Raw genomic sequence first — 57,671 nt, 5'->3', positions numbered from 1 at the left:
CGGCTATGGGGCCGGAATCCGGGAAGTAAACCGCGAACAAGGCTGAATTACTGGCTTTTATCATACACAATGAATTCTCGCGAGCAAACAAAAACCTGCAAGCGCGGCGCACCGGGGAAGTCCGGGGAGGCCGTACGGGCCGCTGTAAAGCGAGCCGGATGCGATGCGTCGAGCTTATCGATAAGGCATCGGCCGACTCAGGCTTTAAATCGGCCGCCTCCATGAGGCCGGGTCATTTTTTTACCGGCAGCGTTTCCCAACCGCCGCCCAGGGCCTTATAAATCGCGACCAGGGCGGTTGCCACGGCGGTTTCGCTTTGGGCCAGCTGGCTTTGGTCCTGCAGTAGCCGCGACTCGCTGTCCAGCACGGTCAGAAAATCGGCGATGCCTTCTTCGAAGCGCAAGTGGGCCAGTTGGTGCGCTTTTTCGCTGGCTTCCGCCGCCGCCAGCAGGTGTGTTCGCCGGCTGCGCTCCCGGTCATAGGTGACCAGCGTGTTTTCGGTTTCCTCCAGCGCATTCAGCACGGTTTGCCGGTATTGGGCCAGATTGGCGTCGGCGTTCGCATCGGCAGCCTTGATCCGGGCATAGACGCGGCCCAGGTCCAGCGCGGGCCAACTGATGCGCGGCCCCGCGGAGTAAGTTTCGGAGCCGACCGCGCCCAGCCCCGACAAGGTGCTCGCTTCCAGCGACAGGGTGCCGACGAAAGTCACGCGCGGAAACAGGTCGGCGGTCGCGACGCCGATTCGGGCGGTCGATGCCGCCAGCGTCCGTTCCGCGATCCGGATGTCGGGCCGGCGGCGCAGCAGATCGGACGGGCTGCCGATCGCGATGTTCCCGGGCAGTTTCGGGATCGGCGCAGGCGGCGCCAGTTTCGCGTCGAGTGCGCCGGGCGCCTGGCCGGTCAGCACGCCGAGCCGATGGATGGCCTGTTTGACCGCGGCTTCCAGCGGCGGAACGGTGGCGAGGGTCGAATCGAGCTGGGCCGAGGCGCGGGAGGTATCTAGCTCGGTGCCGCGGCCGATTTCGAGGCGGGCTTGGGTGATCTCCAGCGTCTCGGCCTGGTTCGCGGCGTTTTTTCGGGCGACGGCGAGCTGATTCTGCAGCCCGCGCAATTCGGAATAGTTCCGGGCGACTTCGGCGATCACGCTGACTTGCAGATCACGCAGACTGGCTTCCTGCGCCTCGACCTCGCCGCGGCTGGCTTCGATGTCGCGGCGCACGCGGCCGAAGAAATCGACCTCCCAGAACGCGTCGAAGCCGGCGCTGTAGAGCTTCAGGCCGCGCGGAACGAAATTCCGGTTGTTCAACGAGCCGACGCTGCGCTTCTGGTCGGTGTAGTTCGCATGCGAAGTGACGATCGGCGCCAGATTCAGTCCGGACTCCAGGTACAGCGCCCGGGCTTCCCGAAGATTGGCGAGCGCGCCTTGCAGATCGTAATTATGCTGCAGGGCCCGGTCGACCAGGGCGTTCAGTTCGGCGTCCCCGAACAGTTTCCACCAATCTTTTTGCGTTTCTTGATCCGAATAACTCTCAAGCTCGGCATTCGAAAAAGCGGCCGGCGCCGGTGCGGCCGGTGTTTCGTAGTCGGGTCCGACGGCGCAGCCGGCCAGTAAGGCGGCGCCCGATAACGCGAACGGGAAAAATCTTCTCCCGAAAAACACTCTCATGTACGGGGTAACGGTCGACGCACTCATGATTTCGATCCGGAGGAAAGTTGATCGGCCGCCTGGCCGGTTTTAGATTTTGACGCGGCCATACGTTGCGCCAGGCCCTGCGCCGTGACATAAAAGACCGGCGTCAGCAGCAGGCCGAACAAGGTGACGCCGGTCATCCCGCTGAACACCGCCGTGCCCAGCAGCCGGCGCGATTCGGCCCCGGCGCCTTCGGCGACCACCAGCGGAAATACGCCCATGATGAACGCGAACGAAGTCATCAGGATCGGACGCAGCCGGATTCGGGAGGCTTCGACGGCGGCTGTGAAGTGATCGAGGCCCTCTTCGTGCCGGCGCTTGGCGAACTCGACGATCAGGATCGCGTTTTTGCTGGCCAGGCCGACCAGTACGATGAAGCCGACCTGGGTGAAGATGTTGTTGTCCATCCCGCTCATCCAGACGCCCGCCATCGAGGACAGGATGCACATCGGCACGATCAGGATCACCGCGAACGGCAGCGACCAGCTTTCGTACTGGGCGGCGAGCGCCAGGAACACGAAGACCACGCTGAGCGGAAACACCAGCAGCGCGACGTTGCCGGCCAGTATCTGCTGCAGGCTGAGCTCGGTCCATTCGTAGCCGAATCCCCGCGGCAGTTCCGCGTTCAGAACCTTGTCCATCAGCTCGATCGCCTGGCCCGAGCTGACGCCGGGCAGGGTGCTGCCGTTGATCTCGGCGGCGGGATACATGTTGTAGCGGGTGATCTTGTCCGGCCCTTTGATGTCCTCGACCTCGACCAGAGAGCGCAGCGGCACCATGCCGCCTTTCACGTTCCGGGTCTTCAGTTCGGCGATATCCTCGGGGCGCAGGCGAAATTCGGAATCGGCCTGGGCGATTACCTGATAGGTCCGTCCGAAGGCGTTGAAATCGTTCACGTACGCAGAGCCCAGATAAATCTGCAAGGTATCGAAGACCTCCTGCAGCGGCACGTTCATCGCCTTGACGCGGGTACGGTCCACATCCACGAACAACTGCGGCACGTCGGCGCGAAAGGTCGTGAACAGACCGGTCAAGCCGGGCTGCCGGTTACCTTGGGCGATCATTTCCGCATTCACCCGCTGCAGTTCGGCGATTCCCGCATTGGTGCGGTCCTGGATTTGCAGCTTGAAGCCGCCGATCGTACTGATGCCGCGGACCGGGGGCGGCGGAAACACCGCAATATGCGCATCCTGCACGGCCGCAAGGCTTTGGTTGAGTTTTTTGATCACCGAGTCGGCGTACAGATCGGGCCGTCCGGCGCGTTCTTCGAAAGGCTTCAGGCGCGCGAACAGGGTGGCGACGTTGGACTGGTTGGCGCCCGAGATCACCGACCAGCCCGCGTAAGCGATCACATGGTTCACGCCCGGCGTATCCAGTACGATTTTCGTCGTCTGCTGTACCACGGCCTGCGTACGGCTCAGCGAAGCCGCATCAGGCAACTGCGCATACAGTATCAGATAGCCCTGGTCCTGTTGCGGGATGAAGCTGGTCGGTACTTTTTCGAACGCCAGGATGTTCAGGCCGTTGAGTCCGACGTAAAGGACCAGCACGACCGCGGTCATCCGGATCAGCCGGCCGACCAGGCGCGAGTAGCCTTCGCTGAAGCGGTCGAAAAACCGGTTGAAAACATGGAAGAAACGGCCGAATAGGCGGTCGAACAGGCGCGTAAACCAGTCCTTGTCGCCGTGCGCGCGGTCCAGCAATAGCGCGCAGAGCGCCGGGCTCAGGGTCAGCGAGTTGAACGCGGAGATCAGGGTCGACACCGCGATGGTCAACGCGAACTGTTTGTAGAATGCACCCGACACGCCGGTGATGAACGCGGTCGGCACGAACACCGCGACCAGCACCAGCGCGGTCGCGATGATCGGGCCGACGACTTCGGACATCGCCTTGCGCGCCGCTTCCCGGGCTCTCAGACCCAGCGCGATGTGGCGCTCGACGTTTTCGACCACGACGATCGCGTCATCGACGACGATCCCGATCGCGAGCACCAGCCCGAACAGCGACAGCGTATTCAGCGACAGGCCGAGGGCGGCCATCACCGCGAACGTGCCGATCAGCGACACCGGCACCGCGAGCAGCGGAATGACGGTCGCGCGCCAGTTCTGCAAAAAGATCACGACCACCAGCACGACCAGCAGGATGGCTTCGAACAAGGTCTTCACCACCGCTTCGATCGACTTCTGGACGAACACGACCGTATCGTAGACCAGCACGTAGTCCATGCCTTTGGGGAAGTTTTTCTTCAACTTGGCCATCGCATCCATGACCGCTTCCTTGGTTTCGAGCGCGTTGGAGCCGGGCAGTTGGAAAATTGCGAGGCCGACCGAAGGTTCGCCGTCCAGGAACAGGCCGGAATTGTAGTCCTTCGCGCCCAACTCGATGCGGGCGACGTCTTTCAGCCGCGTGATTTGGCCTTCGGGACCCTGCTTGATCACGATGTCGGCGAATTGCTCGGGCTCGCTCAGCCGGCCGAGCGTGCTGATCGTATACTGGAAGTCGGTTTTTTCGGTGGCAGGCGGCTGGCCGACCACGCCGGCCGCCACCTGGATGTTCTGTTCGCGGATCGCGTTCACCACGTCGCTCGCGGTCAGATCGCGCGCGGCGATCTTTTCCGGATTCAGCCACAGGCGCATGCTGTAGTCGCGCGCGCCGAAGATCGCGAGATCGCCGACGCCCGGCAGCCGCGCCAGCGTGTCTTTCAACTGCAGCAGTGCGTAATTGCTCAGATAAACGCTGTCGTAGCGCTTGTCCGGCGAAATCAGATTGACCACCAGGCTCAGGTCCGGACTGCGTTTTTTCACGCTGATGCCCTGACGGCGCACTTCTTCGGGCAGCTTCGGCTCGGCCAGTGCGACCCGGTTCTGTACCAGCACCTGCGCCTTGTCCATATTGGTGCCCGGCTTGAAGGTGACCGTCAGCGCCATGTTGCCGCTGTTGGTCGATTGCGAGGACAAGTACAGCATATCCTCGACCCCGTTGACTTCCTGTTCGAGCGGGGTGGCGACCGTTTCGGCGACGACCTGCGCGTTCGCGCCGGGATAGACCGTGCTGATCTGGATGGTGGGAGGCGCGATTTCGGGATATTGCGCGATCGGCAGCTGGATCAGGGAGATGCCGCCGACCAGCACGATCAGAATTGATAAAACCGAGGCGAAGATCGGCCGGCCAATGAAAAAATCGGTGAATCGGCCCATGGTCTATTGTCCGGGTTGGGTTTCGGCGAGGTTAATGCGTTCGGGGTTGACCGTGATGCCGGGGCGGATTTTTTGCAATCCTTCGATCACGATCCACTCGTCCGGTTTCAGTCCTTTCCGGATCACATACGACTGCCCGATATGCGCGCCCAGCTCGACCGTGCGGTATTCCACCTCGTTATTGGGCTTGACGGCCCAGACGAAACGGTTGGCCTGGTCGGTACCGATCGCCTGATCCGGAATCAGCAGGGCGGGATAGGGTTCGCCGAGGCGCACCCGCAACCTTGCGAAAAAGCCGGGTCTCAGAAAGTCGTCATCGTTGGGAAAGACGCCGCGCAGCGTAATCGTGCCGGTGGCCGTATCTTCGCGGGGCGCGATGTAATCGAGCACGCCCCGGTGCGGAAAGTCGTTTTCATCGGCCAGCGCCAATTCCACCGGGGTGCCGTCGATGGCGGCCGCCGTACCTCCGTTTTTTTGCCGGCGGTATTTCAGTACCGCGCGTTCGTCCGCATCGACATAGACATAGACCGGGTTGGTCGATACGATCGTGGTCAGCAGCGTGTCATCCGTCTTGACCAGGTTGCCGACCGTGATCAGTTCTCTGCTGATGCGGCCGTCGATCGGTGCGCGGATCTGGGTGTATTCGAGATTCAGGCGCGCGGTTTCGACATTGGCGGCGGCGGAGGCGACCACTGCCGATGCCTCGCGCAAGCCTTTCTGGCGGGCGTCGTATTCTTCCTTGGAGATCGCCTTGACCTTGAACAGCCGTTCGGCCCGGTCCAGATCGTTTTGCGCCAGCTCCTTCCGGGACTTGACCCGCTCCAGTTCCGCTTTCGCATAGTCGAGCTGGGCCTTGAAGGGACGGGGATCGATCACGAACAGCAGGTCGCCTTTCCGGACTTTCTCGCCGTCCTTGAAGTTGACCTTGTCCAGATAGCCGCTGACCCGGGCGCGTACTTCGACCGCTTCCACCGCTTCGAGCCGGCCGGTGTATTCGTCCCATTCGGTCACGGCGCGGCTCACGGGTTGGGCGATTTTTACGTTGGGCGGAGGGCCTTGGGGCGGCTGGGCGCCGGGCGCCTCGGCATCTTTGCAGCCGCCGGCCGCAACGAGGGCGGCCATTGCGGCCAATCCGGCCAGATGCCCCAGACGGATGCGAAAGCGGTCCAAGAAAAGAGTGCCTTCGGGTAGGACAGTGGACAATTCCCAGGAAAGGCTGTTGCGCTGGATAACGATTGGCCTGCGAGTATTCTTTATCATCCTTTTTTGCCCGTGATGAAATGGATTTAAAAACGGTAATATATATTACCATTTATTTCGAATTACGATTATTTCTTTATAATCTCTCGTCAAAGATGATTTTATGGGCGACACTTCATGATCAAATGCGGACGTCCTGCCAAAGGCAGCGAACTTTTAAGCCGCGACCGGGTGCTGGATACGGCGTTGACGCTATTTCTGGAACACGGCTACGGAAATCTCAGCATGGAAGCGATCGCCAAAGACGCGCGGGTGTCTTTGCGGACGATCTACAGCCAGTTCGGCAGCAAAGCCGGCCTGTTCGGCGCGCTGATCAGGCGTTGCAGCGACCAGTTCGTCGGCACGCTGTCCCTGCAGGGACAGCCGGAAATCGCGCTTGCCGCTTTTGCCAAAGAATTTCTGTTCCGTATCACCCGGCCCGATGTCGTGCGCATGCGCTCGATCCTGATCGGCGAATCGCCGCGTTTTCCGGATCTTGCCACGCAGTTTTACGAGCAGGGGCCAAAGCGCACGCTCGAACATTTGGCGCAATATTTTGCCCGGCAGCGGGCCGCGGGACGGATTATTCCCGTCGATCCCCATGTTTTGGCGGACCAATTCCTGAGTTGCCTGCGTAGCGAACGTTTCCAGAAACTGCAGCTTGGACTGGAAAACACGCCGACGGAAGCGGAAATCGAAGCCTGGGCGCAACAGGCCGTCCGCTTATTTCTTTACGGCTGCGCGGCGGAGAAAAAATGAGAAGCAAGGCGGCCCAGGCCCTAGATAGTGTCGTCACAAGATAAGTCTTTGTCAGGTATAATACGGAGATTGTCGTTGCTGATGAGATTAAAGAGCCATGTCCCAACCTGCCCACCGCCGCCATGACATTTCCGATACGGTTTGGAGCTTACTGGAACCCCATCTGCCCGGCCGTGCCGGGGCCTGGGGCGGAAAAGCGCGAGACAACCGCTTGTTTATCAATGCGGTCTTCTGGATTTTGCGTACCGGTGCGCCATGGCGCGACCTGCCACCTGACTATGGCGATTGGAAGAACACCCATCGCCGGTTTTGCCGTTGGCGAGATCACGGCGTCTGGGAAGCCCTGTTGGAACAGTTGGTCACCGAACCCGACTATGAATGGTTGATGATTGATGCCAGCCACATCAAAGTCCATCCGCATGCGACCGGCGCGCAAGGCGGCAATCAGGGCATGGCGGTCACAAAAGGGGGCTCAACAGTAAGATACATCTGGCCGTGGATGCGCATGGTATGCCGGTCAGAATCCTTATTACAGCAGGTACCACAGCAGATTGTTCGCAGGCTTCAGCCTTGATCGAAGGCGTGGATGCTCAGTACTTATTGGCGGACAAAGGCTACGATAGCGATGCTATCGTAGCCCAAGCCGAAGCAAATCAGATGACGGTGGTCATTCCGCCACGCCGCAATCGAAAACAACCCCGCGACTACGATCGCGACCTGTACAAACTGCGGCATTTAGTAGAAAACGCGTTCTTGCACCTCAAGCGCTGGCGAGGTATTGCCACACGCTATGCCAAGAACACCGCATCGTTCCTGGCCGCTGTGCAGATCCGGTGCATCGCCCTGTGGACAGCTATCTTATGACGACACTATCTAGGCATCAAACCAAGGCAATCGCGCTATCGTTTGAAGGCCTGAAGCCTACAGCTATCTTTATCTCTTACTTTATCTCTTAAACTTAGGATTTGGTTCCAAATAACTTCCTGGTCCAAGACCCCATGCCGTTAAGTTAAGCCGTCATCTCGGCAGGGATTGCCGAGATCCAGAATATAGGGATGTATTTTAGAGCTGCCATCCTTGGCTTCTGGATTCGGCAACTGCTCCCTGCGTTGCCCTCGATCGCGTGTTCCTGACGCGATCTACCTCGCCCTTCCTTGGGCTCGTGCCTCCTGCATCCCTGCAGTCGTCCGGCAATCACTGCCGGAATGACGTTGTGGCCTTAACTTAACGGTATTGGTCCAAGACCTGCCAGGTTTTTAAAACCTGGCAGGTCTACCACCCATACCAGCAAGTTAATATCGACCCAATCCTTTACGGCATTGCCCAACCTCCGGAATCCCTGAACTACTTGTTTGCGCTCTAGCTTGTTTCATCTTCCGCAGTTAATATACGCAGAGGACCGATTCTAGTAAACTGTCTTTGCTTCAAAGTCTCAAGCTGCCGCGGCGCACGATGCCGTTGCGGGTTTTCTTACTTTCGCCATGAAGAACGCGCCATGACCATCGAGTTCAAAGGGTAAAAATATGGATCGCTTCGACCGGATCTTCAAATTGCACAATCTTTTCGCGAGCCGCCGCACGCCGATTTCGATGAAAGCGTTGAAGCAGGAACTGCAATGCTCCCGCGCCACGGTGGCAAGGGCGCTGGAAGAAATGGAAGACTATCTCGGCGCGCCGGTCGAATACGACAAAAAACGCAACGGTTATTTTTATAACCGCCGCGACGGCGAGCATCCCTACGAACTGCCCGGACTGTGGTTCAGCGCCGACGAACTGCACGGCCTGTTGATCTGCCAGCATCTTTTGACCCGGAAATATGGGGCGGATGTGGAGGTGAAGGAACCGGATTTTCTGGTTGAAGCGGTGATGAGACAGGTGGAGAAGATGCGGGAAATATATCCGAGAACTTAAAACTTTATTGGTATAATAGTTTTAAAATAAAATTGCACGATAGCCGTATAGCCGTATAGCCGTATAGCCGTATAGCCGTATAGCCGTATAGCCGTATAGCCGTATAGCCGTATAGCCGTATAGCCGTATAGCCGTATAGCCGTATAGCCGTATAGACTTATCTCGGCTTATGCAAATGAGACAAGCAAGTGATAAACAATCTAAGTGACATTTTTCGTGAGTTTCGTTTAGTTTCTGGCTGTTTGACGCTATGGAGGCAAATAATAGGAGGATACAACGCCTTGGAAACAGCTAAAAAAGCCCAAGAAGTGGGTTATCCCCTTTGCCTCTGCACGTATCCGCCAAAAATCATGTTACAAGGCAAAAATGAATCAGAGTTTCATTGTCCCCATTGTGCACGGATAAAAATCTGTAAATAGACACTTTTTATATGATTGGCAAAATTCCAATGGTTATTAAGCCCTATGCCCGTTGGCCTCATTGAAGAATTGGCATAATAGTTTTTATTACAATGCCTTAATGCAAATTTCCGTGGCATTTACCAATGCCACGGCCTCTTCATCAAATTTTTTGTTTAGATACAGCCAAACGCTCATGGATTGAGACACTAGGTGTGATAAAAAATAAAACCCATAGTTAGGACGGTATGCGTAGGGTGGATAAGCGCAGCGCATCCACCATTTGAGGCATCCGATGGTGGATGCGCTACGCTTATCCACCCTACAAGAAAGCTACAAGAAAGCGGCAAAATTGACGAAAGACAAAGAGACTTTGGGCAATAATGATGGACTATAGTGATTTTTTCAAAAAAGCGACAGAACTCGAAGCAGCGTATCCTTACCAGCGACGCTTGGCAAGCCAGACTTGGCCGGAATTTCTCGAAATTCCGACCGGCCTGGGCAAAACGGCGGCAGTCGTGCTCGCCTGGCTTTATAAACGAATCATAACGCATGACCCGGAAACGCCCCGGCGTTTGGTTTATTGTTTACCGATGCGGGTTTTGGCGGAACAAACCGAAGCCAACATTCATCATTGGCTGCATAGACTGGGCGGAGAAGCCGCGGAAATCCCGGTTCATCTGTTGATGGGAGGCGAGGAGGACTTGCAATCCTGGACCTTGCAACCCGACCGGAACGCCGTTTTGATCGGCACCCAGGACATGCTGTTATCTCGCGCATTGATGCGTGGCTATGGCATGAGCCGATACCAATGGCCGGTGCATTTTGCGCTGTTGCATAACGATGCGCTATGGGTTTTCGACGAAGTGCAATTGATGGGTGCCGGCCTTCGCACCTCCGCGCAATTGGAAGCGTTCCGCCGCGAATTCAACGTCCACGGCGGTGCCCGCAGTCTGTGGTTGTCCGCCACGTTGAACACCGACTGGTTCAAAACCGTCGATTTTGCGCCGCATCTCGAAAACGCCACCGCGCTTCGGCTTGACGAAGACGATCTGCGTTTGGCCGGAAGACGCCTTTCGGCTTCAAAAACGCTGCAAGCCGGAAATGCCCTGCTGAATGCGGAAAGTAAAAAAGGCAATGGTGAAAAATACCTGTCTGATTTGGCGGCGCAAATCTTGTCCGTGCATGAGCCGGGTACCAACACGCTGGTGATTCTCAACCGCGTCGAACGTACGCAGGAGTTATTAAGGCTGCTGAAAAAACGCAAACCGGATGCGGAGTTGTTACTGGTGCATGCCCGCTTTCGTGCCAATGAACGCAAAGCGCTGAATCAGGCGATCCAGCATACGCCTCCGCCGTTTGGCCGCATTATCGTGGCGACCCAGGCGATTGAAGCGGGCGTCGACATTTCCGCAAAAAACCTGTTTACCGAATTGGCGTCATGGTCTTCTCTGGTACAGCGGTTCGGGCGTTGCAACCGCTACGGCGAATATGCTGAAGCGAATATCTACTGGCTGAATATCGACGACGAAGCATCCGCTCCGCCTTACGACTATCCAGACATGAAGGCGGCGCGCGGAACGCTGCAAAATCTGACCAATGCTCGATTGGAGGCATTGCCGAAAACGACCGGAAAGCAGCCGGCAACGGATGTCTTGCGGCGCAAGGACTTTCTCGACCTGTTCAATACCGATGCCGACTTGACCGGTTTTGATACCGACATTTCCGGCTATATCCGCGATAGCGGCACGCCGCCGCTGTTTGTCTATTGGCGGGATTTCGACGGCATGCGCCCCGAACAGTCGCAGCCGGACCGCGCCGAGCTTTGTCCGGTATCGATCAGCCAAATCAAAAGCCATCTAAAAAACAAAGACATCGCCGCGTTCGCTTGGGATACGGTGGAAGGATCGTGGAAACGCGTCGGCCCGAACAATGTCTTTCCTGGGCAAACCCTACTGTTGCGCGCGCAGGACGGTGGCTACGACAATGAACTCGGTTTCGTCGCCGCTCATAAACCGGTAGTAGAAGTACTGCCGCATCGGGAAGCCAGCAATCAGGTCTATCAAAAAGATCCGGACAGCATCAAAACGATTCCTATTTTATTGGAAGATCATCTTTGTCATGTCGCGGCGGCCGTCAAACAGTTGTTTGCGGTGCTGCAATTGCCGCAGGACAAGGCCGAAGCGATCGTGACCGCCGCGTTTTGGCACGACGCTGGCAAGGCGCATCCCATTTTTCAGGAAACGCTGAAAAGCATTTGGAATGAAGACGATCCGCAACAACTGCGGCTTTGGGCCAAATCGGCTGCGACTGCTCGGCACAAGCGCCGCTATTTTCGCCACGAACTGGCTTCCATGTTGGCTTGGATGGTTCACGGCGAAAAATCGCCCATGCATAACCTGATCGCCTATTTGATCGCCGCTCATCACGGCAAGGTGCGCATGAGCCTGCGCGCCATGCCGGACGAGCCGGAAGCGCCGAGCGGCAAACGCTATGCGCGCGGTATTTACGAAGGCGACGTTTTACCGCCGGTGCGCATTGGCGGCAAGATGCTGCCTCAAACGGCGCTGAGGCTTGACGTGATGGAATTGGGCATCGGCGAGATGGGGCCGTCCTGGACGCACCGCACGCAAAAGTTGTTGCAGGAGCACGGACCGTTTTTATTGGCTTGGTACGAAACGCTTGTGCGCATCGCCGACTGGCACGCTTCGGAGCAAGAACAAAATGGGGGGAACGAGCACAATGGCCAATGAGATTTATTTGAACGGCTGCACGCCGGTCCCGCTGGCGCATTATCTGAAAGCGCTGGGCGTTCTGCGTCTGGTTTCGGAGCAAAAAGACCCGGATGCAGCGGGCTATTGGCACAACGAGTGTTTTGTGTTGAGAACCAAGCTAAACAAGGACGAGTTGCTCGGGTTTTTTCTTGAAGAATATCGGCCGACGCCAATCGTTGCGCCTTGGAACGGCGGCAGCGGTTTTTTCTATCAGGAAGGCAAAACCAAAGAAAAAGACCCGGCAACCGGTAAAAAATTAAAAACAGGCGTTCGCAATCAGCCAACCGAAGCGACTCGTACGATCGATGCGATGCTGAACGGTAAAGCGCAACGTTTCTCGGTTCACCGCCAAATGATAAAGCTGTGCAGGCAGGCGCTGGAATACTGCGAATTTCAGGAAGCGCCAAAAAACGAGGATAAAAATCGCTTGCTGCAAATCATTCGAAACGCGTTTCCGGATGACTTTCTCACCTGGATGGATGCGGCGTTATTAATCGGTCAGGATAAAACATTTTTTCCGCCGCTGCTGGGAACAGGCGGTAACGACGGCAATCTCGACTTTACCAATAACTTCATGCAGCGCCTTCGGCAATTGTTTGATCTCGAAAGCGGAAAAGCCGACGCAGGTGCTGGACAATGGCTTGACGGAGCGCTGTTTGCGGAAGCAACCGCGTCGTTGACGACAAACGCAGCAATCGGTCAATTCTTTCCGGGCGGTGCTGGTGGACCCAATGGTACGGCAGGTTTCGAATCCGGTTCCTTGTTTAACACCTGGGATTTTATCTTGATGGTGGAAGGCGCATTGCTGTTTGCTGCCACTATAACGCGCAGACTGCAGCAGGATCGGAGCGGCGCCTTGAGCTATCCGTTTACGGTGCACAATACCGGCGGCGGCTCCGGAGCCAGCAGTCAAACCGATGAAGCGAATGCCCGCGCCGAAATCTGGCTTCCGCTCTGGCGCAATGCCGCAACGCTGGCAGAATTGAAAATTTTGTTCCAGGAGGGCCGCGCTACGCTGGGTCGTCGTCCGGCCAGAGACGGCCTGGAGTTTGCCCGTGCAGTCGCCGGTTTGGGCGTCGATCGCGGCATCGGCGAGTTTCAGCGCTACGGCTTTGTAATGCGCTCAGGCAAAGCTTACCTTGCAACGCCGTTCGGTCGCCTCAAAACACAACGCAACCCTGCCGCCGACTTAATTCATGACCTCGATAAAAACCGCTTCCTCGAAAATCTGCGCGCTTTAGCCAGAAAAACCGAAGCGCCCGGACGCCTCGTTTCATTGACGCGGCAATTGGAAAGCGATTTGTTCGAGCTTGTTCAACATAGCGCCCCGAGAGCCGTCCAGGATGTTTTAATCCTGCTGGGGCAACTCCAGCGCGCATTGAGTCTGAGTGCAAAAGGCAGGGAGGCGGTTAAAACACCGCTTTCCGCGCTCAAATCCGATTGGGTGTTGAAAGCCGATGACGGCTCGGCGGAGTTTCGGCTGGCTTGTGCACTCGCGAACATCTACGCGAAAAACCTGCCGATGCGTCTGCACTTCTCGAAGACCGGCATGGAAAAAGGCGGCAAATGGGTTTGGGATACCGAATCTCGGTTAGCCGTGTGGGGAGAAGGCCCTTTCGAACGTAACATGGTGGTTTTGCTACGGTCCCGATTATTGGCGGCGGAACGCATGCAAAGCCAGGACAAACCGTTCGCTTTTCGTTTCGGGGCAGGCAGCGGCGATATTGCCGCGTTTCTTGCGCAAAGCACCGACGATGGACGTATCGGCGATCTGGCGCAAGGCTTGGCTTTGATCAAGGTCGACGACTTTCCTCGTCATTTGGGCGATAGAGCGGGTTATCGGGAACAATCCATACTACCTGCCGCCTATGCGGTTTTAAAACCATTTTTTGTCGAAGACGAAGTGCTGCGCAAACTCGAATTCCTACCGAACGATAAAAATATCAAATTGCCGCAGCCGCCTGAATTGCTTGCTTGGCTTGCCGCCGGACATACCGGACGCGCCGTTGCGTTGGGCTGGAACAAACTGCGGCAATCCGGTATTTCGCTGCCGGGTTTCCCCAATAAACCACCGATGCCGATCGGCATTGACGGCGAACGGCTATTGGCTGCGTTGGCAATGCCTGTCGCTTTCGGCGAACTTGACCACCTGTTTCGAAGCATTGCCAGAAAATAAAGATTTTGTAGGGTGGATAAGCGAAGCGCATCCACCACAACAAGCCATCATGGTGGATGCGCTTCGCTTATCCACCCTACGTTTAAAGACAATTAAATTTATCAACAAGAGGAATGTAAAAAATGAGCATCGATTTTTCCGCCTTACAAACCGCCCCACGTTTACTGATCGAAGCCGATTTACAACCGCTGCAAGGCGCGCGTTTTCAACCGACGGGATTCCCGGATTTGGGCGCGGCCGTTTATGACGGACCCAACGGCAAGCGCTTACTCTTGGTCGAATCCGCGCAAAGCATGGCGAACCGACTCGAAACCGTATGCTGGAATAGCGTTGCGGACGACTGGATCGATCCGTTGAAAAACCTGCCGCTGGTCAAAGTCGTCGATAAGCAGGGCAAGCCGCTGACCAATACCGTCCTGGAAGCGCATCGGCTCAATTCGCCCTACATTCTGGAAGGCAAAGATACTTCGGTATTCGACATGCTGAAAAAAGAGCTGGCCGATATGGACGAAGGTCCGGTTGATATTCGCAAACTCGCGGCGGTCGTGTTGAAGTATGACAGCAATGCCCTGCTGCACGGCATCTTTTTGGCAAAAAGCCAGTTGGCCGGCGGACGATTGCGTTTGCCGCGCGTGTTGTCGGCATTTATCGAAGCCGAAGACGTCAATTTGGCGCAAAGCGGCGGCGTAAAAAACGATCATGTCAATCCATCCGGCGATACCGCCAAAGGATTTGGCAATGTTCCTTATTCCCGCGATGATTATACCGCGCCCAAGATTACCGCTTATTTCAATATCGACTTGGCACAGATTCGCGGTTTTGGATTGGGACAGAGCGTCGAACAACTGCTGACCGGTCTTGCGCTCTACAAAATCCGCCGTTTTCTCGACGAAGGCTTACGGCTCCGGACCGCTTGCGATCTGGAAGTGCGTCAATTGACGCTGACCCGGCCGCAGTCCTGGCGATTCCCCGAGCGTGCGGAATTGGAAACCGTTTTGCCAAGCCTGATAGAAAAAGTCGCGCAAGAGAATCGTTTCGCCGAACCGCGCGTCACTGTGGTGCGCTGGGAGAAGGGCGCCGAGAAAAAGAAAAAAGCCGAAGACAGCGCGGAAGCCGAGGAATAACCCATGCTGACCCTATCGCTATCTTTTCCCGGCGGGCGTTATCATGCTACGCCCTGGGGGCGGCACGTCAACGAAGCCGATGTCGCCTGGCCCCCCGATGGCTGGCGGATTTGCCGGGCGCTGCTCGCGGTCTGGCATCGAAAAATCGATCCGCAACGTTATCCAAAAGAGCTTCTGGAACGACTTCTATCGGCACTTGCCAGCGAAGCGCCGCATTACCGTCTGACCGCAGCGGTCCATGCCCATACCCGGCACTATATGCCGGTCCGGCAAAAAAGCACGTTGATTTTCGATGCTTTCGCAAGAATCGACGCCGATCAGGAAGTGATCGTTCGCTGGCCGAATCTGGAACTGGATGATGAGCAAACCGAATTGCTCGATTCCCTGCTCGAAGCGTTGGGTTATTTGGGGCGAGCGGAATCTTGGGTCGAAGCCAAGCGTCTTGCTGATTGGAACGGAGAGCTGAATTGCCGTCCGGGTGAATCGTCCGTCGATACCGAAACCGGGGAAATTTTGGGCGAGCCGGTATTGCTCTATTGTCCCCTGTCTCAAGACGGCTATGCGGCCTTTCGTGCGCACTTTTTGCAAGGGCTTGCGGCGCGAACCCTCAAAGCCAAGGAGCGCAAGCCGATCGAAAGTACCTTGCCGGAAAATTGGCTGGACGCGTTGGGACTTGATACGGCTGACCTGCAAGCTGCCGGTTGGAGCGCGCCACCCGCCGCGCAAAAATTATTATATCAGCGTCCAATCGAGTCATTACGCCCGAATGCCGCAAGCCGACCGCGTGCGCGTCAGATTTTGTTTGCCGATACGGTGCGCTATGCTGTCTATGGCAAGCCTTTGCCGCGAATCGAAGACGCGGTCCGATTCGGTGAATGGCTGCGCCGTGCGGCAATGGGCCAAGCCAAGCATCTGCTGGGCGAGAATTCGATTCCCGCCTTGTTGTCCGGTCACGGCCTATCGGCGGGCAATTGCCACCAACATGCTTTTTTTATCCCTGATCCGAATCGAGAAGGGCAAATCGCTCACGCTATTGTTCATATTCCCGGTAGTTTTGATGCGGACACTCGCCGTATATTGGAAAATCTGACCAAAATAAAAAACCGCGATGGACAGGAATGGCGGCTGTTGCTGGAGCATATCGGTGAAAGGTCTATCTTCGGCGAACAAGTGCCGTTACTTAAGGACGCTGCCGTTTGGCAATCGGTTACGCCCTATCTGCATCCTTGGCATCGTAAGAAAAGCTTTGGTATCGAAGCACAAATTCGCAGGGAATGCCGGGAAAGGGGATTGCCTGAATTGGATTGGCTGCAATCGATCGATGAGGTCTCTTTGGAAGGCCGCTGCTTGCGCCCGATCGACTTCCATCGTTTTCGACGCAAGCGTGGACTGGTTCAGCCCGATACGCATGGGTCATTATGGCAACTGAGATTCAGCAAACCGGTATCCGGCGTTTTGGCATTGGGATTTGGAAATCATTTTGGTTTGGGTTTGTTTGAGCCATTGGAGTAATTATGTGTGGACAAACCGAGGTTGAACAGCTTGGGTTTCAAGAGGCTGCGCGTCGTGCCGATGAACTCGATCAAGGGGAAACCGTACGCGTACCCGCCGATGAAGTCGATCGGGAAGCCCGGTCCTTGCTGAAGTGAATGACTATTTTCACCCGCAGGCGCGAACCGAACATTTGGAGCATGTGGCGTTTTACGAATCTCGGCAACGCGGTCCGGGCGCGCGTTATCTTGCCACTTTCAGCACGGTAATGGTGCATTTAGGGATTTCATCTGGTTTGGTCCATGCAACGGCGGGGAGTTATTTTGACTTGCCGCATCAATGCCGATAACAAAACCACGGAAATGGCCAGTCTTTACCCTTTCTGGTCGGAGGGCATTCAGCACACGCTGACGTTGAATCATGTCAATGTTTGGGAGAGCGGTGTCGAAGCTCAAATTACGGCAGGCTTGGGAAAAGCGGAAATTACCTTCTTCGATGCGCATTTTCTTACCAATCGGCTGTGGTACCGGCAGGGTGGACATTACGACTTTATTCTGACCGGCTTGGCCTATTCGGCTCGATCCGCGCGATTGATGAAACTGCCTTATTCGCCGAATCCCGACGTTCTCGCTTGGAGCACGCTACTCACCGGCGATCACGACGATGGCGAGCCTGCCGAGCCGCCAACGGTTTTTTGCTTGGAAGACATGGCGTCTTTGCTGCCGATAGCGGATTGGGATAACGATGACTACAGCTTTCGTGGTTTGGTCAAAAGCGTCAAACCGTTTGCGGATTTTTTGGGGCAGGACGGTTGGCTGGTGCGGGTGACCGTATTGCGTTTATCCGATTACGAAACCGAAGACGTTAATCTTGATATCGTCATCACGCGCCGCGCCTGGCAAGGCGATGAGGCGCCGGTAGTGGGCGCCGACATGGAAGGTACGCTTTGGCTGCAGGGCTATTTATGGATGTCTCAAAATAAATGAAGGAAAGAAACCGTGTTTTACTGCTGTGAAACTTGTTATTCTTGGCCCTGGATACGCGCTTCCAGACGGGCATGACGGTTCTGAACAAGTTTGGCAAAGCAAAATATTAATGAGTTTATTATTCCTACGGGAAAAACCTTGGATTCTAAGCTATTCTTTAACTTACAGGTTCATTCGGTAATGTTTTAATCAAATCTCCACGATGCCGGAAAACGACACACCCATCCAGCTTGAACTCCCGATGCCTTTCCCGGAACTCGGCGGCGATATGCCGCTGTTGCCGGCGCGGATGGTGAACGAGTATCAGTATTGTCCGCGGCTGGCGTATCTGGAATGGGTGCAGGGCGAATGGGCGGCGTCGGCGGATACGGTGGAAGGCGATCATACGCACCGGCGCGTGGATAAGCCGACGCGAAATTTCCCCGAAGCGGGCGACATCGAGCCGCATGAGGTGCTGCACGGCCGTTCGATTACCTTATCATCGAACCGGCTGGGGCTGATCGCCAAGCTGGATTTGCTCGAAGCCGAAGACGGCAGGGTCACGCCGGTGGACTACAAGCGCGGCAAGCGCCCGCATATCGCCAAAAACGCTTACGACCCGGAACGCGTGCAGTTGTGCGTGCAGGGGCTGGTGCTGAAGGAGCACGGTTATGTCTGCGAGGAAGGCGAGCTGTATTTTGCCGAAAGCCGCGAACGGGTGCGAGTGGCGTTCGATCAGGATCTGCAGGATTTGACGCTGAACGCGGTCAACGGCCTGCGCCTGATCGCGGCGGGCGGTCATATTCCTCAGCCGCTGGTCGACAGTCCGAAATGCCCGCGCTGTTCGCTGGTCGGCATCTGTCTGCCCGACGAGGTCAACTTTCTGCAGGGCGGCGCCATCGAGCCCCGGCCGTTGGCGGTGATGCGCGACGAGGCGCTACCGGTGTATGTGCAGGCGTACAAAGGCAAGATCGCCAAGAATGCGGAGGCGCTGGAAATCAGCGTCGACGATGCGGTGGTGCAGAGCGCGCGGCTGATCGATGTTTCCCAGGTCGTGGCGATGGGCAACGTCTATATCACCACGCCTTGTTTGCAGGATCTGATGAAGCGCAATATTCCGGTCAGCTGGCATAGCTACGGCGGCTGGTTTATCGGCCATACCGTCGGCACCGGGCACAAGAACGTCGAACTGCGTACCGCGCAATACCGCGCCAGCTTCGAAGAGCATATCTGCCTGACGATTGCGCGCGGGCTGGTGCGCGCGAAGATTCAAAATTGCCGGACGCTGCTCAGGCGCAACTGGCGCGGCGATGACAAGCCCGACGCATTGCTCGACCGGTTGAAGGCGCTGGGCGAAAAATCCTTGCGCGCGACCGATCTGCAGCAATTGCTCGGCATAGAAGGGGCGGCCGCGGCCGAGTATTTCGGCGCTTTCGACAAACTGATCAAAAAATCGGACGATCCCCGGCAGATGAGTTTCGATTTTGCAACCCGCAACCGCAGACCGCCGACCGATCCGGTCAATGCCCTGCTGTCTTTCGCTTATTCGATGCTGGTCAGGACCTGGACGATGAATGCGAGTGCGGTCGGACTGGATGCGTACCGGGGATTCTACCACCAGCCGCGCTATGGCCGTCCGGCCCTGGCGCTCGATTTGATGGAGCCGTTCCGCCCCCTGATCGCCGATTCGACCGTGTTGCAGGTGATCAACAACGGCGAAGTGCGTCCGAGCGATTTTATCAGCGCGGCCGGCAGCGTGGCGTTGAACGAAGCAGGGCGCAAACGCTTCATCGCGGCTTTCGAACGCCGTCTGGCGCAGGAGGTTACGCATCCGTTGTTCGGGTATAAGACCGAATACCGGCGCTTGTTCGAAATTCAGGCGCGGCTGTTCGGCCGCTATCTGCTCGGCGAGCTGGCCGAGTATCCCAACTTTACGACACGCTGATGGCGGCTTACGAATATCTGTATCTGGTCACTTACGATATCAGCGATCCGAAGCGCTGGCGGCGCGTGTTCAAGCTGATGAAAGGCTACGGCGACTGGCTGCAACTGTCGGTTTTTCAATGCCGTCTGAGCCGCAAGCGCCATGCCGAGTTGATCGCTCTGCTGGACGGCATCATTCATCATACCGAGGATCATGTTCTGATTATCAACGTGGGTCCCGCCGAATCGGTCAAGCCGCAAGTGGTCAGTTTGGGCAAAGAATTTGAAGTGCTGGAACGTCAGCCGGTGATTGTGTGACGCTATTTTTTTGCCGCCTCCGGGCGAGCGCTGCAGTGGCGCAAAAGTCAGCGGCAGCGCTCGCGAAGGATTGTTCTTTAAAAATCAGGTTATTACAAATGGGTATGGATTTGGAGTACGGGTTGTGTATAATTGCCGAGGCGCAGGTTAGGCCAGCGCTCGCATTTGACCGCGCCAAGCCTTGGTTTTCAAGGCTTGGCGCGCGGGCTGTGTTTTCCCTGGCCTCGTGCCGGGGCCTCATTGAAGCAAGGATTTCTCAAACATTATCAAAAATAGTCTCGTCGTGTTTTCCCTGGCCTCGTGCCGGGGCCTCATTGAAGCGCCTTCCAGTTCGCGATGATGTCGCCGATCAGCTTGTGTTTTCCCTGGCCTCGTGCCGGGGCCTCATTGAAGCCCGTTATTGCCGGCGCTGTCGGTCGGGACCGTATGCGTGTTTTCCCTGGCCTCGTGCCGGGGCCTCATTGAAGCAATTTCCGCAGGGTTAACGCTCAACAACCCCCGCCGTGTTTTCCCTGGCCTCGTGCCGGGGCCTCATTGAAGCTCATCATGTAAGCATGTTTCATGCGAACCGATTGGGGTTTTCCCTGGCCTCGTGCCGGGGCCTCATTGAAGCATATTCTTTTTTGACAAATGCGTTAAGCGCTTCAATGTGTTTTCCCTGGCCTCGTGCCGGGGCCTCATTGAAGCAGCGTCAGTGTATTCAACGGGCTCAAAATTGAGCCGGTGTGTTTTCCCTGGCCTCGTGCCGGGGCCTCATTGAAGCGTCACAAGCTCCGACTTCTAACAGACGATAAGCCCGTGTTTTCCCTGGCCTCGTGCCGGGGCCTCATTGAAGCAAACTATATTTTAAAGATGGTGTATTAGTTTCAGAGTGTTTTCCCTGGCCTCGTGCCGGGGCCTCATTGAAGCGCATCCTACTAAGCCAGAAATAACGGATGTTTATGGGGTGTTTTCCCTGGCCTCGTGCCGGGGCCTCATTGAAGCAGGTTGGCAGGGTACGAGGCTTATTCGTGCGACATGGGTTTTCCCTGGCCTCGTGCCGGGGCCTCATTGAAGCCAGCCGCCGAAGCGCGTTGCGTTGAACCCTGCGAACGTGTTTTCCCTGGCCTCGTGCCGGGGCCTCATTGAAGCTACAAACATGGCTTAGCCTCCTAATTTTTCCTTGCGTGTTTTCCCTGGCCTCGTGCCGGGGCCTCATTGAAGCGAAAGGTAGATAAGGAAATCTTTCGACTTTCAGCAGAGTGTTTTCCCTGGCCTCGTGCCGGGGCCTCATTGAAGCAATCGTCTGGCCTTTGTAGGTCGCCGTCCAGGTGATGTGTTTTCCCTGGCCTCGTGCCGGGGCCTCATTGAAGCCCGGGCAGTATGGGGAGAGTCTCCTGCTCGGGGGACTGTTTTCCCTGGCCTCGTGCCGGGGCCTCATTGAAGCAGTGTCAGCGGTAACTTCAACATCGAAACCGATAACGTTTTCCCTGGCCTCGTGCCGGGGCCTCATTGAAGCTCGTTTCAGTTGAGTTGCTTCGCTTATAAATCCATACGTGTTTTCCCTGGCCTCGTGCCGGGGCCTCATTGAAGCGAAGGCGGCTGTGGATAGCGGAGACCCGCTTGCCGTAGTGTTTTCCCTGGCCTCGTGCCGGGGCCTCATTGAAGCACGATGCTGTCGAAGGCCGAGCAGCATCGCGAGACCGTGTTTTCCCTGGCCTCGTGCCGGGGCCTCATTGAAGCAATCAACAACCAAGTTTGGCCGCATCGTTCAAAAGCGTTTTCCCTGGCCTCGTGCCGGGGCCTCATTGAAGCAACAGCTCAGTAACGTATCCAACTTCAATGATTGAGGTTTTCCCTGGCCTCGTGCCGGGGCCTCATTGAAGCCATGACGTCGCCAGGTTGTACCACGTGGTAACCTTTGTTTTCCCTGGCCTCGTGCCGGGGCCTCATTGAAGCAACGCTGCGTTCAAGCGCGAGACCTTATCCGCATCGGAGGTTTTCCCTGGCCTCGTGCCGGGGCCTCATTGAAGCTGTATTACCGGCTGTGCTGCCTCAAGGCCGAGTCGCGGTTTTCCCTGGCCTCGTGCCGGGGCCTCATTGAAGCGAATGCAGCCCAATCAGGGTTTGATTTTGATTGTCAAGTTTTCCCTGGCCTCGTGCCGGGGCCTCATTGAAGCAAATTGTTTATCAGCTATAGCGCACCGCGGGCCACAAGTTTTCCCTGGCCTCGTGCCGGGGCCTCATTGAAGCTCTTAGCCGCTTTCTACCCACCGAGACTGACGCATGAGTTTTCCCTGGCCTCGTGCCGGGGCCTCATTGAAGCTAAGCGTCTACGAATCGGTCAAGCATCCTCTTCACGGGGTTTTCCCTGGCCTCGTGCCGGGGCCTCATTGAAGCTCTATGCGGGAACACGTCCCTGTGAGGTCAGCCCTAAGTTTTCCCTGGCCTCGTGCCGGGGCCTCATTGAAGCTTGAGCTGTCGCCGCAACACATCGAAGGTGTAGCCCGCGTTTTCCCTGGCCTCGTGCCGGGGCCTCATTGAAGCAGCTTTTACCCATTCGTTTTGAAAATGTTCTCTGGAGTTTTCCCTGGCCTCGTGCCGGGGCCTCATTGAAGCGCAGCAAATCGGCGCACAACGTCGGGCCGCAGGAAGCGTTTTCCCTGGCCTCGTGCCGGGGCCTCATTGAAGCCCATTGAGCCTGTTGCTGTTTAGCCTGGTTTTCTATGTTTTCCCTGGCCTCGTGCCGGGGCCTCATTGAAGCCGCGCTCTGGTCGGCGGTTTGTCGGCCTTGGCGCTGTGTTTTCCCTGGCCTCGTGCCGGGGCCTCATTGAAGCACCGCTACAAGTGCCTGATGGCCTACCATCAGCGCGAGGTTTTCCCTGGCCTCGTGCCGGGGCCTCATTGAAGCCAGGTTGATGCGGTCCTTAATGGCATTATTATTCAATGTTTTCCCTGGCCTCGTGCCGGGGCCTCATTGAAGCGATCGACAGGATTTCGGCCGGTGTCAGAGATACAACGTTTTCCCTGGCCTCGTGCCGGGGCCTCATTGAAGCATCTGAGTAAGTACAGCATTAATTGGCATGGAAGTAGGTTTTCCCTGGCCTCGTGCCGGGGCCTCATTGAAGCAATGACTAAAGTAGACGCAACGTTGCCCGTATTTTTGTTTTCCCTGGCCTCGTGCCGGGGCCTCATTGAAGCCCGGCCTTTCCGCGGTATCAAAACTCACCGGCGTCAGTTTTCCCTGGCCTCGTGCCGGGGCCTCATTGAAGCCAGAGAGTGAAATCGAAATCCACCTCACTCAATTGAGTTTTCCCTGGCCTCGTGCCGGGGCCTCATTGAAGCCTGCAAACGCAGGGGATCGATAGAGAGTGCTTTATCGGTTTTCCCTGGCCTCGTGCCGGGGCCTCATTGAAGCAGTAATGCCTTATAGAGATTATCAATAAAAGAAACGCGTTTTCCCTGGCCTCGTGCCGGGGCCTCATTGAAGCTCGTTCGCACCATCTACGGTTAGTAGTTCCTTTACATCGTTTTCCCTGGCCTCGTGCCGGGGCCTCATTGAAGCAAACAGCACTTGGACCGGGAGAAGGATCAGGAAGATAGTTTTCCCTGGCCTCGTGCCGGGGCCTCATTGAAGCGATGAACGACGTTGTTTCAGGTTCGACGACGCGCCTTGTTTTCCCTGGCCTCGTGCCGGGGCCTCATTGAAGCACACAAAACAACTCAACGTTAGTCCAGTTTTCAAAGAGTTTTCCCTGGCCTCGTGCCGGGCCTCATTGAAGCAACGATTTCGCGGTCGAAAACGGCAAAATCCTGGAGGTTTTCCCTGGCCTCGTGCCGGGGCCTCATTGAAGCATCGTACCCTTCTACGACCTGGATTTTGCCCAGAGTCGTTTTCCCTGGCCTCGTGCCGGGGCCTCATTGAAGCATAAAGACGGGGATTATACGTTTGGAAAGGGTAATGGGTTTTCCCTGGCCTCGTGCCGGGGCCTCATTGAAGCTTGAGCTTTTCCTCAGTCAATTCCAAGTAATCTTTGGTTTTCCCTGGCCTCGTGCCGGGGCCTCATTGAAGCGAACTTGATTTCACAAAACCAACTAAAATTTGCAAAGTTTTCCCTGGCCTCGTGCCGGGGCCTCATTGAAGCAATGCGTAATGCGCAAGAGCGCCGCTGTAAAGTGGCAGTTTTCCCTGGCCTCGTGCCGGGGCCTCATTGAAGCTTTGCCGCTGCCGCAGCCAGTGGCAATACGGTCCCCGTTTTCCCTGGCCTCGTGCCGGGGCCTCATTGAAGCGAGATACTCTTTGGGAAGCTATTGACAAACTAATGAGTTTTCCCTGGCCTCGTGCCGGGGCCTCATTGAAGCAGGCTGTACCGAATAAAGAATTGACATATCATTAAGGTTTTCCCTGGCCTCGTGCTGGGGCCTCATTGAAGCTATGGCTTTCTCGTTCAGCTCGATGCGGTATTCATCGGTTTTCCCTGGCCTCGTGCCGGGGCCTCATTGAAGCTATGAGTTCTGAATGCTGTAATACCGCAAGTTCGCAGTTTTCCCTGGCCTCGTGCCGGGGCCTCATTGAAGCGTCTAGGGTAATCATACTACCTTTCTTCTATCTTATGTTTTCCCTGGCCTCGTGCCGGGGCCTCATTGAAGCGCAGCTTGTAAATCAAGAAGATAAAGGTTCACTTCCGGTTTTCCCTGGCCTCGTGCCGGGGCCTCATTGAAGCGTTGCGTTCTTCGTAGGTGCCACCTTCAGGTTTTGCGTTTTCCCTGGCCTCGTGCCGGGGCCTCATTGAAGCCGCTTGGACACGCGCATAACCGACCTCGGTCGCGGCGTTTTCCCTGGCCTCGTGCCGGGGCCTCATTGAAGCAATGTTCACGCCAGAGGCGATAAAGGTACAGCTCATGTTTTCCCTGGCCTCGTGCCGGGGCCTCATTGAAGCTGGCGGGAATGGGCAGCTAAATTTTAACTCGTCCGAGTTTTCCCTGGCCTCGTGCCGGGGCCTCATTGAAGCATAGTAACTCCAATAAGGCTGGTTGAAACAATCCATGGTTTTCCCTGGCCTCGTGCCGGGGCCTCATTGAAGCAGTATTGTTGAATATACCGGAGACCGCGTCCCACTACGTTTTCCCTGGCCTCGTGCCGGGGCCTCATTGAAGCAGCATTTTCATTTCCTCTTAAAGTTGGAATTATAGATTGTTTTCCCTGGCCTCGTGCCGGGGCCTCATTGAAGCTATGTGGCAATAATTTTCTTTCTTCGATTGTTATGGTGTTTTCCCTGGCCTCGTGCCGGGGCCTCATTGAAGCTGGCGTTGTCCTGGGCGATTCCAGCGCCTCTATTACCGTTTTCCCTGGCCTCGTGCCGGGGCCTCATTGAAGCTAGTCAAGCGATGAAGACTATGGATAACATCAACTGGTTTTCCCTGGCCTCGTGCCGGGGCCTCATTGAAGCGGTAAGCAAATCGTAAATACCCTGATCAAACGTAAGCGGCCAGCGGAACCACATAGCCAGGACTAAAACGTTATGATTTAATCCGCGAAGCGAAGAGGCAGAAGCTCGTCGATGCGACTGTTGGGCCAAGTTGGGAGCTTTTCCAGGGTTTCTTTTAGCCATACCGCTGGATCGAACCCGTTGAGCTTGGCGGTGCCGAGCAAGGTTTGAATGATGGCGGCACGCTGGCCGGCGCGTTCGGAGCCTACGAACAACCAGTTTTTTTTGCCCAATGCAATCGGACGAATGCTGTTTTCGATCGGGTTATTGTCGATCGGCAGATCACCAGTCTCGGCGTAGCGCGTGAGCGCAGCCCATCGCTTCAAACTGTAGTCGATCGCTTTGGCGGTGGCACTGCCGGGCGCGGTGCGCAAACGGGTTTGCTGAAGCCAGTCGTGGAAGGCTGCCAAGGTCGGCAGCGTTTTTTCGACACGCAGGGCTTGGCGCCCATCGGGCGTTAGGTCACTCCCTTCGGCTTCAATCGCATACAGCACCGCGATGCGGTTCAAGGCTTCGTGCGCGATCGGGCTCTGGCTGGCCTGGAACAAGTCGAAGAATTTCCGCCGTGCATGCGCCCAACAGGCGAGCTCGATGCACGGTTCAAGCAGGCGTTGATCCTCGGGATGCGCGCGGGCGGCCGCAAACAGGGCTTTGTAGCCGGCATAGTCGTCGACGACGAGGTGGCCTTGCCAGTCTTGCAGAAACTGCTGCGCATGCCGGCCGCTGCGGCCGGCTTGATAGTCGAAGACGAGGATCTTCGGTCCCGGCTGCAAGTCGTTGCTGCGATACGCCCACAAATAGGCCTTTTTCGTTTTGCCGTTGCCGGGATCCAATTGCGGCACCGGCGTCTCATCCGCATGCAGGCAATCGCGTTGCAAGAGGTGCCAGGCCAGACGGTCTGCCAAAGGCTCTAAGGCGACGCCGAGGCGTCCGACCCAGTCGGCCAGGGTGGAGCGGGACAAGGTTACGCCGTCGCGGGCAGCGATCTGTTCCAACCGGTACAGCGGCAGGTGATCCAGAAATTTACTGATCATCACCCAACTCAACAAACCGACCGCCGCCATGCCGCCATCGATCACCGCCGGCGGAATCGGCGCCGCGGTCACGGTTTCACAGCGCCGGCAGGCATATTGCGGGCGGATGTGCCGATGCACGAAGAACTTGGCCGGCTCGACGTCCAGTTGCTCGGTCACATCCTCGCCGATCTTGACCAAGTCCCGGCCGCAGTGCCCGCAGGTGCAGGACTCGGGTTCATGCCGGTGCTCGACGCGGGGCAAGTGAGCGGGCAACAGCTGACGACCGGCACGCAGGCGTTTCGGACGAGCCACCGTTGCACAAGGGCTGTCATCCTGCAGTTGCTCGACTTCGGCTTCAATCGCCGAAATATCCGTGTTCCAGGTTTCCTCGAAGACATCCCGCTGCAGCGGAGCCAAGGCTTCGCTCTTGGTACTGAAACGGATGCGCTTGTAATAGGCCAACTCGTGCGTCAGCGCGGCGATTTTGACCTCTTTGGCTTGCAGGCTGGCGTCCTTCGTTTGCAGGAGTTGCTGCTGATTCGCAATGGTTTGAGCATCCTGCGCCGCTTGCTCGACAAGCGTCTGAAGCATTGCCGCGACTTGGGCTTTAGCGGCCGGTTCCAGGTTGAGTTGATCGAGTTCAGCGAGCAAATTCATGGGGGATATTATACCGCACTCATCCCCTGAAAGCCTTGATATGACTGATGTTCAAGAGGATTTTATCGTTAACATCAGACTCGCCATTCCGCCGAGGGTTGAGCCGATAACCGTTGCCAATCGACACCGGCGGCCAACCACTGCCACTGGGCCGGACTGATCGCAAACACCGGATCAGAGGCCTGGGGCCAGACAAAACTGCCTCGATGCAAGCGCCGCTGACAGAGCCACACGCCATTGCCGTCCCACAGCAACAGGCGCAAGCGGTTGCCGGCACGGTTGCGGAAGATGAAGGCCGACCCAGCACACGGCGAATGACCCAGGCTCTGCTGCACGATCGTGGTTAAGCCATCCAGGCCGCGCCGCATGTCGACCGGCGCCACCGCCAGCCAAATCTGTGCCGGGCTCGCGATCAGGCCAGGCATCGCAACAGCTCCGCGAGCCAACTCGCCGGCATCGAAGCCGGCAGTTCCAGGCGATGGCCCTGAGCATGGGTAAAGACAATGACCTCAGTGACAGCCGGTTGAATCTGCACCGGTATCAAGGCCGTCGAATCCTGCTTGGGTAATTTGCGATAATCGCTCAGCCGTGCTGTGAACGTACGGACATTGAGTTGCTGTGCTGCGCAATACGCGGCTTGCGACAAACCACTGCGTTGCCACGCTTCGATATGCTGACGCCATTTCGCTGTGATGGCCATGCTAAAACTCCTGATCAAAAAAATCACAGGATGCCGCAGACGAAAACTATTTTATAGGTGGCTCGGATGGACGCTTACGATCAAACCAAGCGTTTTCCCTGGCCTCGTGCCGGGGCCTCATTGAAGCCTTATTGGATGCCCGAATGGCAGCATCCCGGCCCGCGTTTTCCCTGGCCTCGTGCCGGGGCCTCATTGAAGCCGTATGGCTGGATGGATACGGAATCCGATTGATTGCCGGTTTTCCCTGGCCTCGTGCCGGGGCCTCATTGAAGCTAGGTGCTTTTTTTGGCTAATTTTTACCATTTATCTTGTTTTCCCTGGCCTCGTGCCGGGGCCTCATTGAAGCACATGGGCCGTCGGCGAATTCGAGTGCTATTGCTGGGTTTTCCCTGGCCTCGTGCCGGGGCCTCATTGAAGCTATCGAATCGGTATCAGTTAGCAGGCATTTTCCGCCGTTTTCCCTGGCCTCGTGCCGGGGCCTCATTGAAGCCCGATAGTTAGAGAGATCAACGGCGTTTTCGTGGAGTTTTCCCTGGCCTCGTGCCGGGGCCTCATTGAAGCAGGCGATTTGCGCGGTATGATTGCCGCGCAGTTCGTGTTTTCCCTGGCCTCGTGCCGGGGCCTCATTGAAGCAATGTAAACCATTGGATAATTTTCGTCGGTGCATCCGTTTTCCCTGGCCTCGTGCCGGGGCCTCATTGAAGCGCATCAAATTCCCCACATTTTTCTGGCGTCATAAATAGTGTTTTCCCTGGCCTCGTGCCGGGGCCTCATTGAAGCAGTTTCGCCGCCGTAAAAAAATACGTGGAAAAAATCGTTTTCCCTGGCCTCGTGCCGGGGCCTCATTGAAGCGCAAGGGCAGCCGGATGCCGTCTTCGCATTTTGCGTTTTCCCTGGCCTCGTGCCGGGGCCTCATTGAAGCCAAGGCTATGAGGCGGGCGTTATGATCGCTGACTATGTTTTCCCTGGCCTCGTGCCGGGGCCTCATTGAAGCGTCCAGCCCGAATTAACTGGGCATTTTCAGAAACTGAGTTTTCCCTGGCCTCGTGCCGGGGCCTCATTGAAGCTCGCCTGCAGCAGTAATCTGCTGCATTGATGATTATCGTTTTCCCTGGCCTCGTGCCGGGCCTCATTGAAGCAAGGATTAATGCTGCCAGCCAACGCTTGCACGGCGTCGTTTTCCCTGGCCTCGTGCCGGGGCCTCATTGAAGCGTGCGCCGCGTCGCTGGTAAATACCAGCCCTTTCTCGTTTTCCCTGGCCTCGTGCCGGGGCCTCATTGAAGCATGCCGGCCAAGGCCGCGGCGAAGTCGCTCATCGTCGTTTTCCCTGGCCTCGTGCCGGGGCCTCATTGAAGCAACTCGGCCTCGGTCATCATCATCTGCCGCTTGCCCGTTTTCCCTGGCCTCGTGCCGGGGCCTCATTGAAGCGAGTTCGCGTTTGAGCCAAGCATCAATATCCCGCCGGTTTTCCCTGGCCTCGTGCCGGGGCCTCATTGAAGCACAAAACCGGTGATAAATTTCAGTGCCGATTTAACCGTTTTCCCTGGCCTCGTGCCGGGGCCTCATTGAAGCATAAGGCCTTGCATAACCCTCCCTGGCTGTACGGCAGTTTTCCCTGGCCTCGTGCCGGGGCCTCATTGAAGCGCATATAACTAAGCGGCCTGCCTGTTTGAGGATCAAGGTTTTCCCTGGCCTCGTGCCGGGGCCTCATTGAAGCCTCATGTGAGGCTGACCTATGCCTAGCACTCAGATTACGTTTTCCCTGGCCTCGTGCCGGGGCCTCATTGAAGCTTGTGACGCGAATCAGATTGCTACCTGGACTCGGCAGTTTTCCCTGGCCTCGTGCCGGGGCCTCATTGAAGCCGGGCGTGGTGGTCGTCGAGTTTGACGCTCCCGAGGTTTTCCCTGGCCTCGTGCCGGGGCCTCATTGAAGCTCCAGGGTGGAGTAGTCATTGACCAGTTCCAGATACGTTTTCCCTGGCCTCGTGCCGGGGCCTCATTGAAGCTAGGGGTAGATTTATGTTTAGATTTTTATTCGAGAATGTTTTCCCTGGCCTCGTGCCGGGGCCTCATTGAAGCATCTTCAACCGTTGCCGACAATGCGAATAATTTGGGTTTTCCCTGGCCTCGTGCCGGGGCCTCATTGAAGCCACACACTCAGGGCTAGACTTAATGCGATAACGAAAGTTTTCCCTGGCCTCGTGCCGGGGCCTCATTGAAGCTCGGCAGCAGCCAGCTTCGAGTGGCGGAAGAAACGGTTTTCCCTGGCCTCGTGCCGGGGCCTCATTGAAGCACAACAAGAAACTACCGGAAAAAGATCGCGTTCCGTTGTTTTCCCTGGCCTCGTGCCGGGGCCTCATTGAAGCACGATGATTTTAGTGCCTTTACACTGGCCCAGCACGGTTTTCCCTGGCCTCGTGCCGGGGCCTCATTGAAGCGAGTCGATGACGAATACCGGCGAAATGTCGGCCTGCCGTTTTCCCTGGCCTCGTGCCGGGGCCTCATTGAAGCGATGCGCCAAATTGCCTACGTTATCGCTCAACGCCAGTTTTCCCTGGCCTCGTGCCGGGGCCTCATTGAAGCTATAGGTGGGTAATTTTCATCATTGCTTTAAGTCTAGGTTTTCCCTGGCCTCGTGCCGGGGCCTCATTGAAGCGCTGACTGACACGGATTCGATCAAATGTACGTTCGACGTTTTCCCTGGCCTCGTGCCGGGGCCTCATTGAAGCATTCTGGACATTCTTTTTTTTCTTCCTTCCTTGAAAAAGTTTTCCCTGGCCTCGTGCCGGGGCCTCATTGAAGCAAATGATGGTTGACCTTCAGCTTAGCCAATATCTACGTTTTCCCTGGCCTCGTGCCGGGGCCTCATTGAAGCAGCCGGTGAAGTGGAAATTGCCGTGATGGTAAGCTGTTTTCCCCGGCCTCGTGCCGGGGCCTCATTGAAGCAGCCATAAGCTGGTCAATTTGATCCATTCGGTCTTGGTTTTCCCTGGCCTCGTGCCGGGGCCTCATTGAAGCTATTTCGACTCCTCGATTTCCTCGGCGACGTCTTCTGTTTTCCCTGGCCTCGTGCCGGGGCCTCATTGAAGCCCGCGATGAAAAATCGAACCTGCTATCATGGGCAGTGTTTTCCCTGGCCTCGTGCCGGGGCCTCATTGAAGCGGATATGCAGCCGTATACATTACAGGACGGCTCGATGTTTTCCCTGGCCTCGTGCCGGGGCCTCATTGAAGCATTACGGGCCGGGCTACCGCGTTTACTTTCAACAGGTTTTCCCTGGCCTCGTGCCGGGGCCTCATTGAAGCGTCGAAGAGTACTTGGTAGACTTGAATGCCACGCAAGGTTTTCCCTGGCCTCGTGCCGGGGCCTCATTGAAGCTTGCCCCGCGCCGCGATACCGACGCTCGCCTGATCGTTTTCCCTGGCCTCGTGCCGGGGCCTCATTGAAGCAAGCAGTTGCTCCCGTTTATAGGAACTGATGCCTCAGTTTTCCCTGGCCTCGTGCCGGGGCCTCATTGAAGCAAAATGATCGGTGTAGACGGCCGGGTCCGATTGCAGGTTTTCCCTGGCCTCGTGCCGGGGCCTCATTGAAGCGGTTATGAGTTGCGGCATCATAGGATGGCTAATTAGCTGTTTAGTCCCATACATAAATGGTGTAACCTATTCCCAACTGAAAGAGGAAAAGCGATGGGACAAGTACTCCACGGAACAGCCACGACCACGCACGCGATCCGAGAAAAAATTCAAGACGCTCAAGAGAGCCTCGTCAAACTCGCCAAGCGCTACGGGATCAACCCCAAAACTGTCCAGAAGTGGCGGAAGCGGGCGTCGGTCGAAGACCTCAAGTGCAGCAGCAAGCCCGGCCAAGGCAGCGTGCTGACCGCGGTGAACGAAGCCGTCATCGTCGAAACCCGGCTAAGACCTTGTTGCCCTTGGATGACCTGTACGATCTGTTACGGCCACAGATACCGGCGCTGACCCGCTCCAACCTGCACCGTTGCCTGCAACGCCACGGTAATCAACTTGGGCAAAGACAAGAGGTACCTGTTCGTCGCCATCGACCGTGCTACCCGCTACGTCTATCTGGAACTGCACGATAACAAGCGCATGGAGACCGCTACCGCCTTTCTGGAAAACGCCTTGGCACAATATCCGTTCAAGGTCGAAAAGCTGCTCACCGACAACGGCATCGAGTTCAGCTATAACCCCTTGCCCGACGCCAAGAAGCCCAAGGACAAGGAACATCCGTTCGTTGCGCTGTGCAAGGCCCAACAGATCGAACACCGCACCACCCTGGTCAAGCACCCGTGGACGAACGGCAGGGTCGAGGCGATGAACAAAAGTCAAGGCCAACACGCCCCAACGTTTCCACTATGACAATGTGGACGCGCTAAAGACCCATCTACCACTACCTGCTAAACTAAGGCCGTAGAGCGGAAGCCCCCCCTTTGAAGCCATCTTGCAATGGTACGATAAGAAACCGGAGATTTTTGTTGTTGACCCTAACTAGTAGTGAGTTCCAGTAAAACAATTACAAATTAAGCCACCCCAAGGTCGAATTTATTCCAGCGGAATACGACAGGTGAAGCATTAAATTCGTCGATCCCTTTTAGGATTCGCGCCTTCAGTTCGTCGACCGATTTCACTCTCATGTGCCGCAAGAACGTTCTAGCCATTTTAGAGAATGCACACTCGGTCAGGTTGAGCCAAGAGCCGTGTTTTGGCGTATGCACATACTCAAAGCGCCCTGGTCGGCTTGCAAGATAGGCCAGGGTCTCTTTTGAAATGTGGGCCGAGTGATTGTCCAGAACTACCCGGATAACAGCCTCTGGCGGATAGTACTCATCGAATCGCTTGAGTAACGCAATAAACTCCCAACTACGATGCCGATCCTCTACATTAGCCATGATATGCCCCGAGTGTAGATCGATTCCAGCCAGCATTGACACGGTGCCGAGCCGACTATATTCATAGTCTCGCCCAATAGTAGGCCGCTTGCCCGGAACTGGCGGTCAATCGGGCGCCGTGAGGCCAATGGCCTGAACCCCGGTTTTTCATCAATGCTAACCGTATAGATAGCATGGGGTTGTCCATGATGAGCGGCTCCGTCGGTGTAAATCGACACCTCCTGATAAACCAGCAGCACTTCCTGCATGTTACGATCAAATTCCGGATCCCTTTTCTCCAAGTCGTATCGTATCTTATGAGGCTTGATGTCGTTTTCGTTGAGGATACGCCATATAGTACTTTTACCCGCGTGCGCTAGACGGGAAAATCCCACCGTTTCGGCGCTTTGGGATACAAATTTTGCCAGACCGGAGAGAGTCCACAATTCTGCTGCCAAGTTATGTTCCGTAGGCTTTGTGCAAGCGATGCTTGCCACCTAAGCACGAGCTTCATCACTAATTTCCGGTTCGTGCGGACGGGGATACCTGTCCTTTAACCTCATCGGTGCGCCCGCAGCCAAGGCTTTATCGATGCATTTGTAGATCATGGGCCGACTGACGCCAAGCTGCCGATTGAGTTCGGTAATCGTGATGCCATCGGCATAACCTATCAAAACCTTGGCCCGCTCAACCTCCCTCATCGGCGCCGTTCGTGATCGGCAGAGCTCATTGAGCATTGCCTTTTGGTTTTCCGTCAATATCAGTGCTGCACGTTTCGTCTTTCCCGCCATCCTCTCCTCCGGCAATTAGGGGGATAAGTATCAGGGGTGTTTTAGACCAATCTGTAAATTTATTGATGGAACGATCTACTAGTAGCGCACCAAACTTGCTTTGATAAATAGGGTAGTGGGTCAAACGTGTCACTCCATATTAAAAATGTTCCATAATAGGCTAAATTAATTTACAACCTTTATGTCCCATGGCCTGTTACCAAGAAATCACCTGTCCCCAGTGCGGCGGCACTCATCTCACCAAATCAGGCTTGAGTGCCTGCGGCACCCAGCGGTACCGCTGCCAGAATCCTGACTGCCCGGCCAAGACCTTCATGCTCCACTACCAATACAAGGCTTATGAACCCGGAGTCAAGGAGCAGATTGTCGAGATGGCCATCAACAGCAGCGGTGTTCGGGACACGGAGCGGGTGCTCAGGATCAGCAAGGGCACCGTGATCAGTACGCTAAAAAAAAGCGTCCACCCTCGTGCAAGTGAATCCGCGGTACGCCAAGGCCACTAACGAGCCGCTGGAGGTCCGTCTGGGGGCGGCCGAATGGGACGAGCAATGGTCGTTTGTGGGGAGCAAAGCCAACCCGCGCTGGCTGTGGTACGCCGTCGACCACGCGACCCACAAGGTGCTGGCCTACGTGTTCGGCAGGCGCACGGACGAGGTCTTCAAGGAACTGAAGGCGCTGCTGGCCCCGCTCAACATCGCCAGGTATTTCACGGACGACTGGGGGCTTACGGCCGCCACCTCGCCCCAAGCAGTCATGACGTGGGCAAGCGCAACACCCAGAAAATAGAGCGCAAGAACCTCAACTTCAGGACATGGATCAAACGCCTGGCGCGGCGGACGATTTGCTTCTCCAAGCTGGAATTGATGCACGACACGGTGATCGGGTTGCTCATCAACAAGCTCGAGTTCGGCCTCGATATTCATACGAAATCGCAGGTCTGACCCATTACCGTTATTTGCATATTGGCGCGTTTGGCGTTGAGTGGCTGAATAACAAGAGCCGTATGAATCGAGAGGTTCACGTACGGTTCCTTGAGCAGCTGAAGGGGGAGGTTCCCTTCGGCTGACTCGACCCGTCTCGGAAAGCTTCTTTCATACCTTGAAAACTGAGCTGATTCATCATCAGACTTTTCGTAATCGGGATGACGCTAGGCAGGCTGTGTTTGAATATATCGAAGTGTTTTATAACCGCGAGCGACTCCATTCCGCCAACGGCTATTTGTCGCCCGTAGACTACGAATTGCAGCAAAAAGCTGCTTAACCGTGTGTCCGGTAAGGTGTTGACACCTCATCACCTATCAGTTTCAGATAAACTATCCCCCTCTGCAACTTTTGATTCAAGGTAAGCTTGGGAACTGTAAGAAAACTGGCGAATGAAGTGGAGCACGGGCTTGCGGGGGCACTTCCGAGGCTGCGCAAGACGGTGGTAGGGAAATTGGCGCTGGCCGTGGGTGCGATGATCGAAGGCCAGACGCCGAACACCGTGGAACTGGCCAATCTGCTGCCTTTGGAGACCGAGCGGCAGGACATGCGCGAACAATGGCTGAGGCGCTTGCTGAAGAATCCCTTGCTGCTCGCCCCGAGGGTGATGGAGCCGTTCACACGGGAGGCGCTGGCTAAGGCCGCGCGGAACGGCCAGACCGTGCTGCTGGCTATGGACCAGACTGACTTGGGCGACCGGATGGCGTTGCTGGTGGTGGCCCTGAGGGTCGGCGACCGGGCGCTGCCCTTAGTTTGGCGGGCGGAGGCGGGGCCGGCCAACATCGGCTTCGAGAGTCAGCAAAGGCTGCTGGAGCAGGTGCGGGCCTGGCTGCCTGCGGGGGCGCAGGTGCTGCTCTCGGCGGACCGGTTCTACCCCTCAGCCGCGCTATTTGGCTGGATCCAGACCCACGGTTGGGGCTACCGGGTGCGGCTGAAAGGCAACGTGCTGGCAGACACCGGGCAGGGCGACGAGACTACCACCGGTCAGTTGGCGCAAGGCGTGGCGGAACGTTATTTGTCGAGGGTGAGGCTGTTCACGCAGGGGCGCATGACGAACCTGGGCATCCTCCACGAAGCCGGGCATCCAGACCCTTGGATCATCGCGATGGACTGCCCGCCGTCGCGGGCGGCGGTGCTGGACTATGCCGCGCGCTGGGCCATCGAGCCGATGTTCTCCGACTTCAAGGGCCGGGGCTTCGACCTGGGGAGCTCACAGCTTTGGCACGCGGACCGCCTGGAGCGACTGGTCCTGATCATGGCGCTGGCGATGTACTGGTGCGTCCGCGTCGGCCAGGACGACGCCCTGGCGCGTCCGACGCCGCTCGAAAAAAAACCGGGGAACAAAATGACCCCGACCATTGGAGCTTCAGGAAACTCCGCCGCAGCCTGGTCTCCTGGTTCATCCGCGGTCTGCGCCGACTGAAGCGCTGCCTGCAAAACGGCATCCCTTTGCCCGCCTTTTATGGAACGGGGTAAAGTGATAGGTGATGAGGTGTTGACACATCAGTTACCCGTTTATCTTCGAGAATAACGTATGATGGAACGTAGTATCGTCGGCTTCCATCAGGACGCCGAACAGCACTGGGTGGCTGAGCTGGAGTGCGGACACTTCCAGCATACCCGCCACGATCCGCCTTGGGTGAACCGCCCTTGGGTCATCACGCCGGAAGGCCGTGCGTCAATGATGGGCTATAAGCTTCCGTGCAAGAAGTGTGAGGCCGGGACTCCACCGGATCACTGATAGTCGTTGGGGTACGGTGCGGCTCCGCCCGATTTTTCCCAATTTGACCCTAAGCCGTCAATGAGATCAGAGGATGAAAATGTGGGTTGCAGGCTATATTCGGATATTCAAAATTTTTCGTAAGGAGAGCTTTATGTCTTCCCTCTATTACGACGATCCTGCTGTGGAAGAAGCAGGGTGCGGTGATTAGCACGTTTAGGAAATCATGCGTTGAAGCAGATTAACCGGTCGTTTATTGTCCTCTCTTTAATCGGCAAAAAATGGCCGATCTCCAGCGTTCAAAATCTGGCTGGGCTGTATCGGAAGGCCTGGCCGTTTTACTCGGAATCAGCATCAAGGAATAAAATTTTCTGGGGTTCCGGCTTACAACCCCGATAAAACCATCCGCACACTGCCGTATGGCGTTTCATGGAAGGATTGTCAATCCGTCGACTGTCGGTGGACCCCCAGCCAGCCTTTGATTGATGCGATCACCAACGGTATGGCACCGAATAGGATAAATACCAAGTCACCCGGCAGCCGTAGCCATTCGATCAGTCGCGATCGCTCGCTACCGATGTAATCAAGGCTGCGCGCGTGCCAGTACCCATGCTGGACTACATCCCAGACCTGTAACACGCCGCTGGGAAACAAGCTCATCGTTAACATCAGCATCAGGCCGACATTGGTACCCCAAAATCCGACCTTAACGTATTTTTCGATGCGGGTCCAGTGCGCATCGCTGCTGGTTTGGCGCAACACGAAGACCATTAGCGCAATCGCCAGCATGCCGAATACGCCCATCATCGCGGCATGGCCATGGTTGGGCGTCAGTTGGGTGCCGACTTCATAGTAGCTGACGATCGGCAGGTTGATTAGGAAGCCGAAGATGCCGGCGCCGACGAAGTTCCAGAAGCCCACGGACATCAAGAAGTAGAACGTCCATTTATGCGGTACGGCCACCGATTTGCCGCAGACATCGCAGTCGGCGCGCGTGGTGCGCACGAAATCCCACGCATCCAGGGTCAGCAGCGTCAACGGCACCACTTCCAGTACCGAAACCATTGCCGACAGCGCCATGTTGAAGCTGCTCTGGCCGGTAAAATACCAGTGATGGCCGGTGCCGATCAAACCACCGGCGAAATACAGGATGGCGTCGAGGTAAATCACTCGCAGCGCCACGTTGCGCCGAGTAAGGCCCAGTTGATAAAACAGCAGCGCCACCATCGTGGTTACGAAGAACTCGAAGAAACCTTCGACCCATAGATGAATGATCCAGAAGCGCCAAGTATCGACCACGGTGAAATGGGTCTTGGCGCCAAAGAAAAGGGCTGGCGTGTAGAACAGCGGGATCGCCAGGGAAGCCAGCAGGAACAGTCTGACCAAAGGTTTCGCGGCCGGTTCGCTCAAAGTCTCCGGTTGCGCCAGCTTTAATAAGATCGCAAACCATGCCAGCAGACCGGCGATCAGCAGGTATTGCCATAGGCGGCCGATCTCCAGGTATTCCCAGCCCTGATTACCAAGCCAGAACCACCATTGACCCAACATTTGCGAGATACCCGCCCATTCACCCAACAGGCTGCTGCCGATGACCACGACGAAGGCGCCGAACAGCAGATGAATCCAGATAGCGAACCCGCGTGGTTCATCATTGCGCAGCGAACGGCCGAGAAACAAGGCCGCGGCAACATAAGCGGTAGCGATCCAGAAAACCGCGGTCTGCAGATGCCAAGTGCGCATCAAATTGCTGGGAAATAGCCGTTCTAGCTGAAAGCCGTAAAAACTGTCGGGATCGGCTCGATAATGCGCCACCGCGCCACCCACCAAAGTCTGCGCAAGAAACAGCAGCGCCATTACCACGAAGAATTTCACCAGTGCCCGCTGGCCGGCGCTGGCTTGGCCCGGCAACAGATGAGGGTGTACATGGTGCCCAGCGCTGATCCAGCCAAGATAATCGAACTTGCCGAACATCAACAGCACGCTGGCGATACCGGCCAGCAGCACGATAAGACTCAATGCACTCCACAGCAGTGCGTCGGGTATCGGCGTATTGCCCACGTGGGGATCGTACGGAAAGTTGTTGGTATAGGAATAATTCTCGCCGGGACGGTTGGCCACGGATGCCCACGCCGCCCAGGTGACGAATGCGGAAAACTGCCGCAATTCAGTCGGGTCTCCGATCAGTCCCCGCTTGAGCCCGCCATTACGGGCGGGATCGAGGAAGTAATCCGTCCAGTAAGTCATCTGCCGGTGGTAAGCGGCAGTTTCCGGCAGGGTCAGGTGCAAGGTTGCGCTGGCAGCGTCGTAACGATTGGTTTTTAACTCGACCGCCGTTTGCGCATACACGGCCGCCCGTTGGCCAGGCGTCAGCGCCACCAGCGGCTGTTGGTATTGCTGCCGCGCAATGACCGTGGCGGTATCCTCGCCGATACGGTGCAATGCCTCGGCCGAGTAATCGGGCCCCAGGTAGGCGCCATGTCCCCAGATACTGCCGTTGTTCATCAATCCGTATTTGAGAAAGATAGCTTGGCCTGAGCTGATGTCATCACCGGTAAACAGGCGAACACCTTGCGCATCAAGCACCTGCGCGGGGATCGGCGGAACGTTGCGGTAGGCCAGCGAAGTGATAACGATCAGGCCTGCAAAGCCCAGCACCATCACGATCAATACGGTGCGTAACCACCAGGGAGACAGTGCGGCGTCCTCTGTAGTCAAGGGTTGTGCGGCAACACGCATGGTGTTCTCCTTGAGTAAGTGCCTAAGTCGTCATCAGTAGCCTGAAAACTCTTCTGTGCGGATGTTGTCGTCGTCAACCCCCGCTTCGCTCAGTATTTGCCGTATCGCCTTTACCATAGCGGGCGGGCCGTCGATGTAGTAGATGGGAAACGTCAAATCATCGATGAATTTCAGAAGCATGGCCTTGCTGATAACGCCGGTTTCCCCATGCCACTCGCGGCTGGACTTTTCCATCTGCGTCATCGTACCGACAAAGGTATAGTTTGGATTTGCAGTGCGAGATTCTTTCAAATCATCCAGAAACGCCGCATCTTCCGGCTTTCGGTTTGAATAAAAGACCAAGATTCGATGGGAAACCCTATCGTGAATCGCTTGAAGAACAATGCTTCTCACCGGCGTAATGCCAATGCCGCCGGTGAGAAAAACGGCAGGAACGCTCTCATTGTTGTGCAGCGTGAACGAGCCATACGGCGCATTCAGTGTCATTTCCATACCCAGTTCCATGGTTTTTAATACCCGTTTGAACGCAGTGTCACGCATTCGTGTCGCCACCATAAGATCGTCTTCGTAAGGAGCGCTTGCCAATGAAAATGCTCGTGTGTTCCCCTCGGTGTCTGTTTCATCAGGGTTGATCAGGGTACAGTCAGCGAATTGCCCGGCTTTGTAGATAAAACCTTCAGGCTTTTCAAAATGGAACGCCATCGTTTCCTCTGCGATTTCTCGTTTGCATTTCAGTTTGACTTTGTAGCTGGGCATGGCGTAATTCTCCTTATTTTTATTGAAAATATTGCGTACGCAACGTTTGACCGTACACAGTACGGAAGGCTGAAAGGGGAGCCCGATGTGTTTGAATCCGTTTTTCAGAAAGCCGTAATCGAAGCAGGTATTGTGCGCGATAAACAAACGGCCCTAAAAATCTCTCGACTTCGGCTGCGATTGCGGCAAACGGCAGCGCGTCGGCAACCCTGGCATTGGTAATGTCGGTCATCTGTTCGATAAATCCCGGAATACGCGCTTGAGGATGAACCCATTGGCTCCATTCGCACAGGCCGTGTTCGTCGACCAGGACGATGCCGATCTCGGGTGGCTGAAGCGCCGGTGGTTTCCATATCCACAAAGGCCAGAGGCTGCGGGTAAAACATCACGCGCTAACCATTTCTCAATGATTCAAATGTAAAACTTTAATATGGGAGAGACATTGATCAGGTCGATTGGTTCTTCCAACTTTACCAGAGAAAAGCACAGGTCTTTTTCCCGAGCACTTCGCCGGCAAAAACTAGCCGAGCCGCCGCACCGTTCGATGCTCCAAAACACACTTGCAAGGGCAATAAATGTTCCGCTCTCGGATGGCAATAGAGGGCATACGGGGCTTCTTTCCAGTGGGTTAATCGAGTTTCCCGCTCATTGGCCGAGAGATGTTCATTCGTACAGGTATCGATGAGCCAATCCTGGAAGGCCTGGTTTTTAGCATCGGATTGGTTGTCATCGGCTGTAAAAAAGGCGCTCAAATTATGAAATGAAAAGCCGGAGCCGATAATCAGCACATTCTCTTGGCGCAACGCCGCCAGGGCTTTGCCGAGCTGGATATGCCTGCCGGCGTCCAGGCTATGGAGCAGCGACAACTGCACGCAAGGCAGATGCGCATCAGGATAGAGGATTTTCAAAGGCACGAATAACCCATGGTCAAACCCTCTCTGGGCATCCTGATGGACCTCGATCCCGCTACGCTTCAATAGTTCCTCTATCCTTGCCGCAAGTTTAGGCGAACCTTTGGCCGGATAGTGAATACGGTAAGCCTCGTCGGGAAAGCCATAATAGTCATAGATCAGGGCAGGCGATTCACCACTGGTAAGGGTAGCCACGGCTTCTTCCCAATGCGCGCTGATCAGGCAGAGCGCGGACGGCTTGCCCAAGGAAGGGGCGACAGTTTTGAGAAAAGCGATTAGGTTCGAATGACCTTCATCGCCAAGCAACGGTAAGGGGCCGCCGCCATGAGGGATAAACAGCATCCGGCTGAGATGGGGATTAAGTTCTGATGGCATAGACGGCACCTAGGTTTAAATGGGGGGCGGCGCCCCGGTTGCTGGTTCTATAATATTCACTCCACATTTGCCTTGAAACTATGGTTTTGATGCAACTTTTTTTACTCAGAAGGTATGGCAGGTAGGGCGCACACCATCTATCAAAGCTATCAGAAGGCAGAATTGGCGCGGGCATTCCATACCTGCCATACCATCCCCTATGCGCCAACTTAAGCTATAGGTTATTGATTAAACGCGGCTCAGACCCATTGCGCGGCATTGCTGGATCAACCGTAAAGGAAGATAGACTTAGGCAGACACTGCAGCTGACGTTTCCGGACGTTCGCTCATGCTCTTGATACACCCTGTCGATAGCAGGGAACCAGCGGAAAACAAATGCAAGCGTTCTTTTAACAGCGTCTGGTCACGGCTGATCGAAAGAGGAGAAGATAGTGTCCACTTCGTAATGGCGGTAACCGCATTGATTTTATGATTTCCTTGGCAAGTAGATTATTAAAGTAATAATCATACTGTTCAGCCCTGTTTTTTGCATCACTTAAATTTCTGGTTTTAAGTGGGATAAAAATTCTTTCTGCTGGAACAGAGGCTTGAGTAAGTTAGGATATGACGCCTATGGTAATAGGTCTTGTGGCGGAGCGTAAGGTAACTTTGCTGTGTAGCAGATTGTGTTACGCAGATAAATTTTGCTCTCTTGACTCTTAAGAAGAGTAAGATTTACAGTAGGATATGTATGGTGCCGAGGAGAGGACTTGAACCTCCACGGAGTTTCCCCCACTAGCACCTGAAGCTAGCGTGTCTACCAATTTCACCACCTCGGCTAGGCGATGTTTCATCTCAGTTGATTCGGCGTATTATAAGGATCGATTTTGGCCTTGTCAAACATTTTGCGAATTTTTTACCGTCCATTGCCGAATGGGTTTTCGGATGCCAATGGCCCGGAGAGAGTTTTTATTCCCGATGATTGACATTTTCAAATTCCGCGCCTGGAAACGTGTATTATAATCGTATTAAACCCGGGATTCTGCGATGCAGTAGAATCCTGCGGATAAACATCTAAATATCGTTCCCATCTATCTAGCCATCCTCAATGCCGCCCAAGTCAAAAAAAGTCGTTGACTTCAATTTATCCGCAGACCCTTACGCCGCGCGCGAAGCCGAGAAATATACGCGCCCGATTCCCAGCCGCGAGCTCATTCTTGAATACATCGAACATGTCGGTAAGCCGCTCAAGCGTACGGAAATTGCCGAAGCCTTCGCGTTGGAGGACGAGGAACAATTGGAGGCTCTGCGGCGGCGCCTTCGGGCTATGGAACGAGACGGGCAGTTATTGTTCAACCGCGAGCAGAAATACTGCTTGGTCAATAACAAGGATTTGATTGTCGGCCGGATTCTCGGCCATCCCGACGGCTATGGCTTTCTGCGCCCGGACGACGGTTCGGACGACCTCTACTTGTCGCCGCGCGAAATGAACGCGCTCTTGCACAACGACCGCGCGATGGTGCGCGTTTCCAGTATCGACAAGAAGGGACGCAGGGAAGGTGCGGTCGTCGAGATTCTGGAGCGGAACACGCATCAGGTCGTCGGGCGCTTCATGAAGGACAGTTTTAATTACGTGGTGCCCGACAATAAAAATATCGCGCAAAACGTGCTGATTGCGCCGGGCGAAACGGGCAAGGCGAAGCAGGGCCAGATCGTGGTCGTCGAGATCGTCGAGCAGCCGACCAAACTGCGGCAGCCGATCGGGCGCGTAGTCGAGGTGCTCGGCGATCATCTCGCGCCCGGCATGGAAATCGAGATGGCGATCCGTTCGTATGAGTTGCCTTTCCAATGGCCGGAGATGTTGCTCGAAGAAATCAAATCGTTCAGCGAGGAAGTGCCGGAAGAGGCGAAGGCGAATCGCGTCGATTTGCGCGCTACCCCGCTGGTTACGATCGACGGGGAGGACGCGCGCGACTTCGACGATGCGGTGTACTGTAAAAAGACGACCAAAGGCTGGAAGCTCCTGGTCGCGATCGCGGACGTCTCGCATTACGTTCAAGTGAATACCGCACTCGATCAGGAAGCGAAAAACCGCAGTACTTCGGTCTATTTTCCGGAAAAGGTCATTCCGATGCTGCCGGAGATCCTGTCCAACGGCCTGTGCTCGCTCAATCCGCATGTCGATCGCTTATGTATGGTCTGCGAGATGCTGATCGATTCCCAGGGGCAGATCGTACGTTCGAGTTTTTTCGAAGGCGTGATGCGTTCGCACGCGCGGCTGACTTATACCGAAGTCGCGAAGATGCTGGTCGACCATGACAAAACGCTTGCCAAAAAGCACAAGGATTTGCTGCCGCATCTGGAAGAATTGTATGCGCTGTACCGGGTGATGCGGCTCAGCCGCGAACAGCGCGGCGCGATGGATTTCGATACGCAGGAAACCCGGATCATTTTCGGCAAGGACCGCAAAATCGACCGGATCGTGCCGTTGGTCCGCAACGATGCGCATAAACTGATCGAAGAATTCATGATCGCGGCGAACATGGCGGCCGCGCGCTTTTTGAACAAGAAGAAAATTCCCAAACTGCTGCGCATCCACGAAGGCCCCAGCGCGGACAAACTGCTGGGGCTGCAGTCGTTTCTCGGCGAACTGGGCCTGAAACTGGGAGGTGGGTTCAAGCCGACGCCGCTCGATTACATGCACCTGATGCAGTCGATCAAGGGAAGGCCCGACGCGCATCTGATCCAGACCGTGCTGCTGCGCTCGATGTCGCAGGCCGTTTACAGTCCGGACCTGAAGGGACATTTCGGTCTGGCGCTCGATGAATACGCGCATTTCACCTCGCCCATCCGCCGCTATCCCGACCTGCTCGTGCATCGGGGTATCCGCCATACGCTGCAGGGCAAGAAGCCGGAAAGCTTTGTCTACAGCCATTCCGACATGGTGCTGCTCGGCGAGCATTGCTCCGCGAACGAAAGGCGTGCCGACGATGCGACCCGCGATGTGGTGCTCTGGCTCAAATGCGAGTACATGATGGACAAGATTGGCGAGGAGTTTGCCGGGCTGATTTCGGCGGTTACTTCCTTCGGTTTTTTCGTCGAGCTCGACGAGATTTATGTCGAAGGGCTGGTGCATATCAGCAATCTGGGCCAGGACTATTTCCATTTCGATCCGGTCAGCCGCCAACTGCGCGGCGAACGCACCAATACCGTCTTCCGGCTGGGCGACAGCGTCAGGGTTCAGGTGGTGCGCGTCGATCTGGACGAGAAGAAGATCGACTTCGAGCTGATCGGCAAACGGGCTGCCGCCGCTGCCAGATCCAGGAAGCGCAGCAGAGCCAAGGCGGATAATGCCTCGAAAAAGAAAAGAAAAAAGTAAGCCCTCAACTGGGTTAGAGGATATCTAAAGCTCGGCTACGCGGGTATCGTTCGGCGTATATTGTTTGAAATAATTGCGGATACCGTTGAAAATCGCCAGTGCGATTTTCGATTGATGTTCGGTATTGTTCAATTTGCGTTCTTCGCCGGGATTCGAGATAAAGGCCGTTTCGACCAGGATCGACGGAATGTCCGGCGACTTCAGGACCAGAAAACCGGCTTTCTGCACGGACGAAAAATGCAGTTCTCCGATGTTCTGAAAACTTTTTAGCACCTGGCCGGCGACATTGTTGCTGGCCTCCAGGGTCGCGGTTTGCGATAAATCCAGCAGCACCGAAGCCAGTACTTCTTCCTTGTCGTCGAGACGAACCCCGCCGACCAGATCGGCCGCGTTTTCGCTGTCGGCGAGCCAGCGCGCCGCTTCGCTCGAAGCGCCGCGGTTCGATAGTGTGAATACCGACGCGCCTTTCACATCGGATTTCTGGTAGGCGTCCGCATGCACCGAGACGAAAAGGTCGGCGTTCGCGGCGCGGGCGATTTCCATGCGTTTTCTGAGATCGACATAATAATCGCCCTTACGAACCAATACCGCCCGCATTCCGCGCTGTCGGTTGATCAGTGCGGCCAGTTTTTTTGCGATGGCCAGCACCACACGCTTTTCTTCTGTGCCGGCCGGACCGTGGGCGCCCGGATCTTCGCCGCCGTGTCCCGCATCGATTGCCACCACGATGTTTCTGCCGATTGGTCCGGCGGAGGTTGCCGCTCCCTTGGCCGATTTGGCCGGATTGTCGTTGCCGGCGGCCCGCTTGGCAAGTTTCTGCGGCGCTTGTGCTTTCGCTTTGGGCTTGGCGGCCTGGGCCGAAAATTTTTCGGACGCGTTAGGGCTGTCCGAAAGCGGTCCCTTGTCCGTCAGATCGACGACCAGGCGATGGCCGTACATCTTGTTCGGGTTCAGTGTGAAGCTTTCATAATCGATCTGCCTTTTCAGGTCGGCGACGATTCTCAACGTCTTCTGCTTCTGGTCCGTGCGGATACGGGAAAAAAAGGGATGCGAGGCAGGCGGCTGAGACAGTTCTCCCTTCAAGCGGGCGTTTTGAATGTCGATCACCAGGCGGCCGGGGTGTTCGGTCAGCGAAATGGAATGGGACGGAATGGCGGACACGTCGATCATCATCCGGCTTTGTTTGGCCGAACTCCAAAAGTGGAGCGAGTTGACGCTCACTTGTGCCGCAAAAGCCACGCTTGAGAAAAGTTGTAACGCCAGCAAAAAGAATGATTTAGCGAAATGTCTCATGGCCGCCGCTCAAAAAAACGATAATTTCGTTTAAATTATAACAATATGTAATTGTTTTTACATCGATGTATGTAAAATTTTTGAGAGATGCGGCAAGCGGAAAGGTATTCGGCGGCAGGTGCTGGAAATTTCGGAAAACGGCACTGGCCGGGAATGCGGTTAACTAAACGGAATTGGTCTGAACGAGGAAGTCTGAGCGCATGAAAAAGGCGCCTGAGGCGCCTTTTTGAACCGTTTCGGAGGAGATTATAAATTCCACCATTTGGATTCGGAACTTTCCATCACGACGACCGATTTCGGTTCGACCGTGTAAAACTTGCGTTTATGCCGTCTCTGCTCTGCGGGGCAGACCGCATCGTAGGGAGACGGTTTCGAGGTATCGACTGCGGTATGCCAGCTCAAGTTTTTTAGCGGCGGCAGTTCCATTTCGACCTTGCTGTCCGACATGTTCAGCATCACATGCAAATGCGTGCCGCCTTCGGTGGCCGCCGCCAGGGTGAACGCCAAAACCCGGGCTTCCGGGTCGTTCCAGTTCGGCTGGTCGATCTGCGCGCCGTGCCAGGAAATGTCGGGCAGGTGGGTGTCGTCGTGCTTCTGGCCGCTCAGGAAGCGGCGGCGCATCAGCGACGGGTTGCGCTTGCGCAACGCGATCATGGACTTTACGAAGCGCAAAATCTCGCGCTTGTCTTCGCTGAAGTTCCAGTCGAACCAGGTCAGTTCGTTGTTTTGGCACCAGGTGTTGTTATTGCCGTGCTGGGTTTTCAAGATTTCGTCCCCGGCCAGAAACATCGGCACGCCCTGGCTCAACAGTAAGATCGCGAACGCATTTTTGACCTGCTTGATCCGGAAAGCCTGAACCGCCGGATTGTCGGTCGGACCTTCGACGCCGCAGTTCCAGCTCAAATTGTGGTTGCAGCCGTCGCGATTGCTTTCGCCGTTGGCCAGGTTGTGCTTTTCGTTGTAGCTGAACAGGTCGATCAGCGTAAAACCGTCGTGGCAGGTGATGAAGTTGATGCTGTTGATCGGCAGGCGGCCCTCCGGATGGTAGAGATCGCTGCTGCCGCACAGGCGCGTCGCCAGATCGCCTATCAGGCCTTTTTCGCCGCGCAGGAAGCGGCGCACCGCATCCCGATAGATGCCGTTCCATTCGGCCCAGCGGTAGCCGGGAAAACAACCGACCTGGTACAGGCCGGCCGCATCCCAGGCCTCGGCGATCAGTTTCGTTCGAGCCAGTTTTTCGGACAGTTCGATCGCCCACAGCACCGGCGGATCGCGCAGCGGCATCCCGCCTTCGCCGCGCGCCATCGCGCTGGCGAGATCGAAGCGGAAGCCGTCGACATGCATGTGTTCGACCCAGTATTCGAGGCAGTCGACGATGAAATTGGATACGAAGGGATGATTGGCATTGACCGTATTGCCGCAGCCGGTATAGTCGCGGAACACGGTTTTGTTGAGCGCATCGATGTGATAATAAATTTCGCTGTCGATGCCTTTAAAATTGATGATCGGCCCGCCCGCGCCGCCTTCCGAGGTGTGATTGAACACTACGTCCAGAATCACGCCGATGCCGGCCTTGTGCAGGGCCTTGATCAGATCCTGGAATTCCTGTATGTGCGTGCCCTGTTCCGGGGTCACGCAATAGCCGGGATGCGGGCTGAAGAAACTGTGCGTGCTGTAGCCCCAGTAGTTTTGCAGGCCCAGGTCGGCGGTGCCGGACGGGACGTCCTGCTCGTCGAACGCCATCACCGGCAGCAGTTCGACATGCGTGATGCCGAGTTCCCGGAGATAAGAAATTTTCTCGATCAGGCCGGAAAACGTGCCGGGATGGCGCACGCCGGAACTGGGATGGCGGGTATAGCCGCCTACGTTCAATTCGTAAATGATCGCATTCTCGCTGCGGATCGCGAGCGGTACATCGCCTTCCCAGTCGTAATGGTCCTCGACCACCATGCTGCGCATCGAATGGCGGACGTTGTCGCCGGGCAGGCATGCCTGTTTTCTGTCCCAAAGCCTCGTGCTGACCGCGCGTGCGCACGGATCGAGCAGGTGTTTGTCCTTATCGAACATCTGGCCCGATTCGGGGGTATTGTTCGGGCCGTCCATGCGCCAAGTGTACCAGGTGCCGGCCGGCAGGTTCTCGACGAACGCATGCCAGGCGTAAAAAGTCCGGTTTACCTGCGACTGCAACTGAATGGTCTGGAACGGCTCCGGACTTTCGGCGGTTTCGAACAGCAGCAGCTCGACCGCGGTCGCATGGCGGCTGAAAATCGAAAAGTTGACGCCGTTCGGGTTCGCCGTCGCCCCGGCCGGGTAAGGATAACCGGTTTTGATACTATAAATTTCGGCCAATGGTTTTTTCCTAAATTGTGCAGTATTGGCGCAGCTTCGACCGGCGAAGGCGCGGCTGAATCAATACGGCTTGAAAATGAAGAAATCGGTTAGGGTATTCTCTTTGCTGACTGCGTCGTCAGGCACCGCGGATTTTACAGATATATAGTATAGGCAAAAATAAACCAGGGACTGAATTTGCTGAAAAGTATGAGTTAAAACCGTCAAATCTACACGGACTGCCAAGGTTTGGCAATGCCGGATTGTTTTGAGGGTTTGCGGCGGGGTGGAACCGCGCGCGGATGACGTGTCGGCGGCAATGCCGTTGAGGGAATTCCGAATAAGCTTTTTACCGGCGTGACAAAGCTCGCTTTGCCAGTCAGCTGCGTCATTGACAAAACCAGCTTTGCGGCGTCGATAGTCCGATATCCTTACCTAAAGGGCACAGGAGCCAGACTGGACTGTGCTCGGCGCCTGCCTAACGGCAAATTCCGAACCAATGGCGTGGCCGGCTTCGCCGCGGGCCGAAGCCGGCGGCGGTTTCGCCTGTCCTGTCTCTGGCTGCGAAGCCGGCTTCAGATTATACTGATCGAAGTCGTTTAGACTGTGGTTCTCGGTTGAAGGTCTTTGGCGTCATGGGCCAAAATCAGAATGCCGGTTTCAATTACACGCCGTTTGCACAAAAAATCATTTGAACTCTCTGAACTGGTCGCTTATGAGGCGCTTTAATGCGTTGCCTTGAGATACGGCATGAGCATGGCCGGCGCCGTAAGACGCCTTTACACGCTGCCTGGATTCTTTTCCTGCTCTTGATGGGAAATCTGCCCCTTCAGGCCCGCGCCGCCGATATGCCGCTGAAACGCGCGGCGTTGATGCCGCTATGGAGTCCCCAGGCCCAGTTTGCCGGCTATTATGTCGCCCTCGAAAAAGGCCTTTATGCCCAGCACGGAATCGACCTCAAAATCCTGAAATCCGGGCCGGGTTGCTCGCCGGTTCAGGCGTTGGCAGAAGGAAAGGCCGATTTTGCGGTCCTTTGGCTTTCGACCGCGCTACTGCATCGGGCGGACGGCAAAAAACTCGTCAATCTGGCGCAAATGAACCAGCGCTCGTCGCTGATGCTGATTTCCAAAAAAACGGCCGGCATTCATACGATCGAAGACATGAACGGCAGAAAAGTCGGGCTGTGGGAAGGCGACGTTTCGATACCGCTGCGCACCCTCTTCGCCAAACACCGGATCACGGTGAGGGAAGTGCGCCAGTCGCATACGGTCAATCTTTTTTTGCGCGGCGGGATCGATGTGTCGTCCGCGATGTGGTTCAACGAGTACCATACGATCCTGAATGCCGGGATCGACCCGGCAGAGCTGAATACCGTTTTCCTCAGCGACGAGGGGGTGAATTTTCTCGAAGACGGTATCTACGCCTTCGAGGAGACGCTCCGCCGCGATCCGGCGCTGGCCGGGGCGTTCGTTGCCGCGTCGCTGGAAGGTTGGCGCTATGCCTTCGATCATCCGGACGAAGCGCTGGACATCGTCATTCGCTCGATGCGCGAGGCGCAATTGCCGGCCAACAGGATGCACCAGAAATGGATGCTCGACCGGATGCGCGATCTGATGTTGCCGGAAGGCGCCAAGACCGTGCTCGGGCAATTACGGGAACAGGACTACGCAGCGGTGGCGCGGGCGATGCAAAAGGACGGTTCGATCAAGGATTATCCCGATTACGCCGCTTTTACCTGGAGCGCCGATGCCGCGAAAAAATAGCATCGTTACCCGGCTCGTGTCGGTGATCGTGTTTTTCAGCGTGGTGATCTTTGCGGCGGCGCTCGGTTACAATTACGAACGATCGCGCGCGATGCTGCAACAGGAACTGGAAAGCAATGCGCGCAGCCTGGCGTTGTCGCTGGTCAACCGGGTCGAGATCCAACTGAAGGCCGTCTCCAAAGTCGCGGAAGGCGTGGCCCGCGCCCTGGAGACAGGGAATTATAGCGAAGAGGCGCTGCATGCCTTGCTCAGAACCACGGTCGAAAACAATCCCGAAGTTTACGGCGCCAGCATCTCTTTCGAGCCTTTTGCCTTCAGCCCGAAAACGCGGCTGTACGCGCCTTATTATTATCGGAAAAACGGGAAAATCGCGTACGACCGTCTGGAAAGATCGTACCAGCAGGTGCCCTACCTGTTTTGGGACTGGTATCAGATTCCGCGCGAGCTGGGCAGTCCCGAATGGAGCGAGCCTTACTATGACGAAGGTGCGGGAAATGTGCTGATGACGACCTATTCGGCGCCTTTCTACCGGGAAGCCAATGGCAGCCAACGGCTCCGGGGAATCGTGAGCGCGGATATCGCTCTCGACGCGCTGACCGACCTGATCGCTTCGGTCAAAATCCTCAAAACCGGCTACACCGCGGTGCTGTCCCGAAATGGGATGATACTGGCCCATCCGCTGAAGGATGCGATCATGAACGAAACGTTTTTCAGCATCGCGGAGGCGCGCAACGATCCGGCCCTCAGGTCGCTCGGCCAGAAAATGATCAGGGGCGAAAGCGGCTTCGTGCATTATACGAGTCTGGTCGGCATTACGAGCTGGATGTATTACGCGCCGATTCCTTCGGCGGGATGGACGCTCGCGGTCGTCTTTCCGGAGGCCGAGCTGCTGGAGAACATCGGCAAGCTGAGCATGACGATGGCCGCCATCGGGCTGGTCGGGATCGTGCTGTTGATGCTGGCCGTGGTCCTGATCGCCCGGGCCATCATCGGCCCGCTGCAGTCCTTGACCGAGGCGACCGGCCGGATCGCTTCCGGCAACTTCGATGCGCTGCTGCCGAAGGTAAACTCGCATGACGAAGTCGGCCAGCTCACGCGCGATTTCCAGGCCATGCAGACATCGCTGAAGGCTTACATCAAGAATCTGACCGAAACGACCGCCGCCAAGGAGCGCATCCAAAGCGAGCTGAAGGTGGCGACCCAGATTCAGGCGAGCCTATTGCCGCGCCTGTTTCCGCCTTTTCCGGATCATTCAGAATTCGACATTTACGCGTCGATGGTGCCGGCCAAAGAAGTGGGCGGAGACTTCTACGACTTCTTTTTCGTCGACGAAAAGAATCTCTGCTTCCTGATTGCGGACGTTTCCGACAAGGGGGTGCCGGCCGCGCTGTACATGATGGTCGCCAAGACTCTGCTGAAGACCGAAGGCCAGCGGCTGGGCGAGCCCGATAAAATTCTTTTTTCGGTCAACAATATCCTTGCCGCGGATAACGAAAACTGCATGTTTACCACGGTGTTCTGCGCGATCCTGGACATTACGACCGGCGAGGTGCGTTTCGCCAATGCCGGCCATAATCCTCCGCTGATCGCCGATGCGCGGGGAGTACGCTATCTCGCGCCGAAACCGGGACTGATGCTGGGCGCGCTGGCCGATACCGTGTTTGTGACCGAGCGGCTCACTCTGGATCAGGACGGCATTCTTTTTCTGTACACCGACGGCGTGACCGAGGCAAAGAGTTCCGAAGAGAGGCTGTACGGCGAAGAGCGGCTGCTGAAAGCGTTGCAGTCGGCGCCCCGGCAGCCGGTGGCGGACATGATCCGTTACATTAGCGCCGACGTCGCCGGCCATGTCCACGGCGCTTCGCAATCGGACGATATCACCATGCTGGCGGTAAAAATGGCAAAGAAGAAACCCGCCCAGCCTGAGCAATGAGAGAGTTATGAAAAAGCTGATTCCGTTTTCGCTGATCTTATTGACCGCCGCCGTTTTGCTGGCCGGCTGCAAAAAAAGCGAAACGCTTATCCACAGTCTCGAGGATGCCCGGCGCGCAAAAATCGGCGTGATGACCGGCTCGACCGGCGAAGCGATCACGCTTGCCCGCTTTCCGGAGGCACAGGTCAAAAGTTTCGACGACATCATGGACGCGGTCGCCGCCATGAAATCGGGGCAACTGGATGCGATCGTCACCGCTTTTCCGGCGGCGCTGCAGGTCTCCAAAAAAAACCGGGAATTGGACCTGTTGCCGGAGACGTTGGCGTACGAGGACACCGCGATTGCGGTCAGAAAAGGCAATCGGGAATTACGGGAGGCCGTGAACCGGATCATCGCCGGGCTGAAAGGCGATGGAACCCTCGCGGCGATGAAGCAACGCTGGTTCAAGCCGGAGCTGACCCCTTACGAAGAATTGAATCTTACCCTTCCGAAGGAAGGAGCGCCGCTGAAAATAGGCGTCAGCGCCACGCGCGAGCCGTTCAGTTTCGTGGACCGGAACGGCCGGGTCACCGGCCATGACGGGGAGCTGGCGCGGATGATCGCCGTCAAACTCCAGCGGCCGGTCGAATTTTTCAACATGAAGTTCATGGCGCTGATTCCGGCGCTGCAATCGGGCAAGGTAGATCTGATCGTGACCGGGATGACCGCGACCGAAGAACGCAAAAAATTCGTCGATTTCACGCAATCCTATTATGCGAATGCCCAGGTGATGCTGGTCAGGAAAAGCGCCGATGCCGCTCCGGCACCGGCCGCGGCGACTGTAGACGGCAACTCTGACGAAACTTCGGCGCTGGCGCATCTCGACGGCAGACGCATCGGCGTCCTCGGCGGTTCCGCCGGCGATCTGGCCGCGCGCAAACACTTTCCGAACGCGGCCTTTCAGGTCTTTACCGCGTCGGCCGATGCCGCCCTGGCGGTGAAGAGCCGCAAGACGGATGCGTTTGTGTACGACAAGAGCGTGCTGCTGAATTTGGTCGAAAGAAATCCGGAGCTGGTCATTCTGGAGCAGCCGGTCGACAAACTGGAAGTGGCTGCCGCGCTCAAAAAAGGCAAGGGCACCTTGCTGGCCGATATCGACAGCGCGTTGTCCGAGCTGAAGCGGGAAGGCACGCTGCAGCGGCTCAGAGCCAAGTGGATCGATTCGAAATATCAGGTCGCGCCGCCGATCGCGCCAACCGATAGCCCGTCCGACAAAGGCGTTCTGCGCATGGGGACCTGTGCGACGATCGAGCCTTTTTCGTTTTTGGCGAACGGCAAGCCGACCGGCCTGGACATCGAACTCGGCCGGTTGATCGGCGCGCGCCTCGGTAAGAAAATCGAGATTGTCGATATGAACTTCGAAGCCCTGATTCCGGCGCTGCAGGCGGGCAAGATCGATTTCGCGCTGTCCAATTTCAATGTCACCGACGAGCGCAAACAACTGATCGATTTTTCCTTGCCGTATGTCGAAAACGACATTTCGGCGCTGGTCAGGCGCGTTTCGCCCGGCGGGCGTCAAACGGGCGGCTGGCTTGTCTCCGTGGCCGATTTAAAGAATAAACGCATCGGCGTGCTGATGGGGTCGGCTCACGACACTTACGCGACGAAAAATTATCCGGATGCCGCGATTTTTCAGTACAAGTCGCCGGCCGATGTCGCCCTGGCCGTAAAGACGGGCAAGGTCGATGCCGCGCTGTTCGACGCCGAACCTTTGCGCGAGATCCTGCGCCGGGACGGCAGTTTCGGCCTGCTCGGCGATCCTTTGTTTTCGTTTTCGGTCGGCGCCGGTTTCGACAAAAACAATCAGGCCCTAAAGAACCGGTTCACCCCATTCCTGGCCGAGATCCGGAAAAACGGCGTCTATGCCGACATGATCCGGCGCTGGATGGAGCAGGGCGATACCCGGATGCCGGTCATTGCAAACGCCGGAGCGAACGGTACGATGGCGGTCGGGGTCAGCGATGCCGGCCTGCCGTTTACCGCGGTCCAGGATAACCGTCTGGTCGGTTTCGATATTGAACTTGCCGAGAGATTTGCCGCTTATCTCGGCAAAAACGCCCGGTTCGCCAACATGGAATTCGGCAGCCTGATTGCGGCTGCCTCTACCGGCAAGGTCGATATGATTGCCAGCGCCATTTATGTGACCGAAGAAAGGAAAAAACAGATCGATTTTTCCGAGCCCTATTTCGAGATGGGCACTCGAGTCTTCGCCCTGAAAAAAAATATCGCGGCTTCCGGCGCCCCGCCGGAGGCCGAAACCCGGCCGACGTCCTTCCTGAGCCGGGCAGCGGACAGTTTTTACAGCAACATCCTCCAGGAAAACCGTTACCTTTTGATTTGGGACGGATTGAAAACGACCGTGATCATTTCAATTTTTTCGACTTTGTTCGGTACGCTGCTGGGCGCGCTGATCTGCTTCATGCGCATGTCGAGGCGCCCTCTGCTTCGCCTGCCCGCGAAGTTGTACATCACGCTGCTGCGCGGCACGCCGGTGCTGGTGCTGTTGATGCTGATTTTCTATGTCGTATTCGCTTCGGTCGACATCAGCCCGCTGCTGGTCGCGATCATCGCGTTCGGGATGAATTTTGCGGCTTACGTGTCCGAGATTTTCAGAACCGGCATCGAAGGCGTCGATAAAGGCCAGGCCGAGGCCGGAATCGCGATGGGCTTCACCAAACTGGAGACCTTTCTGTTCATCGTGCTGCCGCAGACCGTGCAGCGTATTTTGCCGGTGTACAAGGGCGAATTTCTTTCTCTGGTCAAGATGACTTCGATCGTGGGCTACATCGCGGTGCAGGATCTGACGAAAGCCAGCGACATCATCCGCAGCCGCACCTTCGATGCGTTCTTTCCGCTGATCATGGTCGCGATCCTGTATTTCACGATCGCGTGGATTCTGATGCAGTCGTTGGATTATCTCGAGCGGATCACCGACCCGAAATACAGGCGGCGCCGTCCGGAGGGCAAGGCATGATCAAGGTCGAGCATTTGTCGAAACAGTTCGACGGTGTCGCGGTATTGAAAGACGTGACCACCGAAATCAAAACCGGGGAGGTCGTCTCGATCATCGGCCCTTCCGGCACCGGCAAAAGCACTTTTCTGCGCTGCCTCAATCTGCTCGAAACGCCGAGTGGCGGGTCGATCCTTATCGACGGTGTGGATATTCTGGATAAAAAGACCGACGTGGCGCGGATACGCCAGAAAATGAACATGGTGTTCCAGTCCTTCAATCTCTTTTCTCACCTGTCCGTGCTCGACAACCTGACCATCGGGCCGGTCAGGCTGAAAGGGACGAACAAAGCGGCGGCGCGGCAAAAGGCGATGGACCTGTTGCGGCTGGTCGGGCTGGCCGAGAAAGCCGGCAACTTTCCGGACGAGCTTTCCGGCGGCCAGAAACAGCGGGTGGCGATCGCCCGTTGCCTGGCGATGGAGCCGCAGATCATTCTGTTCGACGAGCCGACTTCGGCGCTGGACCCGACCATGGTCAGCGAAGTGCTGTCGGTGATACGCCGCCTCGCCCGCGAAGGCATGACGATGGCGATCGTGACCCACGAAATGGATTTTGCCCGCGACGTATCGAATCGGGTCTTGTATATGGACGAAGGGATCATCTACGAAGAAGGCCCGCCGGAGCAGATTTTCGAGAATCCGCAGCGGGAAAAGACCCGGGCCTTCATTCATCGGATACGCAGTTACAGCTGCCGGATCGCCTCGCCCGATTACGACCTGTATGCGATGAATGCGGAAATCGAGGCGTTCTGCGAAAAACAGATTTTGCCGAAGAAAACCCGGGACAGTTTGCTGTTGCTGATCGAAGAATTACTGCAACTCTACACCCCGTATCTGTCCGGAATAACCCTGGATTTGAGCATCGCCTATTCGGAAAAGAGCGGACGCCTGGAGGTGGTTTCCGAAAGCGCCGGTGAAAAAATCAATCCGCTTGCCGGAGAGCGCCTGGCCGACGACGATTTCAGCCTGGCGATCATCCGCAATTTGACCGAATCGATGGACTACCAATGGCAGGGCGGCAAAAACAGGTTACAATTCGCGCTCAAAAAATAACCTTATGAAGCTAAGCGCCATGGATTTGCAAACCCGAAAAGAAAACAATGCGATCGTCGTCACGCTGAGCGGCCGGCTGGACGCGGTGACGGCGCCGGAGTTCGAAAAAGCCGTCCGGGAACTTATCGAAGGCGGAAATCATTTCATCGTGCTGGACTTCGGGCCGCTCGACTATATCAGCAGCGCCGGCCTGCGCGGCCTCCTGCTGATGTCCAAGCTGCTGAACGCGAAAGGCGGCCGGGTGTGCTTTGCGGACGTACAGGGAAACGTCCGCTCGGTGTTCGATATGTGCGGTTTTACCGCCCTGTTCAAAATGGAAAATTCGGTGGCCGAAGCGCTGGCGGCGCTCGGTTGAATAGAATCGAGCCTTATGGCGAAGCCCGGCCGCGCAAGCGCTTGCGCAACACGATCCGATTGCCGGCGCCTTCGTAGTACGCATGGGTTTCGTCCATCAGCTGCTTGACCATGTGCACGCCGAGACCGCCGATCGGGCGTTCGTCGATATCGAGGCCGATGTCGGGCCGAGGCGCCTGTACGAATGGATCGAAGCGGGGAGCGTCGTCTTTGAGGAGAATTTCCAGCCACTCGTCCGACCGGCTGATCCGGACATCGATGAAACGATCGGCGGCGCCCTTGATTCCGTGCAGAATGGTGTTCGTTATCAGTTCTTCCAGGCACAGGTTGGCGGCGAAAGCCAGGTCGCGGTCGGGCAGCGCCCGGTTGACCGCCTCCGCGAGTTTTTCGATTTCTTCGAGGCGGGTAGGCAGCCGGTAATCCAGCACGACTTTCTTGTCGCGGCCGCGCAGCCGCGATGCCCCGGATTGGGTTTCCGCAGATGGCGCAGGTTTGTCGGATTCCGCCATATCAACACCCGAGTCTCAAAATTGTATTTTAACGGCTGCCCATCCGTATTCCTATGTTTTATACTCAGGCTGGATCGCCGCTGACCGGAAGAAACCCATGACTCAAACACATCGCTTAATACCGTTCTTGATGGGGCTATTGGTCCTCTTGCCGATGAGCCCGCTCGTTAACCCGGCCGATTTGCCGGCTGGATTCGATTATGCCGACAAGCATATTCCGCGGTTGATGACCGAACTGAAATATTTTTCGAGCGCCAATTTCGTCGGCCGGCCCATCGACGGCTATCGCGCCAACCGCGCGATTCTGACTTTGCCGGCGATCGAGGCGCTGGCCGAAGTGCAAAAAGAACTGAATGCGTTCGGGCTCGGGGTCAAGATTTACGACGCCTACCGCCCCCAGCGCAGCGTGGACCATTTCATCCGCTGGAGTACGGACGAGACCGCGACCGATACCCAACCGAGCTACTATCCCAACGTGCCCAAAAGCGAGCTGTTCGCGCTGGAATATCTCGCGAGGCAATCCAGCCATTCGCGCGGCAGCACGGTGGACCTCACCCTTGTCGACCTCGGAACGGGCAAAGAACTGGACATGGGGTCCGCCTTCGATCTTTTCGATCCGGTTTCCTGGCCGGCTGCCGCCGCCCTGGCATCGGAACAACGGGCGCATCGTTTGCTGTTGTCCGTGGTGATGCGCCAGCACGGATTTAAACCCTACCCGAAAGAATGGTGGCACTTTACCCTCGCGAACGAGCCTTTTCCCGCGACCTATTTCGATTTTCCGGTTGAATAATTCGCCTGACAGGTAATCTTCTTCCAGCGAGAAGCAAAAAGCCGAATTTGCCCGAGAATGGCCCGGACCGACCTCGACCGGATCGTCGTCGAAGATCAAAATTCCGCTTTTGGCTTTCGTTCAGCTGCGTCGGGCACAACGCCGGATGGGCGGCGATGAGCCGTCCTGCAGAATCATTCCTATCGGGAAAAACAGGGCCGGCGAATCCCATCTTTTCTATCCCCTCTTAAAATTTTGTTTTATTATCGAGTCTATTACGCTAGACTTTAGTTTCGAATCGCTA

General features: G+C 56.3%; 34 protein-coding genes, 1 tRNA gene, 4 pseudogenes and 4 CRISPR repeat arrays. Of the genes and pseudogenes, 24 read left to right on the top strand and 15 right to left on the bottom strand.

What is annotated here, in order from left to right; genetic code table 11:
* Window positions 1–232: 232 nt before the first annotated feature.
* Genes CC94_RS0100705 through CC94_RS0100695 form a run of 3 tightly spaced genes read right to left on the bottom strand, consistent with a single transcriptional unit; the run spans window position 233 to window position 6,147 of the window.
* Window positions 233–1,693 (bottom strand): efflux transporter outer membrane subunit, encoded by a 1,461-nt coding sequence (locus CC94_RS0100705; RefSeq protein ID WP_005373099.1) that lies wholly within the window; start codon window positions 1,691–1,693, stop codon window positions 233–235.
* Window positions 1,690–4,887 (bottom strand): efflux RND transporter permease subunit, encoded by a 3,198-nt coding sequence (locus CC94_RS0100700; protein ID WP_005373097.1) that lies wholly within the window; start codon window positions 4,885–4,887, stop codon window positions 1,690–1,692. Before CC94_RS0100700 ends, CC94_RS0100705 begins: the two co-directional genes overlap by 4 nt.
* A gap of 3 nt (window positions 4,888–4,890) precedes the next feature.
* Entirely contained in the window at window positions 4,891–6,147 is a 1,257-nt protein-coding gene (locus tag CC94_RS0100695) for an efflux RND transporter periplasmic adaptor subunit (RefSeq protein WP_005373096.1), read from the bottom strand.
* A 117-nt stretch (window positions 6,148–6,264) separates the two neighbouring features.
* Here CC94_RS0100695 and CC94_RS0100690 point away from each other — a divergent pair, with 117 nt between their 5' ends.
* The 11 genes from CC94_RS0100690 to cas2 all read left to right on the top strand — a co-directional run bounded on the left by CC94_RS0100690 (window position 6,265) and on the right by cas2 (window position 19,964).
* Window positions 6,265–6,885 carry a TetR/AcrR family transcriptional regulator gene (locus tag CC94_RS0100690; protein WP_005373095.1) on the top strand — a complete coding sequence of 207 codons (621 nt, stop codon included), beginning with the start codon at window positions 6,265–6,267 and terminating at the stop codon, window positions 6,883–6,885.
* A 97-nt stretch (window positions 6,886–6,982) separates the two neighbouring features.
* A protein-coding gene (locus CC94_RS25375) for an IS5 family transposase (protein ID WP_157203341.1) occupies window positions 6,983–7,749 on the top strand; the annotation gives its coding sequence in 2 pieces (ribosomal slippage) (window positions 6,983–7,358 and window positions 7,358–7,749; 768 coding nt in all).
* Between the two features lie 659 nt (window positions 7,750–8,408).
* A complete protein-coding gene (locus CC94_RS0100675) occupies window positions 8,409–8,795 on the top strand; it encodes an HTH domain-containing protein (protein ID WP_005373094.1) in 387 nt (128 codons plus the stop codon).
* A 781-nt stretch (window positions 8,796–9,576) separates the two neighbouring features.
* Window positions 9,577–11,946, top strand: a complete 2,370-nt coding sequence (locus CC94_RS0100670; protein WP_005373093.1) for a CRISPR-associated helicase/endonuclease Cas3 — start codon at window positions 9,577–9,579, stop codon at window positions 11,944–11,946.
* Entirely contained in the window at window positions 11,936–14,143 is a 2,208-nt protein-coding gene (gene cas8g1, locus CC94_RS0100665; RefSeq protein WP_051040388.1) for a type I-G CRISPR-associated protein Cas8g1/Csx17, read from the top strand. Before CC94_RS0100670 ends, cas8g1 begins: the two co-directional genes overlap by 11 nt.
* Before the next feature lie 122 nt (window positions 14,144–14,265).
* Window positions 14,266–15,267, top strand: coding sequence for a type I-G CRISPR-associated RAMP protein Csb1/Cas7g (cas7g, locus tag CC94_RS0100660; protein ID WP_005373091.1), 1,002 nt, complete (start codon window positions 14,266–14,268; stop codon window positions 15,265–15,267).
* Between the two features lie 3 nt (window positions 15,268–15,270).
* Window positions 15,271–16,779, top strand: a complete 1,509-nt coding sequence (gene csb2, locus CC94_RS0100655) for a type I-G CRISPR-associated protein Csb2 (RefSeq protein ID WP_005373090.1) — start codon at window positions 15,271–15,273, stop codon at window positions 16,777–16,779.
* A 2-nt stretch (window positions 16,780–16,781) separates the two neighbouring features.
* The gene (locus tag CC94_RS24980; RefSeq protein ID WP_005373089.1) at window positions 16,782–16,916 is read left to right on the top strand and encodes a hypothetical protein; all 135 of its coding nucleotides are present in this window, start codon (window positions 16,782–16,784) and stop codon (window positions 16,914–16,916) included.
* Window positions 16,917–17,120: 204 nt separating this feature from the next.
* Window positions 17,121–17,744, top strand: coding sequence for a hypothetical protein (locus CC94_RS0100645; protein WP_169740937.1), 624 nt, complete (start codon window positions 17,121–17,123; stop codon window positions 17,742–17,744).
* A 202-nt stretch (window positions 17,745–17,946) separates the two neighbouring features.
* Window positions 17,947–19,668, top strand: coding sequence for a CRISPR-associated endonuclease Cas4/Cas1 (locus CC94_RS0100640; RefSeq protein ID WP_005373084.1), 1,722 nt, complete (start codon window positions 17,947–17,949; stop codon window positions 19,666–19,668).
* On the top strand, window positions 19,668–19,964 hold the full coding sequence (gene cas2 / locus CC94_RS0100635) for a CRISPR-associated endonuclease Cas2 (protein WP_005373083.1): 297 nt from the start codon (window positions 19,668–19,670) through the stop codon (window positions 19,962–19,964). The genes CC94_RS0100640 and cas2 overlap by 1 nt, the downstream gene beginning before the upstream one ends.
* 211 nt (window positions 19,965–20,175) lie before the next feature.
* Window positions 20,176–23,654: a CRISPR direct-repeat array (repeat unit 36 nt; unit sequence GTTTTCCCTGGCCTCGTGCCGGGGCCTCATTGAAGC).
* A gap of 107 nt (window positions 23,655–23,761) precedes the next feature.
* Window positions 23,762–25,393: a CRISPR direct-repeat array (repeat unit 36 nt; unit sequence GTTTTCCCTGGCCTCGTGCCGGGGCCTCATTGAAGC).
* Window positions 25,394–25,470: 77 nt separating this feature from the next.
* On the opposite strand, the gene tnpC is transcribed toward cas2, so the two are convergent.
* The 3 genes from tnpC to tnpA all read right to left on the bottom strand — a co-directional run bounded on the left by tnpC (window position 25,471) and on the right by tnpA (window position 27,805).
* Entirely contained in the window at window positions 25,471–27,105 is a 1,635-nt protein-coding gene (tnpC, locus tag CC94_RS0100630; protein ID WP_005368386.1) for an IS66 family transposase, read from the bottom strand.
* Between the two features lie 74 nt (window positions 27,106–27,179).
* Complete coding sequence (tnpB, locus tag CC94_RS0100625; RefSeq protein ID WP_005368390.1) at window positions 27,180–27,530, bottom strand: IS66 family insertion sequence element accessory protein TnpB; 351 nt, start codon at window positions 27,528–27,530, stop codon at window positions 27,180–27,182.
* Window positions 27,518–27,805 carry an IS66 family insertion sequence element accessory protein TnpA gene (gene tnpA, locus CC94_RS0100620; RefSeq protein WP_005368392.1) on the bottom strand — a complete coding sequence of 96 codons (288 nt, stop codon included), beginning with the start codon at window positions 27,803–27,805 and terminating at the stop codon, window positions 27,518–27,520. Before tnpA ends, tnpB begins: the two co-directional genes overlap by 13 nt.
* Before the next feature lie 91 nt (window positions 27,806–27,896).
* Window positions 27,897–28,872: direct repeats of the CRISPR family, unit length 36 nt; unit sequence GTTTTCCCTGGCCTCGTGCCGGGGCCTCATTGAAGC.
* Window positions 28,873–28,980: 108 nt separating this feature from the next.
* Window positions 28,981–31,398: direct repeats of the CRISPR family, unit length 36 nt; unit sequence GTTTTCCCTGGCCTCGTGCCGGGGCCTCATTGAAGC.
* A gap of 93 nt (window positions 31,399–31,491) precedes the next feature.
* Here tnpA and CC94_RS22055 point away from each other — a divergent pair.
* Both CC94_RS22055 and CC94_RS22050 read left to right on the top strand, forming a co-directional pair.
* Entirely contained in the window at window positions 31,492–31,782 is a 291-nt protein-coding gene (locus tag CC94_RS22055; protein ID WP_051040387.1) for a helix-turn-helix domain-containing protein, read from the top strand.
* A gap of 30 nt (window positions 31,783–31,812) precedes the next feature.
* A pseudogene (locus tag CC94_RS22050) lies at window positions 31,813–32,181 on the top strand (DDE-type integrase/transposase/recombinase); the annotation flags it as partial.
* Between the two features lie 161 nt (window positions 32,182–32,342).
* On the opposite strand, the pseudogene CC94_RS21045 reads toward CC94_RS22050, so the two are convergent.
* Window positions 32,343–33,481 (bottom strand): annotated as a pseudogene (locus CC94_RS21045) (IS630 family transposase).
* Between the two features lie 188 nt (window positions 33,482–33,669).
* Here CC94_RS21045 and CC94_RS22720 point away from each other — a divergent pair.
* From CC94_RS22720 to CC94_RS22710, 4 genes and pseudogenes are all read left to right on the top strand, one after another.
* Window positions 33,670–34,422 (top strand): annotated as a pseudogene (locus CC94_RS22720) (IS1 family transposase).
* Between the two features lie 136 nt (window positions 34,423–34,558).
* Window positions 34,559–34,741, top strand: a pseudogene (locus CC94_RS22715) (IS3 family transposase); the annotation flags it as partial.
* Window positions 34,742–34,828: 87 nt separating this feature from the next.
* Window positions 34,829–35,884: a transposase gene (locus tag CC94_RS0100590; RefSeq protein ID WP_005373080.1), complete on the top strand. Its 1,056-nt coding sequence runs from the start codon at window positions 34,829–34,831 to the stop codon at window positions 35,882–35,884.
* Between the two features lie 111 nt (window positions 35,885–35,995).
* On the top strand, window positions 35,996–36,202 hold the full coding sequence (locus tag CC94_RS22710; RefSeq protein ID WP_005373079.1) for a DUF3565 domain-containing protein: 207 nt from the start codon (window positions 35,996–35,998) through the stop codon (window positions 36,200–36,202).
* Between the two features lie 420 nt (window positions 36,203–36,622).
* Here the strand turns inward: CC94_RS22710 and CC94_RS0100580 are convergent, their stop codons facing one another.
* The 5 genes from CC94_RS0100580 to CC94_RS0100565 all read right to left on the bottom strand — a co-directional run bounded on the left by CC94_RS0100580 (window position 36,623) and on the right by CC94_RS0100565 (window position 41,777).
* Entirely contained in the window at window positions 36,623–38,896 is a 2,274-nt protein-coding gene (locus CC94_RS0100580; RefSeq protein WP_245619684.1) for a nitric-oxide reductase large subunit, read from the bottom strand.
* 54 nt (window positions 38,897–38,950) lie between these two features.
* Window positions 38,951–39,673, bottom strand: coding sequence for an FAD-dependent oxidoreductase (locus CC94_RS0100575; RefSeq protein ID WP_005373077.1), 723 nt, complete (start codon window positions 39,671–39,673; stop codon window positions 38,951–38,953).
* A 19-nt stretch (window positions 39,674–39,692) separates the two neighbouring features.
* A complete protein-coding gene (locus CC94_RS23490; protein ID WP_157203340.1) occupies window positions 39,693–40,034 on the bottom strand; it encodes a hypothetical protein in 342 nt (113 codons plus the stop codon).
* Window positions 40,035–40,143: 109 nt separating this feature from the next.
* Window positions 40,144–40,926 (bottom strand): DODA-type extradiol aromatic ring-opening family dioxygenase, encoded by a 783-nt coding sequence (locus CC94_RS0100570; protein WP_245619683.1) that lies wholly within the window; start codon window positions 40,924–40,926, stop codon window positions 40,144–40,146.
* A gap of 764 nt (window positions 40,927–41,690) precedes the next feature.
* Window positions 41,691–41,777: transfer RNA gene (locus tag CC94_RS0100565), tRNA-Leu, on the bottom strand.
* 269 nt (window positions 41,778–42,046) lie between these two features.
* Here CC94_RS0100565 and rnr point away from each other — a divergent pair.
* Window positions 42,047–44,317: a ribonuclease R gene (rnr, locus tag CC94_RS0100560; RefSeq protein WP_005373075.1), complete on the top strand. Its 2,271-nt coding sequence runs from the start codon at window positions 42,047–42,049 to the stop codon at window positions 44,315–44,317.
* Between the two features lie 24 nt (window positions 44,318–44,341).
* Here the strand turns inward: rnr and CC94_RS0100555 are convergent, their stop codons facing one another.
* On the bottom strand, window positions 44,342–45,610 hold the full coding sequence (locus CC94_RS0100555) for an N-acetylmuramoyl-L-alanine amidase (protein WP_005373074.1): 1,269 nt from the start codon (window positions 45,608–45,610) through the stop codon (window positions 44,342–44,344).
* A gap of 246 nt (window positions 45,611–45,856) precedes the next feature.
* On the bottom strand, window positions 45,857–47,959 hold the full coding sequence (gene glgX / locus CC94_RS0100550; protein WP_005373073.1) for a glycogen debranching protein GlgX: 2,103 nt from the start codon (window positions 47,957–47,959) through the stop codon (window positions 45,857–45,859).
* Between the two features lie 791 nt (window positions 47,960–48,750).
* Here glgX and CC94_RS0100540 point away from each other — a divergent pair.
* From CC94_RS0100540 to CC94_RS0100520, 5 genes are read left to right on the top strand one after another with little or no spacing between them, the layout of a single operon-like run.
* Window positions 48,751–49,701, top strand: a complete 951-nt coding sequence (locus CC94_RS0100540) for an ABC transporter substrate-binding protein (protein ID WP_245549372.1) — start codon at window positions 48,751–48,753, stop codon at window positions 49,699–49,701.
* Window positions 49,685–51,634, top strand: coding sequence for a SpoIIE family protein phosphatase (locus tag CC94_RS0100535; RefSeq protein ID WP_031429470.1), 1,950 nt, complete (start codon window positions 49,685–49,687; stop codon window positions 51,632–51,634). Before CC94_RS0100540 ends, CC94_RS0100535 begins: the two co-directional genes overlap by 17 nt.
* 7 nt (window positions 51,635–51,641) lie before the next feature.
* Window positions 51,642–54,647 carry an ABC transporter permease subunit gene (locus tag CC94_RS0100530; RefSeq protein WP_031429468.1) on the top strand — a complete coding sequence of 1,002 codons (3,006 nt, stop codon included), beginning with the start codon at window positions 51,642–51,644 and terminating at the stop codon, window positions 54,645–54,647.
* Window positions 54,644–55,735 carry an amino acid ABC transporter ATP-binding protein gene (locus CC94_RS0100525; protein WP_031429466.1) on the top strand — a complete coding sequence of 364 codons (1,092 nt, stop codon included), beginning with the start codon at window positions 54,644–54,646 and terminating at the stop codon, window positions 55,733–55,735. The genes CC94_RS0100530 and CC94_RS0100525 overlap by 4 nt, the downstream gene beginning before the upstream one ends.
* A gap of 4 nt (window positions 55,736–55,739) precedes the next feature.
* Entirely contained in the window at window positions 55,740–56,090 is a 351-nt protein-coding gene (locus tag CC94_RS0100520; protein WP_245549371.1) for an STAS domain-containing protein, read from the top strand.
* Window positions 56,091–56,103: 13 nt separating this feature from the next.
* Here CC94_RS0100520 and CC94_RS0100515 read toward each other — a convergent pair whose 3' ends face one another.
* A complete protein-coding gene (locus tag CC94_RS0100515) occupies window positions 56,104–56,598 on the bottom strand; it encodes an ATP-binding protein (RefSeq protein ID WP_005373067.1) in 495 nt (164 codons plus the stop codon).
* Window positions 56,599–56,695: 97 nt separating this feature from the next.
* Between CC94_RS0100515 and CC94_RS0100510 the strand changes: the two genes are divergently transcribed.
* Window positions 56,696–57,388, top strand: a complete 693-nt coding sequence (locus CC94_RS0100510; RefSeq protein WP_005373066.1) for a M15 family metallopeptidase — start codon at window positions 56,696–56,698, stop codon at window positions 57,386–57,388.
* The last annotated feature ends 283 nt before the right edge of the window (window positions 57,389–57,671 follow it).

The organism is Methylomicrobium agile (assembly GCF_000733855.1).
GTDB classification, from domain to species: domain Bacteria; phylum Pseudomonadota; class Gammaproteobacteria; order Methylococcales; family Methylomonadaceae; genus Methylomicrobium; species Methylomicrobium agile.
This window is presented reverse-complemented; position numbering and strand designations above follow the sequence as displayed.

Bases quoted from the DNA above. Each gene is read 5' to 3' on its own strand.
- CC94_RS0100705 (WP_005373099.1), bottom strand. From the start codon at position 1,693: ATGAGTGCGTCGACCGTTACCCCGTACATGAGAGTGTTTTTCGGGAGA.
- CC94_RS0100700 (WP_005373097.1), bottom strand. From the start codon at position 4,887: ATGGGCCGATTCACCGATTTTTTCATTGGCCGGCCGATCTTCGCCTCG.
- CC94_RS0100695 (WP_005373096.1), bottom strand. From the start codon at position 6,147: ATGATAAAGAATACTCGCAGGCCAATCGTTATCCAGCGCAACAGCCTT.
- CC94_RS0100690 (WP_005373095.1), top strand. From the start codon at position 6,265: ATGATCAAATGCGGACGTCCTGCCAAAGGCAGCGAACTTTTAAGCCGC.
- CC94_RS0100675 (WP_005373094.1), top strand. From the start codon at position 8,409: ATGGATCGCTTCGACCGGATCTTCAAATTGCACAATCTTTTCGCGAGC.
- CC94_RS0100670 (WP_005373093.1), top strand. From the start codon at position 9,577: ATGATGGACTATAGTGATTTTTTCAAAAAAGCGACAGAACTCGAAGCA.
- cas8g1 (WP_051040388.1), top strand. From the start codon at position 11,936: ATGGCCAATGAGATTTATTTGAACGGCTGCACGCCGGTCCCGCTGGCG.
- cas7g (WP_005373091.1), top strand. From the start codon at position 14,266: ATGAGCATCGATTTTTCCGCCTTACAAACCGCCCCACGTTTACTGATC.
- csb2 (WP_005373090.1), top strand. From the start codon at position 15,271: ATGCTGACCCTATCGCTATCTTTTCCCGGCGGGCGTTATCATGCTACG.
- CC94_RS24980 (WP_005373089.1), top strand. From the start codon at position 16,782: ATGTGTGGACAAACCGAGGTTGAACAGCTTGGGTTTCAAGAGGCTGCG.
- CC94_RS0100645 (WP_169740937.1), top strand. From the start codon at position 17,121: ATGGCCAGTCTTTACCCTTTCTGGTCGGAGGGCATTCAGCACACGCTG.
- CC94_RS0100640 (WP_005373084.1), top strand. From the start codon at position 17,947: ATGCCGGAAAACGACACACCCATCCAGCTTGAACTCCCGATGCCTTTC.
- cas2 (WP_005373083.1), top strand. From the start codon at position 19,668: ATGGCGGCTTACGAATATCTGTATCTGGTCACTTACGATATCAGCGAT.
- tnpC (WP_005368386.1), bottom strand. From the start codon at position 27,105: ATGAATTTGCTCGCTGAACTCGATCAACTCAACCTGGAACCGGCCGCT.
- tnpB (WP_005368390.1), bottom strand. From the start codon at position 27,530: ATGCCTGGCCTGATCGCGAGCCCGGCACAGATTTGGCTGGCGGTGGCG.
- tnpA (WP_005368392.1), bottom strand. From the start codon at position 27,805: ATGGCCATCACAGCGAAATGGCGTCAGCATATCGAAGCGTGGCAACGC.
- CC94_RS22055 (WP_051040387.1), top strand. From the start codon at position 31,492: ATGGGACAAGTACTCCACGGAACAGCCACGACCACGCACGCGATCCGA.
- CC94_RS22710 (WP_005373079.1), top strand. From the start codon at position 35,996: ATGATGGAACGTAGTATCGTCGGCTTCCATCAGGACGCCGAACAGCAC.
- CC94_RS0100575 (WP_005373077.1), bottom strand. From the start codon at position 39,673: ATGCCCAGCTACAAAGTCAAACTGAAATGCAAACGAGAAATCGCAGAG.
- CC94_RS0100570 (WP_245619683.1), bottom strand. From the start codon at position 40,926: ATGCTGTTTATCCCTCATGGCGGCGGCCCCTTACCGTTGCTTGGCGAT.
- rnr (WP_005373075.1), top strand. From the start codon at position 42,047: ATGCCGCCCAAGTCAAAAAAAGTCGTTGACTTCAATTTATCCGCAGAC.
- CC94_RS0100555 (WP_005373074.1), bottom strand. From the start codon at position 45,610: ATGAGACATTTCGCTAAATCATTCTTTTTGCTGGCGTTACAACTTTTC.
- CC94_RS0100540 (WP_245549372.1), top strand. From the start codon at position 48,751: ATGGGAAATCTGCCCCTTCAGGCCCGCGCCGCCGATATGCCGCTGAAA.
- CC94_RS0100535 (WP_031429470.1), top strand. From the start codon at position 49,685: ATGCCGCGAAAAAATAGCATCGTTACCCGGCTCGTGTCGGTGATCGTG.
- CC94_RS0100530 (WP_031429468.1), top strand. From the start codon at position 51,642: ATGAAAAAGCTGATTCCGTTTTCGCTGATCTTATTGACCGCCGCCGTT.
- CC94_RS0100525 (WP_031429466.1), top strand. From the start codon at position 54,644: ATGATCAAGGTCGAGCATTTGTCGAAACAGTTCGACGGTGTCGCGGTA.
- CC94_RS0100520 (WP_245549371.1), top strand. From the start codon at position 55,740: ATGAAGCTAAGCGCCATGGATTTGCAAACCCGAAAAGAAAACAATGCG.
- CC94_RS0100515 (WP_005373067.1), bottom strand. From the start codon at position 56,598: ATGGCGGAATCCGACAAACCTGCGCCATCTGCGGAAACCCAATCCGGG.
- CC94_RS0100510 (WP_005373066.1), top strand. From the start codon at position 56,696: ATGACTCAAACACATCGCTTAATACCGTTCTTGATGGGGCTATTGGTC.